The sequence below is a fragment of the Micromonospora marina genome (assembly GCF_900091565.1).
Lineage (GTDB): Bacteria > Actinomycetota > Actinomycetes > Mycobacteriales > Micromonosporaceae > Micromonospora > Micromonospora marina.
This window is the reverse complement of record NZ_FMCV01000004.1, coordinates 111,879-166,629: the sequence shown is the minus strand read 5'-3', so window position 1 is coordinate 166,629 and position 54,751 is coordinate 111,879. Positions and strand designations below refer to the sequence as shown.

Here is a 54,751-nt window from a genome sequence, read left to right as displayed (position 1 = left end):
CCGACGGCGAGGGCCATCGGGATGGTGATGGTGCCGGCGAGGGTGGCGGGGTCGCCGCGGACGCCTTGGACGTAGATCGGCAGGATCGACATCGCTCCGAAGTAGGCGGCGCCGAAACACACCAGCACGGCCAGGCCACCGGCGAGGGGTCGGTGGCGCAGCAACCGCAGGTGGACCAGTGGGGCATCGATCCGCAGTGCGCGGACGACGAACGAGGCAAGGAGCAGCACGCTCGCGCCGAGCGCGGCAGCCGCCTCGATGGTCATCTCGCCGGTCTCCCCGATGAGGGTGCACCCCAGCACGAGCAGCACGGCGCCGCCGCATACCTGAGCCAGGCCGGTCCAGTCCATCCGCGTGGTCGACGCGGGGTCGGCGGGTTGGCGTGGCAGCAGTCGCGCGCACAGCAGCACGGCGGCGGCGCCGATCGGCACGTTGAGGAGGAAGATCCAGCGCCAGGAGGCGGCGTCGACAAGCCAGCCGGCAAGAGGCGGGCCGAGGACGGGGCCAATGATCAGGGGCAGGCCCAGCAGGCTCATCAATCGGCCGCGGGCCTCGCGGGACACGGAACGTAGACCGATGGCCTGGCCCACGGGGTTGAGCAGACCACCGCCGAGGCCCTGCAGGATTCGGAACGCGGTGAGCGACCCGGCGTCCCATGCCAGACCGGCCAGACCCGAGGAAAGGGTGAAGATCACCAGTGCGGCCACGTACACGCGGCGGGCGCCGTAGCGGTTCGCCGCCCAGCCGGCGAGTGGGGTAACCGCGACGACGCCGAGCAGGTAGCCGCTGGTCACCCACTGCACCGCAGGCAGGGTCGAGTCGAGGTCGGCGACGATCGCGGGTACCGCGACCAGGGTGACGGTGGTGTCGACGATGACCATCAGCCCACCGAGGGCGAGCACCAGGCCGATGACACGTGCGCGAGCATCCATGGCGGGTCCGGCCGGCGCTCAGCGCTGGAACGGGCGGTCGCGGCGGGCGACGTGCAGCGTCGTCGCCCACCAGGTCAGTTCGCGCAACGCCTCGTCGAGGGCCTCGCCCGTGCCGGGCGGTGGAGTGAAACCGTCGTCGCCGATGTCGTTCCACGGCGCGCGTAGCCCGACGACACGGCGGGTGGTCACCACGTGCAGCTCGGCGAAGACGCCGCGCAGGTGCTCGGCGGCCAGCAAGCCGCCCTGCACCCCGTACGACAGCACGGTGGCCGCCTTGAACATCCACTCGCCGTAGTGCCAGTCGATCGCCCGCTTCAAGCAGGCCGGGTAGCTGTGGTTGTACTCGGGGGTGACGATGACGTACCCGTCGGCTCGATCGATGTGGTCGGCGATCGCCGAGCGGGGGCCGCCGCCAGGCTCCAGGTGCTCGTCGTCGGGCAGCTCGCACTCGGCCAGGTCGACCAGGTCGACGTCGGCGATGTCGGCCGCCTTGCCGGCGGCCCAGTCCGCGAGTACGCGGCTCAGCCGTTCCTTACGGACGCTGGCGGCGATGACGGCCAGGCGTAGCGGCGGCTGGTCCAATCGGTCGGCCGTCGACAACGCGGTCTCGGGCGAAGGGCTGTAAGGGGACGTCGGATCGGTCATGCCGGCCATGCTCGGCCTTCAACTTATGTTGAAGTCAAGCCGCTGGGTGGGGCACCATGGTCGAGTGAGCATCGCAGCGCAGATCCCTGCCCGCTTCACCCTCACGGTCAAGGACGTCGCGACCGAGGCCGGGGTGGCGCCCTCCGCCGTGCGCTTCTATGAGCAGCACGGGCTGATCACCGCCCACCGCACCGCAGGCGACCAGCGGCGCTTCGACGACAGCGCCGCCTGCCGTATCAAGGTCGCCAAGGTCGCCCAGCGCGTCGGACTCACCGTCCGAGAAATCGCCGACGTCTTCGTCACGCTCCCTGACGACCCCGAGCCACAGGATTGGCAACGTGTCGCCGCTGTGCTCATCGACGAAGCCGAGGCGCGCACCGCGGCACTTCAGGCATACCTCGGTGAGATGCTCTCCGGCGGTCGACTGTGCGAGATCGACGACCGCATCGAGGTGCCCAACCAGGGGCGCGGGTAGAAAGCTGTGGCGATCTCGGCCATGGTGAACTGACGGGAGTCGTACATCCGTTGCGCCTTGCCGATCAGGGCCGGGGTCATCTTCGGCTTACGGCCGCCACGGAGGCCGCGGGCGCGAGCGGCGGACAGCCCGGCCACTGCCCGTTCCTTGATCAGGGCGGCTTCGTACTCGGCGATGCCGGTCGATCTTCCAGATGATCAGGGTGTCGCCGGTGCGTAGATCGGCGAGGCAGGCGAATGTGAGAGCTGGGCGGAGCGGTGAGACCCGCAAGATCATTCTCGGCGCCGACCGCTGTACCGCTCTTCCTCCACCCCGGGATCACCGTGCCGGGTGCCGGGATCGGCCCGGCGCGTGCGACCATCCAGCACTGATGAACAGCACCCCCTGGCGCGCGCCGCTGCTGTGGCGGGGCGCGCAGACGCTCGCCCGCGCCGTCGTCGGGCTGGTCGGCCGGCTGGAGGTCACCGGCGACGTGCCCGACGCGCTGCGCCACGGCCCGCTCGTCCTGGCCGCCAACCACATCAGCCCGTTCGACCCGGTGGTGCTGGCCGCCGCCTGCCGGGTCCGGCGCGTCGCGCCCCGGATCATGGCCACCGGCGGGCTGTTCCGCGCCCCGGTGATCGGGGCGCTCATGCGCCGTGCCGGGCACATCCGCGTCGACCGGGGCACCGCCGCGGTGCACCGCTCGCTGGAGGTCGCCGCCCAGGCCGTGGCCGGCGGGTCGGTGGTGCTGGTCTACCCCGAGGGACGCATCGGGCTCGACCCGGGCATGTGGCCCGAGCGCGGCAAGACCGGCGCTGCCCGGCTCGCCTTCACCGCCGGCGCCGCCGTCGTACCGGTGGCCCAGTGGGGCTCGCACGAGGTGATGCCCTACCGGGCGCCCAAGGGGATGCTGCGCGCGGTGGCCCGGGCGGTCGTCCGCCGGCCCGCCATCCGGGTGCACTTCGGCGCCCCGGTGCCGCTGGACGACCTACGGCCGGACTACCCCGGCGCGGCCCGGCAGGCCACCGACCGGATCATCGACGCGATCACCGACGACCTGGTGCTGCTGCGTCCCGACGAGCCCGACCGGCCCCGGCACGTCGACCCCGGCCGCCCGGTGGACGGCAGCCGCGCGCACCGCCGCCGCACCTGAGGCATTCCGGCCGCGACGGCGGGTATCAGATGACGCTTACCGCGTACGTCGAGAGGACCGTCATGACCGCTGTTCGAGCACTCGTTCTCAACTGCACCCTGAAACGCTCCCCGGCGACGTCCAGCTCACACGTGCTCGGTCAGGAGGTGCTCGACGCGCTGGCCGATCAGGGCGTCGACGGCGAGATCGTCCGGGTGGTCGACCACGACGTGCGCTTCGGGGTGTCCGTCGACGAGGGCGACGGCGACGGCTGGCCCGCCATCCGCGCCAAGCTGCTCGCCGCCCAGATCCTGATCATCGCCACCCCGATCTGGCTCGGTCAGCCCTCGTCGGTGACGAAGATGGTCCTCGAACGGTTGGACGCCGAGCTGTCCGAGACCGACGACCAGGGCCGGCTGCTCACCTACGGCAAGGTCGGCGGGGTGGCAGTGGTCGGCAACGAGGACGGCGCGCACCACACCATCGCCGAGGTGCAGCAGGCGCTCAACGAGGTGGGCTTCACCTGCCCGGCCGCCGGGGCGACCTACTGGGTCGGGGAGGCGCTGCACAAGACCGACTACGTCGACGCCCGCCCCAAACCCGACACCACCGGCCGCGCCACCGCCGCGCTGGCGCTCAACAGCGCCCACCTGGCCCGGCTGCTCGCGGAGCAGCCCTACCCGCCGCCCGGAACCCGGGACGCGGCCGCCGGACCCAGCACACAGCCAGGCTGACCCCCGCCGATCTTGCAGTTGGTGCCCGGGCAAACCCGGCCAACCGCCCCCGACGAGGGCCGCGAGTGCACCATCGGCGAGGCGAGGACGACGTCGGGCTGGGTCAGGCGGTGGCGCGCAGGCGGGCGTCGAGCGCGGCCAGGTCCGGCACGAACCACACCTGGTCGTGCCGGTTGGACTCGGCCACCAGCGCGCGCAGCGCGCCACTGCGGTCCAGGTGCGCGGAGATGTCGCCGACTATCGCCAGGCGCAGCCGGTAGTTGACGAACTTCTGCATCACCTCGCCCGCGAAACGGGTGCCGAGCGTGAAGAAGCCGGGATCGAGGCGGGTGGCCGGCACCGCGACCACCGTCGCACCGAGGAACGCGGCGCCGATCAGGTCCAGCGCGTCGCCCTCGGTGGCGATCGGTGGACCGTCCGGGTCGCAGACCAGCACCGCCACGCCGGCCCGGTCCTGCATCACGTCAGCCACGGCCGCCGCCGAGTAGGCCGTTGTCGCCGCCCAGCACCCCGTCCACCAGGCGAAGCAGGTCGGCGGTGGCGGTGAGGTCGCCCAGGATCATGATGGTCATGCGTTGCCGCTCCTCGTCGTGGACCGTCTGCACCCGCAGCGGACGGTCCGGGTCGTGGTGGGTGTTCACGCCGGCCAGCACCAGCGTCGCGAGCCGGTCGGCGGCGGCCCGGTCGACGCCGTCGAGCCGCAGGACGCTCGACACCTCCGCCGCCGGTCCGGCGGCGGAGACGGCCGGCCGGCCGGTCAGCGCGTCCAGGTCCGCACGCGCGATCCGGTACTGCTTGCCGATCCGGGTGGCCCGAAGCCGCCCGGACCGGATGTAGCCGCGCACGGTGCGCACGTGCAGCCCGAGCAGGTCAGCAACCTGCTCGACCGAATACATGTCGTTACTCATCGCACCCTATCCTAGTCCCGATAGGGAGCGATAGGTAATTTCATCGCCCGGCCATGTGCCCGCCACCCAGGCCGGGCATACTGCCCGCGTGCAGCCCCGTCCCGGCTACCTCGACGCGCCCGCGCCGCTGGCGTTCGCCCACCGCGGCGGCGCGGCCGACGGCGACGAGAACACCGCCGCCGCGTTCGCCCGTGCCGTCGCCCTGGGCTACCGGTACGTGGAGACCGACGTGCACGCCACCGCCGACGGCGTACCGGTGGTCTTCCACGACCCGACGCTGCGCCGCGTCACCGGCGAGCCGGGCCGCATCGCCGACCTGCGCTGGGCCGATCTGTCCTCGGTACGCGTCGGCGGGGCCGCCCTGGTGCCCCGCCTGGACGAGGTGCTCGGCGCGTGGCCGCAGGTGCGGTTCAACATCGACGTCAAGTCCGACGGCGGCGTGGCGCCCACTGTCGCCACCGTCTCCCGGGCCGGCGCGGGCGATCGGGTGCTGCTCGCCTCGTTCAGCGACGCCCGGCTGGCCCGGCTGCGGGCGCTGGCCGGCCCGGAGGTCGCCACCAGCATCGGTATGCGCGGCGTGGCGCGGCTGCGGCTGGCCTCGCTGCACGGGCGGCCCGTGCGGCTGCCCCCGTCAGTGGTCGCCGCCCAGGTGCCGGTCTCCTTCGGCCGGGTGCCGGTGGTCGACGGGCGGTTCCTCGCGTACTGCCACCGGATCGGGTTGCAGGTGCACGTCTGGACGATCGACGATCCCGCCCAGATGCACCACTTACTTGATCTTGGGGTGGATGGCATCATGACCGATCACGTCAGCGTGCTCCGTGACGTCTACCGCAGTCGCGGCCACTGGGCCGCCTGAGCCCCCGAGGACGACCCCCGATGGCCGATACGGTCACCCCCGCCGTCGCCGACCCCACCGGACCGGGCAGCACCCGCCGCGAGCGCACCGGCTGGTACTTCTACGACTGGGCGAACTCGGCGTTCCAGACCACAGTCATCACGGTCTTCCTCGGGCCGTTCCTGACCACCGTCGCCGAACTCGCCGCCGGCTGCGAGCTGGGCGCGGACAGCTGCGACGGTGCGGTGTACCCGCTGGGCATCAAGGTCGCCGCCGGGTCGTTCTACCCGTACCTGATCTCGCTGTCGGTGTTCCTCACCGTGTTCGTGCTGCCCGTGGTCGGCGCGATCGCCGACCGGTCGGCGCACAAGAAGCGCCTGCTCGCCGCCGCGGCGTTCACCGGCGCCGGCGCGACCATCGCGTTCGCCTTCGTCACCGGCGAACGCTACCTGCTCGGCGGCGCGCTGTTCCTGATCGCGAACATCTCCTTCGGGGCCGCCGTGGTCGTCTACAACTCGTTCCTGCCGCAACTCGGCGGCCCGGACGAACGCGACGGCATCTCCAGCCGCGGCTGGGCCATCGGCTACCTCGGCGGCGGGCTGCTGCTCGCGCTGAACCTGGTCGCGGTCACCATGCTCAGCGAGGAGGGTAACGCCCAGCGCACGCTGGACCTGGCCCGCTGGTCGATCGTGTCGGCCGGCGTGTGGTGGGCCGCGTTCACCCTGGTCCCGCTGCGCTGGCTGCGCGAACACCCCACCGCCGCGGCCCTGCAGGCGGGCGGCAACGTGCTCACCGACGGCTTCCGGCAGCTCGGGCGCACCCTGCGGGAACTCAAGACGTACCCGCTGACGCTGTTCTTCCTGCTCGCGTTCCTGGTCTTCAACGACGGCATCCAGACCGTCATCACCCTTGCCAGCCAGTACGGCACCGAGGAACTGCGGCTTGGCCAGAGCACGCTGATCGTGACCATCCTGCTGGTGCAGTTCCTCGCCTTCGGCGGCGCGCTCGCCCTCGGCGCGCTCGCGAGGCGCATCGGCGCCTGGAAGACCGTGCTGCTGTCGCTTGTGCTCTGGACCGGTGTGATCATCGCCGCGTTCCAGCTGCCCGCCGAAGCGCCCGTACCGTTCATGATCCTCGGCGGCTGCATCGGCCTGGTGCTCGGCGGCAGCCAGGCGCTGAGCCGGTCGCTGTTCAGCCAGCTCATCCCGGCCGGCAAGGAGGGCGAGTACTACGGCTTCTACGAGATCAGCGACAAGGGCACCAGCTGGCTCGGCCCGCTGGCGTTCGGCCTGGTGTTCCAGCTGACCTCGTCGTACCGGGTGGGCCTGGTGTCGCTGCTGATCTTCTTCGTGGTCGGCTTCGTGCTGCTGGCCGCCGTGCCGATGCGCCGGGCCATCATCGCCGCCGGCAACACCCCGCCCCGGGTGCTCTGACCCGCGCTGCGCCCCGGCCTGCGGATCATCGCGGGCCGGATCAGGGGATGTCGATGGACTAGGCTGCCCCGACGTGACCGACGACGCCGCCCCGACCTGCCTGGCCCGCCCTCTGCCGGGGCCCGGCGACGACCGAGCCACCGGCTGCGCCGCCGCCCGCGGCGTCGACGGACGGCCGCTGCACGCCGCCGCGCTGAAGTTCTTCTGGGGGCCGATGGACTGCGGCAAGTCCACCATGGCGTTGCAGATGAACCACAACCACGCCCGGCAGGGCCGCCGTGGCCTGGTCACCACCCGCATCGACCGCTCGCTGGGCCCACAGGTCACCACCCGCATCGGCCTGGCCCACGAGGCCGTCGAGGTCACCGACGACCTCGACCTGCGCGTCCTGGTCCGCGACGCGTGGGCCGAGGGGGTACGCGTGGACTACCTGATCTGCGACGAGGCCTCGTTCTACAACCTCGAACACATCGAGCAGATGGCCGAGCTGGTCGACCGGTTCGACGTCGACGTGTACGCCTTCGGCCTGGCCACCGACTTCCGGTCCTGCCTGTTCCCGGCCGCGCAGCGGCTGTTCGAACTGGCCGACGAGGTGGCCCGGATCCAGGTCGAGGTGCTGTGCTGGTGCGGCCGGGAAGGGCTGCTCAACGCACGCGTGGTCGGCGGCCGGGTGGTCCGCGAGGGCGCGCAGGTCGTCATCGGCGACACCGTGGACACCGCCGACGTGCGCTACCAGGTGCTGTGCCGGCGCCACTACCGCGCGGGCGACCTCGGCCCGCGCGCCTGAGCGTCAGAACGGATCCCCGCACACCCGCCAGCCGCCGCCCTCCGGCACCACCGGCAACTCGCGTTCCTCGCTGCCGCCGCCGTCGCGGTTGATCCGCACGATCACCGTCCCGGTCGGCTTGCCGGATCGGGTCGTCACCGACACGTCGACGATCTCGTAGCCGCTGACCTGCGGCGGAGTCCGCACCCAGCTCCCGAAACCGGTGCGGCTCCACTTCTCGCGGGCGTCGGCGCACAGCCGCTCGTACGCCGCGTCGGTGTCACCGGCCGCGACGTCGCGGAAGAACCCGTCGGCGGTCTCCCGCACCGGCCCGTCGGCCTGGAACACCACCTGCGCGTTCCAGGCCGCCAGCCCGGCCACCCCGATCAGGCAGGTGCCCACGCCGAGACCGGCGATCAGCACACCCGCGCGTAGCGGGCGGCGACGCCGGGCCGTGTGGTGCCAATCCCGCTGCCTGCCCATCACCGTCGACGGTAGGCAACCGGACGGTGACGCGCAGCCGGTTGCGACGCGCGCTCGTACCGGACAGCGAACGGCGGGGCATCGGCGGCAGACTGTCCGCATGACAGCTCACGCCGACATCGCCATGATCAGTATCGACAGCTCCGACCCGGCCGCGCACGCCACCTTCTACGCCAAGGCGCTGGGCTGGGAGATAACCCACAGCGAGGCCGAGTACGCCATGATCGTCAAGGACGGCCCGGCGATCGGGTTCGGCCTCGTGCCCGGCTACACGCCGCCGGCGTGGCCGGACGAGAGCGGCGACAAGCGCTACCACCTGGATCTCTACGTCGACGACGTGGCGGCCGCGGAGAAGGACCTGGTGGCGGCCGGCGCGATCCGGCCCGAGTTCCAGCCCGGCGGCGAGCGGTGGACCGTGCTGATCGATCCGGTCGGGCAGCCGTTCTGCCTCTGCCCGCGCCCCCAGGGCTGACCGGTCCGCGATGCGGGCCGCGGAGCACCGCGGCCCGCATCGCGGCCGCCGGCGGCGGGTCAACCGCGGCGGCGGGCCCGGGCCGCCCAGATCGCGTACGCCGGGTCGCGGTCCAGGTTGTGCCGGTCCCGGTCGTAGCGGCGGGTGGTACGCGGATCGGCGTGCCCCATCGCGTCCTGCACGTCCTCCAGCGGCACCCCCTCGGAGCGCGCCGTGGTGGCGAACGCGTGCCGCAGCGAGTGCGGCGACAGCTTCGCCCAGGCGGCGATCCCGGCCTGCTGCGCGAGGCGCCGCACCAGCCGGAACACGGCGTGCCGGTCCATCCGGCCGCCGGTCGTGGTGACCAGCAGCGGACCGGTCAGCTCCGGCACCGTGACACCCTGCGCGGCGGCCCGTGCGGCGAGGTAGGCGTCGACCGCGTACGCGGTGCCCGGGGTGAGCGCACGCCGGCGTACCTTGCCGCCCTTGCCGACGAAGCGGACGCTGCGGTGACCGCGCTCCGTGCCCAGGTCGGACACGTCCAGCGCGACCAGTTCCCCGACCCGCAGCCCCAGGTCGGCCAGCAGCGCGACAGCGGCCCGGTTGCGGGCGGCGGCCGGTCCGGTGTCTGCCTCGGCGGCGGCGATCAGCGCGTCGACCTCGTCGGGGGTCAGGCCGACGGTGGCGGAGTGGTCCCGGTCGACGCGCGGCCGGTCCGCAGCCGACACCGGGTTGGCGGGCACCGCGCCCAGCTTGACGAGGAAGTCGTACCAGCTCGACAGCGCGGACAGGCGGCGGGCGACGGTCGCCGGGGTGAGCGGGCGGCCGGCGCGGCCGCGCGGTGTGCACTCCAGTTCACGGCCGTAGGCGTTGACGTCGAGGAAGGTGGCCCGCAGCGGGTCGACGGCCTGCTCGGCGCACCAGGTCAGCCAGCCGGTGACGTCGCGGCGGTACGCGTCGCGGGTGTGCTCGGACAGCCGCCGGTTGCGCAGCCACGCCTCGGTGACGTCGGCCGGGCCGGCGGGCAGGGCGGCGGGGCGGGCGCGCGGCAGCACCTCGGAGCGAAGCATGTGAGAAAGGCTCTCAGCCGGCGGGCGGTTTGGCGATGAGGCGCGCTGACCCACCGGCACGACGGCGGGGTCGGCCGGTGGGCCGGCCTCCCCCGCGCGTCGGCGTGACCTGCTCAGGCGGTGGTGAGCTGACGGTGGCCGTTGCTCTCGGCGGGCGTGCTCACCGCGATGCGGCGCGGCTTGGCGCGCTCGGCGATCGGGATGCGCAGCGTCAGCACCCCGTTGTCGTAGCCGGCCTCCAGCCGGTCGGTGTCGAGCGTGTCGCCCAGGAACAGCTGCCGGGTGAACGTGCCCATCGGACGCTCGGCGGCGACCAGCTCGACGTTCTCGCCGGTGGGGCGGCGACGCTCGGCACGGACGGTCAGCACGTTGCGCTCGACCGTGCAGTCGATGCTGTCCGGGTCCACACCGGGCAGGTCGAACGCCGCGTAGAAGTGGTCACCGTCGCGGTACGCGTCGAGGTGCATCACGGCGGGCCGGGCGGTGGTGCCGAAGAACTGCTCGGCGATCCGGTCGATCTCGCGGAACGGGTCGGTACGCATCAACATGGTTCCTGCCTCCTCGGCTCTCCTGACCCAAGGTCTCGAGTTGAGTCCGTGTGACTCAAGTTCCTGGTTCTGTTTTAGCGCGCCTGCGCCGCGTCGTCAACTCGTCCCGCGAGTGCTTTCTCGAACCAGTGCTGCGCGTACGGGCCGCTGTTGAAGGCGGGGATCTCCCGGTAGCCGTGCCGGGCGTACAGGGCGCGCGCCTCGACCAGGTCGGAGCGGGTGTCCAGCCGGATCCGGGTCGCTCCGCCGCCGGCCGCGTACGCCTCGACCGCGGCGATCAGCGCCGCCCCGCCCCCCGCGCCCCGGTGCTCCGGGCGCACGTACACCCGGGTCAGCTCGGCCCAGCCCGACTGCCACCGCAGTCCGGCACACCCGGCGAGCCGGCCGCCGCGGCAGGCCACCACCAGCAGCCCGGTGGGCGGGGCCAGGTCGTCACTCGGGTCCTCGGCCAGCGCGGCGTCCGGCTCGTCCGGGCGCACGACCCGCGTGCTCCAGCCGGTCATGGCCCGGTCCGCCAGTAGACGCCCTGCTCGCGGGTGAGCAGCATGTCGTCGATCAGGTACCGGCGCAGCGACACATGGTCGGCCTCGCTCACAGCCGCCGGTGCATGACGTGCAGCCCCACCCGGCCCCGCGTCGGGTGGGCGAACGCCTCCGGCACGGTGCCGATCACGGTGAAGCCGAGCCGCCGGTACAGCGCCACGGCCGCCGTGTTGGTCTCCACCACAGCGTTGAACTGCATCGCGGCGAAACCCTGCCGGCGCGCCCAGTCCAGCGCCTCCTCGCACAGCGCCCGGCCGACACCCCGGCCGCGGGCGTTCGCCGCGACCATGAAACTCGCCGTCGCCACGTGCGAACCCGGCCCGGGCCGGTTCGGGCCCATCTTCGCGGTGCCGCGCACCGCGCCGTCGTGGTCCACCGCGACCGAGGTACGCCCCGGCGGTTGCTCCACCCACACCTCCCGCACCGTCTCCGGCGGCCAGTCCGGGTCGTACGCGAATGTGTCGGCGGCGCCGACGACGTCGGCGAGGATCGGCCGGACCTGGTCCCAGTCGGCGTGGGTGTAGTCACGGATCAGCATCGACGCGCATGCTAGCCGCCGCCCCGGCCGTCCGGCCACCCGTTTCCGTCCGCCCGGCCGAGCGCGACTGGGCGGTGGTGCTGACCGGACCGGCTGCGCGCCTGGTACACCGAGGTCACCGAGGCGGGTCGGGTCGACCAGCGGGTCGACAACGACGAGAACGGCGAGCCGATCTTCGTCGCCCGGGGCCTGCGGTGTCCGTGGTCACAGATCTGGGACACCGAGGTACGCCCGCTCCTGAGATACCTCACGCCATGCTCTGGGGAGTCAGCGGGCCGGTCTTCCTGCTCGACTACCTCGGCGCGGTCGCCGTGGCAGTGCTGCCTGGCGACAGCGCAGGGCGGCTGGTGGCTGACCGTGGTGCCGGAGACCGGCGCCGCGGCCCGCGCGCCGCTGACCAGACCTCCCATTTCGCGTCGATCACGAGGTTGACGTGTCCGGTGTCCGTTCTGCCCGGTGCAACTTCATGATCGACGGCTGGCCGAGCAGGCCCACCGGTTTCCTTGTCTTGGGGGCCGGGAAGGCTCGGGCATGGCCGAGACATTCGTGAGCGAAGACCTGAAGACACTGCAGGCGATTGCGCGCGGGGCCGGGATACAGGAGGTCGACCGCCTGTCGCCGGACCAGCTGGTCGAGGCGCTGCGCCGCGCCGGGGTGACCGACGGTACGCAGGACCAGTGGCCGCCCCAGCCGATCGAGGATCCGGCGCACCTGGCCGGGCTGCCCCGCAGCTCGCTGAAGCAGGGCGACGAGAGCACCGGCGGCCGGGCCGCCGAGGAGGCGATCGGCGCCATGCCCGGCGAGTCCGGCGCGGAGATCAACGACCGCACCCGACGCTGACCGTACGCAGAAAGGGGCCGCCCCCGGTACTCCCGGGGGCGGCCCACGCTCGACCGGACGCGGTCGGAGCATGCCGGCGGCGACCGCCGCCTCGCGGGCCCGGTGCCGCCGAAGTGAAGTGACGTGTGATGCAGCGGCGCCGGAAACGGGTTGAGAGCGGTTTCGGACTTCCCGTACGTTCCCTGCATCTGTCGTCGCAGCGAAGAAGGACGATTCGCGTGACCCCTCCTGCTCTCTAGAACCTGACACGTTCCCCACGCCTGTAGCCGGTGCCTGCGCACCGGCTCACCGGGCTGCTCTCACGCGCCCGGCACAGCGTCCGAGGCCGCGCGTAATCGGCCTCGCGTCAGGTCTTCAGAGATCAGGTCTTCATGTCATCCCAACCACATATCGTGCTGTCCTGGGTCGTGCGCCGGACCCGCCTTCCGCTGCTGTCGCTGCGCTGCGCCGTCTGCCGGGCGGAGTCGGCCACCGCCGCCAAGGGCCGGTTCCGGGTCAACGCCAACGGCAAGCTGCTGGACGTGTGGCTGCTCGTGCGGTGCGTGTCCTGCGACCGCACCATCAAGCTCACCGTCCGCGAGCGGGCACCTGTCAGTTCGTTCGATCCCGCCGATCTGCACGGCCATCACCTCAACGATCCCGATCTGGTGGCGGCCACACTGCTCGACCCGTGGTTCGCCCGGCGCTGCCGCTTCACCCTCGACTGGACGGACGCGTGGACGCTCGACGCGCCCACGGTGCCCTTGGACGGGTGGCCGGTGCAGGTGGACGTCACCTTCGACGATCCGGTGCCGGTACGGCCGGACCGGCTCATCGCGCGCCGGTTCGGCCTCACCCGGGCGGAGGTGCTGGGCCGGGTGAAGTCCGACATCCCGCTGAAGCGCCCGACGAGCACCGGATTCACCTTCACCGTACTGGCGGACGACTGACCGGGGCGTGGTCGCGGCGGCACCCGGCCGCCGCGACCACGCTTCACCCGCTGGCGCGCGCCACGGCGAGCTCGGCCTCGATCAGATCGGCGGCCCGGTCGGCGCCGCCGGCGGCGCGGACCTGCCGCTTCAACTCCGCAGTGCGGGCCACCACGGCGGGGTCCGAGGTGAGATCGAGCAGCGCCTCGCGCAGCTCCGCGGCGGTGACGGTGGCCGAGTCGACGACCCGGGCGACGCCGAGGGCGGCCAGTTGCTCGGCGTTCGCGAACTGGTCGGCCGCCTGCGGTACGGCGATCATCGGCGTCCCGCAGTAGAGGCCCTCGCTGCTGCCGCCCATGCCGGCGTGGGTGACGAAGGCGTCCGCCTGCTCCAGTACGGCCAGCTGTGGCACCCACCGGTGGACCTCGACGCCGTCGGGCACGGGACCGAGCTCGGCGGGGTCGACGTGCTCGCCGATCTGGAGAACCGTGTGCCAGCCGGGCAGGTCACCGAACGCGGCGAGGCAGCGGCGGTAGAACTCGGGCTGCCGGGTGAAGGCGGAGCCGAGCGAGACGAGTAGCACCTTCCCGGCGCGCTCCGGCCGTACCCATGATCCCTGGTCGGAGCGGTCGCCCAGCACCGGGCCGACGAAGCTGTAGACCGACCGGTCCACCCGGTCGGCGTTCGGCTGGAGCGCCTCCGGCGGCAGGACCAGGCCGCGAACCGGCCGCCCCTGGAACGCCATGCTGTCGGTGACCGACGAGCCCTCAGCGGTCAGCCACTGCGTGAAGCGCCGGTAGTAGTCGGCGCCACGCGGATCGGCCCGCATCGCCTCCACGGCGGGTGCCATCTCCTGCTCGTAGCCGTCCCAGGCGACGAACGTGGAGGAGAGCTGGACGGCCGGAATCCCCCACTGCTCGCCGAGCAGCCGGGCCGGCGCGCCGGCGATGTCGTAGAGGAACAGGTCCGGCCGGTCGTCGTCGTAGGCGGCCCGCAACTGCGGCAGCATGGCGACGGCATCGTCGAGGAAGAGCGTGAGCTGCGCGATCGGATCGTCGATTCCGGCGCCGCCGTCGGCGGGCAGCGTCGAGGTGTACGGCTTCAGCTCCGCGCCGGTGGCCCGGATCGCCTCGGCGAAGGCGGGATCGTTGGCGTACGTGACCCGGTGGCCGCGCCGCACGAGGGTACGGATGATCTCCAAGCTCGGGTTGACGTGGCCGTGGAACGGGATGCTGACCATGGCGATGTGCGGCACGTGATCTCCTGATCCTCGCTGAGACGAGACGTTCCGTCTCGATCAGAAGACCACAGCGCACCCGAACCGTCAAGACGATACGTCTCGTCTCGCTGTAGGCTCGTGGGGTGACCCCGCAGCCCACCCGCCGCAACGAGCAGTCCCGCCGCGCGATCCTCGCCGCCGCCCTCGAACTGCTGGCCGAGACCGGCTACCCGGCCCTGACCGTCGAGGCGATCGCCGCCCGCGCCGGCGTCGGCAAGCAGACGATCTACCGCTGGTGGCGCGGCAAGGGCGCGGTCATCCTGGATGCGCTCGCTGACGATGTGCCGGAGGTCGTCGCGCTGCCCGACACCGGTGACCTGCGGGCTGACCTGCGCCAGGTTCTCCGGGCCACTGTCGCCGAGTTCGCCGATCCACGGTTGTCCGCCACCACCCGCGCCATCACCATCGAGACGCTCGCCGACGAGGAACTGGGCGCGCAGGCACGCGACCGACTGCTCCGCCCTCAGCTGAACGCGGTGCGCGTTCGCCTGGAGGCCGCTCGCGAGGCCGGCCAGGTCCGCCCCGACGCGGCGCTGGACCAGGTGGTGGAGCTGCTGTTCGGCCCGCTCTACCACCGCTGGCTGCTGCGCAACGGACCGCTCACCGACGACTACGCCGACGGCATCGTCGACCTGGTCGTCGCCGCCGTCACCCCGTCAACGAGCATTCGCGGCTAGCCATTCGCCTGCGGCCTGTCGGCGGCCAGTTCCTGCGACAACCGGTCCAGGCCACCTCTGATCAACTTCCCGTAGCCGTCGTCGCCGAGCGCCTCGACACCCTCCCGGGCCCGCCGGAGGTGGTCCCTCGCCTGGTCGAGTTCGCCGAGCCTGCGGTGGCACTCCGCCAGGTTGAGATGCAGCGACGGGTACAGCCCGGCAACCGGCATCGGCACCCCGGCCCGCGCGACCTGCTCGTCGGTGAGCAGGTCAGCCGCCGCGAGCGCCCGCTGGTCCCAGACAAGCTCCTGGCGTACGTCGTCCTGCACGTCGGCCATCGCGTGGGCGAGGACGCAGACATGCAGCGGGTCGCCCTGCTCCGCGCCGATCTCGTTCCAGATCCGGGTGAACAAGTCGCGGGCGTCCTCCCGCCGACCGTGCTGGTGATGCATCTGGACGCCGTCGTTGATCCTGGCCAGTGTCGCGTCGAACGCCATCGCCTGCTCCCTGGGGTCGGCTTCGGTGGCGTGATCGTACGCCGACGGCTTCCAAGGAGTTGGTCCGCACATAACTGTCATTATGGTGCAGTGCCGATTAGTCCTTTTTGACCGTCCGGGTTAAGCAAATACTGTTATCGGTAATCCATTAATACGCGCCCGCTCCTGCCGAAGGGCGGACAGCGCCTGTCGTGTGCCGACTCCGTTGCCACTGTGGCGGCTCCCGGCTGGGGCATGGTCGGTCTTCACCGGCGGCACCTGGGTGGCGGTTCCGGGGTGCGTGCCGCTCACCGTCCGGACGAGAAACCGACACCCGCCTGTCGGTGGGTGTGGCATGTGAGCAGAGCGCGTCCTGACGGGAGAACGCGGTGGCGGAGGATCAGCGCGCCGAGTTCGCCGGTGAGTCGGCCGCGTCGACGTCGTTCGCCTCGGCGCCCCGGGTGCTGCGCAGACTCCACACGATCGACACCGCGATCGTCACCACGATCACGCCGAGGGTGACCGGGATGGGCAGCTTGCCGACCGGGGTCTCCGAGAGGATCAACTTGACGCCCGCGAAGGCGAGCAGGACGGCCAGGCCGTAGTGCAGGTGCACGAAGCGGCGCAGCAGCCCGGCGAGGCAGAAGTAGAGGCTGCGCAGGCCGAGGATGGCGAAGGCGTTGGCGGTCCAGACGATGAACGTGCTGGTGGTGATGGCCAGGATCGCGGCGACGCTGTCGATGGCGAAGATCAGATCGGTGGCCTCGACCGCGATCAGGACCACGAACAGTAGGGTCGCGACCCGCTTGCCGTCGACCCGGGCGACGAACCTGTCACCGTGGTAGGCGGGGTCGGTCGGGACGATCCGGCGGACCAGGCGGACGACGGGGTTGCGGTCCGGCGGGGCCTGCCCGTCGTGGCGGAACGCCATCTTGTAGCCGGTGTAGATGAGGAACGCGCCGAACACGTATGCGGTCCAGAAGAACGTCTCGAGCAGCTCCGCGCCGACGAAGATGAAGATGAACCGGAAGACCAGGGCGCCGATGACACCCCAGAACAGCACCTTGTGCTGGAACGCGGCGGGCACGGCGAAGTAGGTGAAGATCAGCGCGAAGACGAAGACGTTGTCGATCGACAGCGCCTTCTCGATCAGGTAGCCGGCGTAGTAGGTGCCGGCCACGTCACCGCCCTGCCAGGCCCAGAGGACCACGCCGAAGAGCAGGCCGGCGGCAATCCAGATGCCGGACCAGACGGCTGCCTCACGGAAGCCGATGACGTGGTTGTCGCGGTGCAGGAACAGATCGACGGCGAGCATCGCCGCGATCGCCAGCATGAGGACGGCCCAGATCCACCAGGACACGGACATCACGAAGGGAGACCTCTCGCCCGGGCCGGCACACGGTGTTCCGGCGCTGCTGGACGACGGTCTCCCCGGGCCACCTGTGACGGTGGCTGCATCGCCGGGATCCGGATGGGCCGGGCCCGTACTGACGGCGGTGCGTGGATCGTCGGGTACTCCCCCTCGAACTATGACCCATTATTCACGAAGCAGAGTTCGTACGTCAAGGGTGGCCGGCCGCCGATAGGGTGCCTGGATGGACGAAGACGCACGACGTCGGCACTCCTCGTCGTTCGGCGCGGCGGCGACGGCGTACGCCGAACACCGCCCGGACTACGCGCGGGCCGCTCTGCGGTGGGCCCTCGAACCCGCGCCCGGCGCGCGGGCGCTCGACCTCGGCGCGGGCACCGGCAAGCTCACCGCCACGCTGGCCGAGGTGACCGACGACGTGACGGCGGTCGAGCCGGACCCGGCGATGCTCGCCGAACTGCGCCGCACCCTGCCGGGCATACGCGCGCTTTCCGGCAGCGCCGAGGCGATCCCGCTGCCGGACGCCTCGGTCGACGCAGTGGTCGCCGGCAACGCGATGCACTGGTTCGACATGGCAGTGGCCGGCCCGGAGATCGCCCGGATCCTCTCCCCCGGCGGAGTCCTGGCCGGACTGTGGAACGTCGTGGACGACCGGGTCGACTGGGTCGCCGGGCTCGCGGCGGTCAGCGGAAGCGCCGCCATCGGCCCCCGGGACACGCCCGCGAGCTGGCGCGCCGCCACGACCGGCATGCACCTGCCGGAGACCGGCGGGGCCCGGTTCGGCTCGCCCGAGCAGGCGGAGTTCCCGCACGGCCAGCGCCGTACCGCCGACTCGCTCGTGGCGACGCTCGCCACCCGGGCCGGGACGCTGGTCATGCCGGACCGGGACCGCGCGGAGGCGCTCGACCGCATCCGCGCCTACCTGGCCGGCCGGCCGGAGACGGCCGACGGCGAGTTCACGCTCCCGATGCTGACGTGCGTGCTGCGCGTACGCCGGTTGTGACGGCGATGACCGGCGCGGACGTCCGCGCCGCCGCGGCCGCGGCGACAGCGGTGCTGCGGCCCGCCGGCGACCGGGACTGGACGGTACGCGCCGGCGGCCTGGACTGGTCCTGCTGGACCACCGCCGCGCACATCGCGCACGACCTGGTCGCGTACACCGGTCAGGTGTCGGGTCGGCCCGGCGGCGGCTATCTGCCGTTCGACCTGCGGGTACGCGCCGACGCCACGCCCGCCGAGGTGCTCACGATCGCAGCGGCCGCGGCCGGGATGCTGGCCGCCACGATCGACGCCGCGAATCCGGACGACCGCGCGTGGCACTTCGGCCCGTGCGATCCGGGCGGGTTCGCCGCGATGGGTGTGGCCGAGATCCTCCTGCACACGCACGACCTGACCCGAGGGCTCGGCCTGGACTGGTCGCCACCCGCCGAGCTGTGCGCCGGGGTGGTACGCCGGCTGTTCCCCGACGCGCCGGGCGGCGACCCGGTGCCGGTGCTGCTGTGGCTGACCGGCCGCGCACCGCTCGGCGACCGTCCCCGGCGTACCGCGTGGACCTGGCAGGCGACGCTTTCCTGAACGTTCTCAGCGACGCCACCAGCGCCGGCGCGGCCGGGCCGGAGTGGCTCGCTGCTGCTCCGGCGCCGTGACGACCGGTGTGTTGCGTTCCCGGTCGGCACGCCAGCGGCGCACCGCCTCCTCGACGTTCACCGGGCGGACCACCACGCGTGGCCCGGTCGGGGTACGCAGCCAGGCCACCACCTCGGTGTTGAGCGCCGCCACGTACGACCGGACGGCCTCCTCGGTGGGCAGGTCGCGCAGCTCGGCCGGGAGCTGTTCGATGCGGCGGCGCAACTGGAGCGGCGTGGGCAGCAGCAGGTCGGACGGGATCTGCTCGCGTTCCATGAAGCTGCGGATCCACCAGCCCTCGTCGTAGGGCATGTCGCGCCCCGGGATCGGCTTGCCGGCGCCCGGCAGGTTGTCGAACTCGCCGCGCTCCTGGGCCGAGCGGATCTGTGCCTCGACCGCGGCCTCCCAGCCTGTCGTCACCGCCGTCACCTCCCGTACCCACCGTATCCGCCACCGTCCGACAAGGGTCAGCGTCGCGCGGGGCCGGCCTGTTCCCGCGCGCCGGGCGGGACGCCGCGTAGCGTGCTGCACGGAGTACGGAGAGAGGTATCGGCGTGCGCGACTGGCTCATCGGTCTCGGAATGGCGACGGTCGGCTTGATCGTGAGCTGGGGGGTGCTGGTGCTGCTGGCCCGGCGCCTGCCGCCGGGCATCCTGCGCGATCTGGCCGCGTTCGTACCCGACTGTGTGACAGCGGTGCGACGGCTGCGCCGCGACCCGCGGGTGCCCCGCCGCGCCCGGGTCGCGATAGTGGTCGCCGGGCTCTGGGTGGCCAGCCCGATCGACCTGATCCCTGAGTTCCTGCCGGTGATCGGTCCGCTCGACGACATCGTGGTGGTGGCGCTCGCGTTGCGCTACGCCGCCCGGCAGGTACCCCGGCAGGTGCTGCTCGACGCGTGGCCGGGCGAGCCACGGCTGCTGCTGCGCCTGCTCGGCGGCACTGTCGCGTCTCCTCCGTCATGAGACCAGGTGGCGGACATGGCGGTGGCCGTCGCGGGGAAAGGGCGGGCGGGCCGGCATCACCTCGGCGAACGCGTACCCGCTCTTCTCCGCGACCCGGCAGGAGGCCGGGTTGTCGACCTGGTGCAGCAGCTCCAGACGGGTCAGGCCGGCGGCGGCGAACCGGGCGAACGCCCACCCGGTGACCGCCCCCACCGCCCGTGGCACGACACCCCGGCCGCGCGCCGGAGCTGCCGTCCAGTAGCCGACCTCGGCGGCCGGGCGTCCCGGGCGGACGTCCTTGAGCACGAGCGACATGCGGCAAGTATCACCGGTGTGCGCCGCTCACGTGACCCGCGTAACACCCACTGTCGCGTCACGGGCACCCGCGTACCGCGGCGACCGGCGTAGTGTCCGGTTCACGGTCGGCAACGGGGAGGCGACGTGGTCACTGTCGGCGCGGTCATGGGAATCGCCCTGGTGGCGCTCGGTCTGGTCCTCACACCCGGTCCCAACATGGTCTATCTGGTGTCCCGGTCGGTGACCCAGGGGCGGCGGGCCGGGCTGGTGTCGCTGCTCGGCGTGGCTGCCGGTTTCCTGGTCTACCTGGCCGCGGCGGTGGCCGGCATCGCCACCGTGTTCGTGCTGGTCCCGCCGCTGTACACGGCGGTGAAGCTGGCCGGCGCGGCGTACCTGCTGTGGCTGGCCTGGCGGACGCTGCGCCCCGGTGGCACGTCGGCGTTCGCCCCGGCGCCGCTGCCGCCGGACCGGCCCCGGCGCCTGTTCACCATGGGCCTGGTCACCAACCTCCTCAACCCGAAGATCGCCATCCTGTACGTGTCGCTGCTGCCGCAGTTCGTCGACCCGGCGCGGGGGCAGGTGGCGGTGCAGAGTCTCCTGCTCGGCCTGACCCAGATCGTCGTCGCGCTCACCGTGAACGCGCTGATCGTGCTCAGCGCCGGCTCGGTGTCGGCGTTCCTGACCCGCAGGCCGGGCTGGGCGCACCTGCAGCGGTACGTGATGGGCACGGTGCTGGCGGCGCTCGCGGTGCGGATCGCCGCCGACCGCTCCCGCGCCGCCGCCGCCACGCCCTGACCGGGGTACGCGCCTCAGCGCGCTGTTCCACGTCCGCCTCCGGCCCTGCCCGCCGGCACGCTCCGCGGCATCACCTGCCGGGGCCGGGTCACGGTCGAGGAGTTGACCTGGTCGCCGGGCCGGATCCGGGTGCGACTGGTGTCGCCGGTGGCGCTGGCCCCGGACCGGCCGTACGAGATGGTGTTCGGCTAGAGGTTGTCGGGCTGGTGCAGCGCCGGGTGGCTCCGGCCCGGCGCGGCGTACCAGGGCGGGGCGTCGTCGGTGAGCGCCGTGCCGATCCGCAGCCGCGACCAGTCGTCCAGGTCGGGCAGCGCGTCCGGGGCGAACCAGGCCACCGCCAGCGACTCGTCGCCGTCGGCCGTCGGTGACCCGCCGATCGCCCGGCAGCGGAACCAGACGTTCAGGTATTCGCAGGCGTCACCGTTGGGGTAGACCACCGGATGGGTGGCCACGCCGGCCAGCCGGTCGATCGCCACCTCGACGCCGGTCTCCTCGTGGACCTCGCGCACCACCGCGTCGGCCGGTTGCTCGCCCGGGTCCACGGTGCCGGCCGGGACCGACCAGCGGCCGTTGTCGCCCCGGCGGGCCAGCAGCACCCGCCCCGCGTCGTCGGTGACCACGCCGCTGACGCCGTACAGCATGAGCAGGTCGTGCCCGACGTGGCGGCGCAGGCGGGTGATGTAGGGCGAGACGGCCATGGCGAGCAGGCTACCGGCGGTCCTTCCGGTGCCGCCGGACCATGCCCTCGGCCAGCGCCGCACCGTCCAGGTCACCGGCGGCCAGCCGGCTGGCGACGGTACGGCGCACCATCCGGTCGGCGAGCGCCGGGGCGTGCCGGGCCAGCGCCATCTCGATCCGGCCGCGCCTGGTGGTGGCCACGTCCCGTGGCGCGCGGCGGGCGGTGGCGGCGCGCAGGATCGCCGTCACCACCCCCTCGACCGGCTCCGGGCGGGACACTCCGCTCAGCGACAGCCCGGCCGCCACTGTGCTGTCGTGGATCGGGGAGGCGACCATGCTGGGGTAGACGACGCTGACGCCGACGTGGGTGCCGACCTCGTGGCGCAGCGCGTCGGCGTACGCGACGAGCGCCCGCTTGCTGACCCCGTACGCGGCGGCCAGCGGCAGCGGCAGCACCGCCATCCGGCTGGCCACGAAGATCACCCGGCCGCGGGCGGCCTCCAGGGCGGGCATCGCGGCGGCGGTGGTACGCCAGGCGGCGAGCAGGTTCACCTCGATCTGGCGGCGTACCACCTCGTCCGGAGGCAGCTCGGCGGGCGCGGGTCCGCCCACCCCGGCGTTGTTGATCAGCAGGTCCAGCCCGCCGAGCCGCTCGACGGCGGCGGCCACCGCTGGTGGGGTCGCGGCCGGGTCGGTCAGGTCGACGCCGAGCACCGGCGGTGTGGCGCCGGGGTCGGCGTGCAGGTCCAGCCCGACCACATGCGCCCCGGCGGCGGTGAGTGCCGCGCCCAGGTGCTGCCCGAACGTGCCCCGGGCGCCGGTGACCAGCACCCGCCGCCCGGCCAGCCCACGTACCGCTTCGGTACCGCTTCCCTGCGGGCCTGCGGCGCTCATCGGGCCGCTCCGGCCCGGCGCCGCCCGGTGGCCAGTTCGCGGCCCAGCTCGGCCAGGTAGACGTCGAAGTCGACGCGCATGTGCGGGCGGCGCTGCCCCCACCGGGCGGTGGCGGCACGCAGTTCCTCCCGGCAGGCGGCCGCTTGGCGGGCCGGGTCCGGTGGCGCCCAGGTGCCGGCCAGGCGTGCGGCCACCAGCCGGGCCTGCGCCTCGACCAGTGGGAACGCGGCGCCGGTGGACTGCATCAGCCCGACGAACGCCAGCCCGGGGGCGTCCAGGTGGAACACGTGCCGGTACAGCGGCAGCCGGTCCGCGCCGTCGCCGAGCAGCGCCGGGTCGAGGAACGGCACCTCGACCCGGTAGCCGGTGCACCAGACGACCAGGTCGACCTCGTCGGTGCGGCCGTCGGTGAACTCGGCCCGGTCGCCGTCGAAGCGGGCGATGCCGGGCCGGGCCTGGATGTCGCCGTGGGTGAGCCGGGACAGCAGCGCGTCGGACAGCGTCGGGTGGTCCTGGAGGAAGCCGTGCGCCGGTGCGGGCAGCCCGTACCGGGCGAGTGACCCGACCGCAGTAGTGATCATGGTCTGGCTGATCCGCTGTCGCAGCCGCCAGGGCAGCCGGCGGGCCAGCGCGCCGTTGAGCGTGTCCGACGGGCGGCCGAGCAGGTACTTGGGCACCACCCAGACGCCGCGGCGCAGCGACAGCAGCGTGCGCGCGGCGGCGTACGACGCGTCGACGGCGATGTCCATGGCGGAGTTGCCGCCGCCGACCACGAGCACCCGGCGCCCGGCGAGCTGCTCCGGGCCGCGGTAGTCGTGGCTGTGCATCTGCTCGGCGGTGCACTCACCCGGATACGGCTGGGGTCGCTTCGGCACCCGGTTGTGCCCGTTGGCGACCACCACCGCCTCGACGTCGACCTCGACCGGGCCGTCCGGGCCGGTGGCCTGCACCCGCCAGCCGTCGCCGGTGCGGGTGACCCGCTCGACGGTGTGCCGCAGCCGTACCGCCTCGCGCAGCCCGAACCGGTCGGCGTAGTCACCGAGGTAACCGGCGACGCGGGTGTGGTCGGGGTAGTCGGGCCAGTCGGCCGGCATCGGGTGGTCGGCGAACTCGGTGCGCCCCTTGCTGGTGTTCAGATGCAGCGTCCGGTACGCGGGCGAGCCGGGTGCGCCGTACACCCAGAGGCCGCCGGGTGTGTCCGCCGCCTCGAACGCGACGGCGGGGACACCGGCGTCGGCGAGCGCCTTGAGTGTGGCCAGCCCGGCGGCTCCGGCGCCGACGACCGCGACCCTCGGTGTGGCCATACCCCGCCTCCTTAATCCAACGACCGATGGATAATCTCCGGAGCGGAGGCCGGCGTCAAGGGCGGATGTCTCCCGGGCCGCCGGCGTACAGCGCGTCGAGGAACCGGTGGACGAACGCCCGGAACTCGCGGCGCTCCCGCGCTCCCGAACCGGTCCCGGCGGCCAGCGCCACCACATGCCCGTGCACCGCCCAGACCAGGGAACGCACCGTCACGTGCGGGGTCGGCTCGGTCAGCGCGCCGGCGCCGGCCGCGGCCACCAGCAGCTCCTCGACCAGCCCGTACAGCGGCGCGGCGTAGCGGCGGTCCAGTTCGCCGTGCCGCTGCGGCTCCAGCCAGCGGCGCAGCCACAGCGCGGTCGTCTCCGGCCGGTCCTCCAGGAAGTCGACGAACACGTCCACCAGGTCGTGCAGCGCCCGCACCGCGTCCTGCGGGCCCGCCGCCAGGGCCGACCGGGCGCGTTTCCCGGCCGCCTCGATGACCTCCTGCTCGGCGCTGAACACCCGGGCGAAGCAGGCGTCGTAGAGCTGTGCCTTCGGCCCGGTGTGGTGCACAACGGTGGCCGCGTCCACGCCCGCCGCGGCGGCGACGTCGCGGACGCTCACCGCGTCGAAGCCCCGCTCGGCGAACAACGCGGTGGCGGCGGCGAGCACCAGGTCACGGGTCGGCCGCTGGTCGTCGCGGCGGGGCCGGCCCGGGCGGCGGCGAGGCATGGTCATCCGGCCATTGTTCCCCCTACAATCCAGCATCCGTTGGATTGGGGGCGGCGTGCCCCGAGGACAGGAGACCGCCATGACCGGGCTGGATCGGCGCTCCGACGCGGTCACCCTGCCGCGCGGCCCGCTCGTCGGCTTCGCCACCGGCTCGCTCGGCATGGGCGTCTGGGTCACCGTGCCGGGACTGCTGCTGCTCTACTTCCTGACCGACGTGCTGGCGGTCGCGCCGTGGCTGGCCGGGCTCACCCTGCTGCTGCCGAAGATCGCCGACGTGCTGCTGCACCCGTGGATCGGGCACCGCTGCGACGTGGAACAGACCCGCCGGGGCCACCGCCGCCGGCTGCTGCTTGCCGGGTGCGTGCTGCCGCTGGCGTTCGCCGCGCTGTTCGCGGTGCCCGGCGGCCTCACCGGCGCCGCCGCGGCGGGCTGGGTGGCGGTGTTCTTCGTCGCCGGCAACCTGCTGTTCGCCGCCTATCAGGTGCCCTACCTGGCGACCCCGGCGGATCTGCGGATCGGCTACCACGAGCGGACCCGGCTGATGGCGTTCCGGATGGTGGTGCTGACACTCGGCATCCTGGTCTCCGGGTTGCTCGCGCCGCTGCTTGCCGGCGGTGACGACGCCACCCGCGCCGGTTACCTGCGGATGGGTGTGATGCTGGCGGCCGGAATGCTCGCCGCGATGGTCGTCGGCGTCGCCGGGATCGGCCGGCTGCTCCGCAGCGCCGCCGACACGGCCCCGCCGCACGGCCCGGGCGGGTGGCGGGCGCTGGCGGCCAGCCTGCGGGACCGGCAGTTCCGCTGGTTGGTCGGCGCGTACCTGGCCATGTCCACCACCACCCACCTCGTGCTCGCCGGGGTGCCCTACTACGCCGAGTACGAGCTGGGCCGCCCCGGGCTCACCACGGTGCTGGTGGCCGCGTTCGTCGCGCCCGCGCTGCTGGTCACCCCCGGCTGGCTGGCAGTGGCGCGGCGGATCGGCAAGCAACGTGCCCTGCTCGCCGGGCAGGCCGCGTTCGCCGCCGGGTCGCTGGTGCTGGCGATCGGCCGTCCCGCCGGGCTGCCGGTGCTGGTGGCCGCCGTGGCGGTGCTCGGGGTGGCGTTCGCCGGCATGCAACTGCTGCCGTTCTCGATGCTGCCCGACGTGATCCGCGCGGCCGGCGGCACCGAGCGGGCCGGCACGTACACCGGGGTGTGGACCGCCACCGAGGCCACCGGCGCCGCGCTCGGCCCCTACGCGTACGCGCTGTGCCTGGCCGCCGGTGGGTTCGTGGCCTCGACCGCCGGGCAGACGGTGACCCAGTCCCCGGCGGCGCTGGACGCGTTGCGCTACGGCTTCGGGCTGCTGCCCGCCGCCGTGATGGTGGTCGCGGTGCTGCTGCAACGCCGCTACACCCTCGACGGCGCGGCCCGGGCCGACGCCGCCGGATAGACTTCGCGCCCGATGGACGCCGAGCCCGCCACCGACATCCGCCCCTGCGCCCACTGCGGACGCGACGTGCCGCAACGCGCCGGCGCGGGCCGCCCGTTCCGCTACTGCCGGGACAACGACGGCGCCTGCCAGCGGGCCGCCCGCAACTCGCGGATGCGTCACCGCAACTCCCCCGGGCTGCCCGGGCAGGTGGCGCGCACCTGGGAGGCGGTGGACCGGCTCGACCAGATCGTGGAGACGCTCACCGAGGCGCTGCACGCCGAACTGTCACCGGCCGGTGTGGAACGGCAGCTCGCCGAGCTGCGTGCGGAGACCGCCGCGCAGGTCGCGGCCGCCCACGCCGAACGCGACGAGGCACGCCGCGAGGCCGAGGACGCGACCGCGGCGGCGGCCCGCGACCGGCAGCAGGCCCGCGCCGCGTACGCCGACCGCGACGCCGCCACCGACCGCGCCGAGCGGGCGGAGGCCACCGCGTCCGCCGCCGCCGAACGGGCCGCCGCGGCCGAGGACGCCCGCGACGCGGCGCGCGCCGAGGCGGGCGCCGCGCAGGCGCTGCGGGTGCAGGCCGAACGTGACCGCGACTCCGCCCGCCACGAACTGCGCACGGTACGCACCGAACGCGACGCCGAACGCCGCCGCGCGGCCGAGCTGACCGCCGAGCGGGACACCGCCCGGGCCGACGCCGAGCGGGCCACCCGCTCCGCCACCGAGGCCCTGGACCGGGCCGAGCAGTCCCGCGCCGAGGCCGACCGGGCGCGCGCCGACGCGCAGGCCGCGCAGGGCCGGGCGACCGACGCGGAGCGCGCGGCCCGGGCCGCTTCCGAGCGGGCCGAGGCGGAGGCCGCCGCCGCGCGGCGGGCCCTCGTCGAGCGGGACCGGGCCGACGCGGCACGCGCCGCCGCCGAGGCGGCCCTGGAGCGGGTCCGGGCCGAGGCGAGTGCGGCGGTCGAGGCGGCCCGCGCCGGGGCCTCCGCTTCCGTCGAGCAGGCCCGCGCGGACGTGGCCGCCGCGGTGGAGCAGGTCGCCGCCCGTACCGCCGAGCGGGACGCGCTGGCCGCGGAGCTGGCCGATGCGCGGCGGGCCGTGAGCGCCGCCGAGGCGCGGGCGGCAGCGATCGACGCCGACCGGGACGCCGCGCAGCGCCGCGCCGGGCAGCTCGCCGACCAGGTGAGCGACCTGGCGACGGCACTGGCGCGGCTCGGCACGCGCACCGGCTGAGGCGGCCACGGGCTGGGAACGGGGCAGCGCGGCACCCGGCCGGCGGCGAGGATCGGGGCATGGGAAAGACGTACGAGCGCATCGACGGCCGGCTGCGGGACTTCATCGAGGCGCAGCCGATGTTCTTCGTAGCCACCGCCCCGCTGTCGGGCGACGGCACCGTCAACCTCTCCCCGAAAGGGCTGCGCGGCTGCTTCGCGGTGCTCGACGAGCGCACGGTGGCATACCTCGACTTCGCCGGCAGCAACGCCGAGACCATCGCCCACCTGCGGGAGAACGGTCGGGTCACGCTGATGTGGTGCGCCTTCACCGGCCCGCCGAACATCGTGCGGGTGCACGGGCGCGGCGAGCCGGTGTTCCGCGACGACCCGCGCTGGCCCGGCCTGCTGACCCACTTTCCCGACATCGACCCGGGCCCGCACGGGTTGCGGGCGGTCATCGTGGTGCGCGCCGAGCTGATCCGCGACACCTGCGGCTACGCGGTGCCGTTCATGACCTACGACGCCGACCGGGACCTGCACGAACGCCGGTTCGCCAGGGAGGACGACGCGTCGCTGAGCGCGTACTTCGCGGGCAAGGACCACGTCGCCACCAGCATCGACGGCCTGCCCGGTCTGCCGTTGCCGCTGCCGCCGACCCCGGCGGGGTGAGCGCGGTCAGTGGATGCCGGCCATCAGCTGCCGGATCTGGCGGGTGAACATCACCGCGGCCAGACCCAGCACCACCGAGGCCAGCCCGAAGGTCAGGAAGTACACCGGCTGGGACCAGGTGTCGGCCAGCCGGGCCACCTGACCGCCGATGGCGTCGCCGACGGCGGTGGCGAGGAACCACAGGCCCAGCATCTGGCTGGCGTACTTGACCGGCGCGAGTTTCGTGGTGGCGGACAGGCCGACCGGGCTCAGGGACAGCTCACCGGCGACCTGGATCGCGTACACCGCGACGAGCCACAGCGGTGAGACCAGGTCGCCGCCGACGGCGGCCCTGGCGGCGGCGGCCATCAGCACGAACGACAGGCCGTTGAGCACCAGGCCGACGGCGAACTTCGTGGGCGTGGACACCCGGTGCCCGAGTTTGAGCCACAACGCGGCGGCCAGCGGCGCGCCGATGATGATGAGGATCGGGTTCACCGACTGCAACCAGGACGCCGGGAACGTGAACCCGCCGACCGAGCGGTCGGTCCGGTCGGCGGCGAAGATGTTCAGTACCGACCCGGCCTGGTCGTAGATGAGCCAGAACGAGGCGGCGAACAGGAACAGCCACACGTACGCCTTCATCCGGCTGCGTTCGGTGTCGCTGATCTCCCGGTCGGTGAGGATCCGCGTGAAGTAGCCGACGGTCACCAGCACCGTCACCACTGTGAGCAGGTTGACCACCGTGTCGACGGTGAACCAGCCGGCCAGCAGCAGCACCAGCCCGAAGGCGAGGACCACGACGCTCGCCACGCCCACCCGGGTCAGCGCGCGCCGCCGGTCGGCGCCGAGCAGCGGGTCCGCCGGGCGGGCGCCGGCGTCGCCGAGGTTGCGGCGGCCCAGCACGTACTGGAGCACGCCGAAGGTCATGCCGACCGCGGCGGCGCCGAACCCCAGATGCCAGTTGATCTTCTCGCCGAGGAAACCGGTGATCAGCGGCGCGATGAACGCGCCCAGGTTGATGCCCATGTAGAAGATGGAGAAGCCGGCGTCGCGGCGTGGCGAGTCCCGCTCGTACAGGTCACCGACCATCGTGGAGATGTTCGGCTTGAGCAGGCCGGTGCCGAGCACGATCAGCGCCATGCCGGCGAACACGCTCCACCCGGTGGGGATCGCCATCACGTAGTGCCCGGCGGCGATCACCACGCCGCCCCACAGCACGCTGCGCCGGGCGCCGATCAGCCGGTCGGCTACCCAGCCGCCCGGCAGCGCCATCAGATAGACCATGGCGTTGTAGGTGCCGTACACGGCGTTGGCGCTGGACTCACCGAGGTCCAGACCGCCGTCGGCCACGGCGGCGGTCAGGTACAGCACCAGGATCGCCCGCATGCCGTAGAAGCTGAACCGCTCCCACATCTCGGTGAGGAAGAGCGTGGACAGCGCACGGGGATGACCGAAGAAGGTCTTCCCGGCTGGTGGTCGGGCCCCGACCGGCGCGTCACTGCTCATCGTCACCTCCGGCACGCAAACAGGTGGGTAACATCCCCGTTGACAGGCGAAACACTCCACCGATTCGGCCCGGCCGGGGACGACCCCGCCGGGCAGCTGTCATGGCCGGTTACCCTTGAGACTCCCGACCCGCGTACGGCCCTGCCGCCGTGGGCCGGGGAATGGGTGAGCGGTGACCGGTCGTTACACCTGAAGACCAGCACCACGAACGAGGGGAAGTCGATCATGGGCGAGCGCATGCTGCGCGGTAGCCGGCTGGGAGCGGTCAGCTACGAGTCCGACCGCAACACGGAGCTCGCGCCGCGCCAGACCCGCGAGTACCTCTGCGCCAAGGGCCACCAGTTCGAGGTGCCGTTCGCCGTCGACGCCGAGGTCCCGACGACCTGGGAGTGCAAGTTCGACGGCAGCGTCGCCCGCCTGGTCGACGGCACCGAGCCCGAGCAGAAGAAGGCCAAGCCGCCGCGTACCCACTGGGACATGCTGCTGGAGCGGCGCTCGATCGCCGAGCTGGAGGATATCCTCGCCGAGCGGCTCCAGGAGGTCCGCACCCGCCGCGGTCGTGCCTGACCGTCCGTGACGCGCCGAAACGCCCCCGGGATCACCCGGGGGTGTTTTCGTTGCCGGGCCGGGCCGGGGCGGCCGCCAGTTCGGGGAGGTGGCGGGGTCGGGCGCGGTTCGATGCCGCTACCTCGGCGAAGTGGAGTTGATCAAGCCGATGGCCTGACGCAGCGCGACGGGCGCGCCTCAGCGGTCGACGATCTCGCCCTCGATGGCCTTGCCCGGGTCGGTGACCGGCTGCGGCGACGGCGACGGGGCCGGCGCGGGCTCCGGAGACGGCTGCGGCGCACCCCGGTACACGCGCACCCGGCGCGGCCCGAACAGGTCACCGGCGACCATCGACGACACCCGCCGCTCGGTGGCCCGGCGCACCCCGCCACCGGCGAGCCGGCGCAGCGGCGGCACCAGCAGCAGCAGGCCCACCACGCCGCTGACCAGGCCCGGCATCGCCAGCAGCAGCGCACCCAGCAGACCGACCAGCCCGTCGGTCACCTCGGGCCCCGGCGGCCGGCCGGTCTGCGCCGCCGCGCGGAACCCGCGCCACGCCCGCATCCCCTCGCGCCGCAGCAGCACCAGACCCAGCAGGGACGCCCCGAACACCAGCAGCACCGCCGCGCCGAACCCGACGGCCCGGCCGACCAGCACGAAAACGGCCAGCTCCAGCAGCGCGAGCAGCAGCAGGGCCGGTGGTACGTACTTCAGTCCTCGGCGCATCTCACCTCATCAGCCCGGGGTCACCACGCCCCTCAAGCATGACACGCCCTCGCTCAAGGCCAGCGCGCGAGCGCGTCCGGGCGGGCGGACGCGCTCGCCAGACGGTCCCGCACCCCCCAGCGGGTCACCCGCCACAACGCCTCGGCCACGATCAGCGGGCTCATCTTGCTGTCGCCGTGTTCCCGCTCGGCGAACGTGATCGGCACCTCCACGATGCGTACCCCGGCGCGGTGCGCCAGCCGCGACAACTCCACCTGGAACGCGTACCCCTGGGAACGCACCGACTTCAGGTCGATCGCGTCCAACGCGCTCGACCGGTACACCCGGTAGCCGCCGGTCGCGTCGCTGACCGGCATGCCCAACGCCAGCCGCGCGTACAGGTTACCCACCCGGGACAGCAGCAGCCGCCGCCACGGCCAGTTCAGCACCCGCGCGCCGCGGGTCCACCGGGAGCCGATCACCACGTCGGCGTCGCGGGCCGCGTGCAGCAGCGCCGGCAGGTCCTCCGGGGCGTGCGAGCCGTCGGCGTCCATCTCGACCACCGCGTCGTAGCCGCGCCTGCGCGCCCAGGCGAAACCGGCCAGGTAGGCCGCGCCGAGCCCTTCCTTGCCGGCCCGGTGCAGCACGTGCACCCGCGGGTCTCCGGCCGCGAGCGTGTCGGCGATCGCCCCGGTGCCGTCGGGGCTGTTGTCGTCGGCGACGAGCACGTCCACCGACGGCGCCGCCTCGCGTACCCGGACGACGATGCGCCTGACGTTGTCGGCCTCGTTGTAGGTGGGGATGACCACCAGGACCCGCCCCACCCCGGGATGGCCTACCGTCCGCCTGCCGGCTGCCACGCCCACCGTCGCACCGCCTCTCGTCGGCTCAGCCGGGAGTGGCCTCCCGGCGGCGGCGCCGCAGCACGGCCGCGCCGGTCAGGGCCGCGACCGCCAGCGCCGTCAGCGCCACCTCCGGCCACACCCCGGCCGTGGTCGCCGGGGTACGCCCGTCACCGAGTTCCATCTGCCGCACCACCACCGCGGCGGTGTTGAACCCGGTCGCACCGTCTACCCGCCCGTCGGGGGAAACGAACCCGGACACCCCGACCGTGGAGGCCATCAACGCGGCCCGGCCGTGCTCCACGGCCCGCAGCCGCACCATGGCCAGCTGCTGGCGGGCCTCGGCCACATCGAACGTGGCGTTGTTGGTCTGCACCACCAGCAGCTGCGCGCCGCCGGTGACGGTGTCCCGGACGACGCCGTCGTACGCGACCTCGAAGCAGATCACGTCGCCGAGTACGGCCGGGCCGGTGTCCAGCACACCCGGACGGTCACCTGGCACGAAATCGGACCGGACCCGGTCGACCTGGGAGCTGACCTTGCGGGCGATGGAGCGCAGCGGCACGTACTCGGCGAACGGCACCGGATGCCGCTTCGTGTACACCTGGTCCAGATCCGGGCCGGTCCCCGGCCGCCACAGCAGCCCCGCGTTGCGCACCTCACCCCGGCCGGGCCCGACCAGCACCGCGCCGACCAGGATCGGCGCGCCGATCGCGTCGGCCGCCTGGGAGATCCGCTCCCCCGCGCCCGGGTTGCGCAGCGGGTCGATGTCGCTGGAGTTCTCCGGCCACACCACCACGTCGGGACGGTCCTGCCCGCCCTCGGCGACCCGCCGCGCCAGGTCCAGCGTCGCGTCGACGTGGTTGTTCAGCACCGCCTGCCGCTGCGCGTTGAAGTCCAGCCCGAGGCGCGGAACGTTGCCCTGCACGATGGCCACGGTGACGGTGCCGCCCGCGCCGCGTACCCCGGTCGGCACGGCCGCGCCGGCGGCGAGCAGCGCCACCAGCGCGGCGGTGAGCCCGGCGACCGGCCGCCACTGCCCGGGCGTGTGCCGCCAGTCCCGCCACGCGGCGGTCACCAGGAGCCCGCCGGCGACCGCGACGGCGAACGTGACCAGCGGGGCGCCGCCGAGCGCGGCCAGCTTCAGCAGCGGCGAGGTGTCCTGGCTGAACGCCAGCCGCCCCCACGGGAACCCGCCGAACGGGGTGCGGTCGCGCAGCGCCTCCTGCCCCACCCACAGCACACCGGTCAGCAGCGGCCACGCCGCCCGGTGCCGGTCGGCCAGCGGCGACACCCAGGCGGTCACGGCGCCCAGCAGCGCCAGATACGCGGCCTGCAACAGCGACAGCAGCGCCCACGGCAGGTAGCCGGTGTGCAGGTTCGTCCACTCCAGCAGCGACGCGAACAACGCCACCCCGGTCAGGAAGCCCAGCCCGGCGCCGGCACGCAACCGCCGCCGGTGCACGGCGGCGGCCAGCAACGCCACACCGACCGGCGCCAGCGGCCACCACCCGTACGGCGGGAACGCCAGCAGCAGCGCCACCCCGGCCAGCACGGCGGCCGGCACGGCCAGCGTCAGCGGCAGGGGACGCGCGGCGCCGTCACCGGGTGCCCCGTCGGTGGCACGCGGCTGTTCCCGGTCCAGCGTCGTCACCGGCTTCTCCCCACGATCACGGGCCGAAGGCTACCCGCCCGTACCGGCGGGCGGCCGAACCGGTGTGGGGCGTGCCACCGACGCGGCGGGGGCAGGCGACAATCGGGCGCATGCGGTTCGGTGTGCTCGGCGAGACCCAGGCGTACGCGGCCGACGGCAGCCTGCTGCCCGTCGCCGGCGGGCGGCTGCGCGCGCTGCTGGTGCTGCTGCTGCTCGACGCCGGCCGCACCGTGGCGCCGCAGCGTCTCGTCGACGGCGTGTACGGCGACCGGCCGCCCGAGCAGGCCACGAACGCACTCCAGTCGCAGGTGTCGCGGCTGCGGCGGCTGCTGCCGGGCGCGCCCGTCGAGTTCGGTCCGGCCGGCTACCGGCTGGCCGTCGACCCCCAGCGGGTGGACGTGCACCGGTTCGCCGGGCTGGCCGCTGCCGGGCGGGCGGCGCTGGCCGCCGGTGACCCGGCCGCCGCGGCGGCGTTGCTGCGCGACGCGCTCGGCCTGTGGCGCGGTGAACCCCTCGCGGACGTGACGGACGCGCCGTTCGCCGACGCCGAGGCGGCCCGGCTGCGCCAGGCGCGCCTGGCCGCGGTCGAGGACCGGGTCGAGGCGGAACTGGCGCTGGCACCGGCCGGCGCGCCGCTGATCGCCGAGCTGCGCGACCTGGTGGCCGCGAATCCACTACGGGAACGGCTGCACGGGCAACTGATGCGTGCCCTGCACGGCGCCGGCCGCCGCGCCGAGGCCCTCGCCGCGTACGCCGACGCCCGCCGGGTCCTGGCCGAGGAACTGGGCACCGACCCGTCGGCGGAGCTGGCCACGCTGCACACGGCGCTGCTGCGCGACGACGCCGCGCCACCCGCCCGGCTGCCCAGCCCGCTGACCAGTTTCGTCGGCCGGGAACCGGAACTGCGGCGTGTGCACGACCTGCTCGGCGCGGCGCGGCTGGTCACCCTGCACGGCCCGGGCGGCGCCGGCAAGACCCGGCTGGCCACCACCGTCGCGTCCGGCCACGACGGGCCGGTGTGCCTGGTGGAACTGGCCGCTGTGGCGCCCGGCGCACCGGTCGCGCCGGCCGTGCTGGCCGCGCTGGACCTGCGCGACGCCGGTCTGCGCACCCCCGGCGGCCCGGCCGACCTGACCGACCGGCTGGTGGCCGCGCTGGCCGACCGGCGGCTGCTGCTGGTGCTGGACAACTGCGAGCACGTCATCGACGACGCGGCCCGGCTGACCGGCGCGCTGCTCGCCGCCGCACCCGGACTGCGGGTGCTCGCCACCAGCCGGGAGCCGCTGGGCCTCACCGGCGAGGCGCTGTGCCCGGTCGGCGGGCTGCCCGCCCCGGACGGGCCGGCCGCACCGGAGACAGCCGCCGGGTACCCGGCGGTGCGGCTGTTCACCGACCGGGCCGCCGACGTGTCGCCCGGGTTCACCCTCGACGCCGTCACCACCCCGGCGGTGCTGCGGATCTGCCGTACCCTCGACGGGCTGCCGCTGGCCCTGGAGCTGGCCGCGGCGCGCCTGCGGGCCCTGCCGGTGACGCAGGTCGCGGCGCGTCTGGACGACCGGTTCCGGCTGCTGCGCCGCGGCGACCGCACCGCGGCGCCCCGGCACCGCACGCTGGAGGCGGTGGTGGGGTGGAGCTGGGATCTGCTCGACGCCCCGGAGCGGCGGCTGGCCGCCCGGATGAGCGTGTTCGCCGGCGCCGCCGACCTGGCCGCGGTGCAGGCGGTGTGCGCGCCGGACGCCGGGGACGTCGTGGACGTACTCACCGGGCTGGTGGACAAGTCGCTGGTGGAGGCCACCGGCGGGCGCTACCGGATGCTGGAGACGATCCGCGAGTTCGCATCCGCCCGGCTGGCCGAGGGCGGCGGCACCGGGCGGATCCGGGACGCGCACGCCGCGTACTTCCTGGACCTGGCGCTCACGGGCGACGCGGCGCTGCGCGGCGGCGGCCAGGACCGGTGGCTGCGCCGCCTGGACGCCGCGCGTGACGACCTGCACGCGGCGCTGCGGCACGCGGACACCGCGACCGGGTTGCGGCTGGTCGCGGCGCTGGCGTTCTACTGGTGGCTGCGGGGCATGCGCGGTGAGGGCGCGGCCCTGGCCCGGCGGCTGGTCGACCGGCTCGACGGCCCGCCCGGCGGCCTGGCCGAGGAGTACGCGTTGGCTCTGCTGGTCGCCACGCTCGCCGGTGGCGGCGACCGCAGCGAGGTCGACGCCGCGGCCCGGATCCTGTGGACCCTGGCCCGGCCGCCCCGGCACCCGTTCCTGCTGTACCTGTCCGGCATGGCCAGCGGCCCCCCGTCACCGCAGGACGCGGCGGCGCTGCACGAGCAGGCCGTCCGGGACCGGCTGATCGGCGCCGACCCGTGGAGCCGGGCGCTGGGCCTGCTGGGCACCGCGATGGTCAGTCTGCTGCACCACCGGCACGCCCAGGCCCGCACCGACCTGGACGCCGCGCTGGCCGGCTTCCGGGCCCTCGACGACCGCTGGGGCATGATCGTGACACTGTCCACCCGCGCCGAGGCCGCCTACCGCGCCGGTGACGTCGCGTCCGCGGCCACGCCGATGGCGGAGGCGCTGGACCTGGCCGAGCAGCTCGGCTCCACGCTGGACCTGGCGGAGCTGCTGCGGACCCGCGCCGACGGTCGGCTGGCCGCCGGTGACCTGACCGGCGCGGCCGAGGACTACCGGCGGGTGCGGCGCATCGCCGGCCCGGCCGGCGCGCCGGAGCTGGTCGCCGCCGCGTACCTGGGGCTCAGCGAGATCGCCCGCCGCGACGGCGACCCGCAGCGGGCGCGGGCGCTGTGCGAGCGGGCGGTCGCGGACTGCCCGACGGGCTGGTTCGGTGCCGAGGTGGTGCGGCTGGCGGCGCTGGTGACGCTCGGGCAGCTCGCCGACGCCGCCGGCGACACCACGCGGGCCCACGCCTGCTACCGGCAGGTCCTCACCGCCGACGACGGCGTGTGGGACGCGCCGGTGGTGGCCGCGGCGGTCGACGGGCTGGCCGGGCCGCTGCTGCGCGACGGCGACCACGAGTCGGCGGCCCGCTTGCTGGGCGCGGCGGCGGCGCTGCTGGCCGGCACTGCCGCGGCCGACGCCCCGGCCGGCACGCCGGCCGCCGCCACGCTGCGGGAACGCCTCGGCGAGGCGGCGTTCACCACCGCGTACGCCCGGGGCGCGGACCTGCCCCGGCAGCGGGCGCTGGCGCTGCTCGACGGTCGCTGACCGGCGCGGCGCCGCCCGGTGCGCGCGCGGTACGCGCCCGGTCAGCGACCCCGGTGACGCTGACGCCCATGACCGACGACACGACGGCCGTGCTGGCCGACGGGATACGGAAGACGTACGGCCGCACCACCGCCCTGGACGGCTTCGACCTGGCCGTGCCGGCCGGCACCGTGTACGGCGTGCTCGGCCCGAACGGGGCGGGCAAGACCACCGCGGTGCGGATCCTCACCACGCTGCTGCGTTTCGACGCCGGCCGGGCCACGGTGGCCGGGTACGACGTCGCCGCCGCCCCGGACCGGGTCCGCCAGGCGATCAGCCTGACCGGCCAGTACGCGGCGGTCGACGAGGTGCTCAGCGGACGGCAGAACCTGGTGCTGTTCGGCCGGCTGCGGCGGCTGTCCGCGCGCCGGGCCCGCCGCCGCGCCGAGGAACTGCTGGACCGGTTCGGCCTGACCGAGGCCGCGGACCGGTCGGCCGGCGGCTACTCCGGCGGGATGCGCCGCCGCCTGGACCTGGCGGCCAGCCTGGTGGTGCCGCCGCGGGTGCTGTTCCTCGACGAGCCGACCACCGGCCTGGACCCGCGCAGCCGCAACGGCCTGTGGACGGCGGTGCGGGAACTGGTCGCCGACGGGACCACGGTGCTGCTGACCACCCAGTACCTGCAGGAGGCCGACCACCTCGCCGACCGGGTGTGCGTCATCGACGCCGGCCGGGTCGTGGCCGAGGGCACCCCGGAGCGGCTGAAGGCCCGCATCGGCGCCGACCGGCTGGAACTGGTGGTCCGCGACGCGGCGGACCTGCCCGCGGCGGCGGCGGTGGTGGAACGCGCCACCGCCGCGACCGCGACCGTGGACCCCGGGCTGCGCCGTGTGGACGCGCCGGTGGCCGACCGGATCGCCGTTCTCACCGCCGTGCTGCGGGCCCTCGACGAGACCGGGATCGCGGTGGAGGACGTGCTGGTGCGCCGTCCGACGCTGGACGAGGCGTTCCTGCGGCTCACCGGCGGTCACACCGGCGCGCAGCGGGTGGGGGTCGCGTCGTGAGGACACTGACCGACGGGTGGCTGATGGCCGGGCGGAACATGCGCCACGTGGTGCGTGCCCCGGAGGAGATCATCCTCTACTTCAGCCTGCCGATCATGTTCGTGCTGGTGTTCGGCTACGTGTTCGGCAGCGGCATGACGGTGCCGGGCGACGGCAGCTACCGGGAGTTCCTGCTGCCGGGCGTGTTCGTCATGACGATGCTCTACGGCCTCGGCGCGACCGCGTCGGCGGTCGCGGTGGACGCCGGCCGGGGCGTGGTGGACCGGTTCCGGTCCCTGCCGATGGCCCGGTCGGCGCTGCTGTCCGGCCGCGCCGCCGCCGACCTGGTACGGGCCTGCCTGGAGATGACCACACTTGTGGTGTGCGGGCTGCTGGTCGGCTGGCAGTGGCGTGCGGGCACCGGCGCGGCGCTGGCGGCGGTGGCGCTGATCCTGCTGCTGCGCGTCGCGATGACCTGGGTGGGCATCCTGTTCGGGCTGCTCGTGCCGAACCCGGACACGGTCGCGGTGGTGGTGTTCCCGCTGGCGTTCCCGCTGACCGCCCTGTCCAACGTGTTCGTGGCACCGGAGCTGATGCCGGACTGGCTGGGCGCGATCGCCGCCTGGAATCCGCTGTCCGCGACGGTGGCGGCGGCCCGGGACCTGTTCGGCAACCCGGGCCTGGGCGGGGATTCGTGGCCGGCCCGGCACGCGCTGGAACTGGCGGTCGTCTGGCCGCTGGCGCTGATCGCGGTGGCCGCACCGGCGGCGGTGCGCCGCTACCGGCGGCTGGGCCGCTGACAGGGATATCGGGGGGATGAAATCGGGGCGCGGCCGAAGCCGCGCCCCGATGCTCCCAGGCCCTTCCCGGCCGGTGGGGCGAAGACGATCGGCGCCGACCTTCGGACCGACCCGACGTGGACTGGCTGCCCCCGCCTGGCCGTTGTCTACTGGCCGTGCCTCTCACCCTGCCCGTACACCGGTAACCGCGGCCGGTTCGCGCCGCCCCGCCGACCCCCGCCCGCTGGACCTGGCCGCCGCAACCTTCCGGTCGCTCGGCCAGCGGACGAAGGGACGAAGCGAACAACAGCCGCTTCCCGTGGTAGGACTCAAAGACGGTACGGCGTAGCCCCCCGCCGCTGTCAACCCACCCGGGCCTGTCGTGTGTTGCGACACGGCGTGTCGCGTCGGCGCGTCTCGATTCCTGAGCGCGGCTCAGGCACCCAGGTGGTGCCGCAGCATCGCCGCCGCCGCACCCGGATGCTCCTGCGCGAGCAGCCCCGCGGCGGCCAGCACGTAGTCCACGTCCACGACCGGGCGGGCCGCCCGCGGCAACGCCCACCCGCCGGCGTGATCGGTGAGCACCGCGTCCAGCACCGCCTCCGCGGCACCCGGCTCGGCGTACCGCAGCACCCCACCGGAGCCGACGAGCAGCTTCACCTCCCGCAGGTCCCGCCCGGCCCGCTCCCCCGTCGCCGCGCCCCGCGCGTGCCGCCGCAACGCCACGGTCGCGGCCAGCGCCGCGATACGCCGGTCCACGGCCCGCTCGCCGTCACCGGCGGGCAGGAACCCCGGGTCGGCGGCCCGTACCGCCGCCGCGGCCGCCAGCTGCGGCTCCTCGGCCGCGTCGAGCAGCCGCTCCTCGACGGCGGCGCGCACCACACCAGGCGCGCTCCACCGCATGCCCAGGTCACCCTCGACGGTGCGGGCCCGCCACAGCGTCCCGGCGACCTCCTGACTGGGGCCGCTGTCGCGCTCGTCGGGGGTGAGCACCGAGTACACGTCGGTGGTGGCCCCGCCCACGTCCACCACTGCGAGGTCACCGCCGAGCGTCCCGGCGAGAACCTCCACGCCGGTGAGCACCGCGTCGGGGGTGGCGGCGCGGACCAGCCGCGCGAACCGGGCCCCGCGGGACAGCTTCTTGCCGCCGATGACGTGCCGCAGGAACACCTCCCGGATCGCCGCCCGCGCCGACGCCGGCTCCAGCACCCCGATGCGGGGCAGCACGTTGTCCGCCACCGTCACCGGCACCCCCGCGCCCGCCAGCAGCGCGTGCAGGTCGTCGCGCACGTCGGCGTTGCCCGCGAGCACCACCGGCACCCGGAACCGGGCCCTCGCCAGCCGCGTCGCGTTGTGCGTCACCGTCTCCGCGTCACCGCCGTCGGTGCCGCCCACCAGCAGCACCACGTCCGGGCGGGCCGCCCGCAACGCCGCCACGTCCACCCCACCCAGACACCCGGCCGCCACGTGCACCACGTTCGCGCCCGCCGACAGACCGACCCGCCGGCCCGCCTGAGCGGTGACGAGGGGCTCGTAACCCACCACCGCGAGGCGCAACCCACCCCCGGCCGACGAACACACGTACCAGGGCACCTCAGCGACCCCCGCCGACGCGACGGCCGCGCCGACCGCGGTGTCCAGGCCGTGCAGCACATCCGTGCCCACCGTGGTGGGCGCCGACGCCGCCGCGACCAGCCGGCCGCCGTCGACGTCCACCACCGCCGCCTTCGTGTACGTCGACCCGACGTCGGCGCAGACGACAGCGCTCACGTTCACGCCCGGCTGTCCACTCACGCCGACGGGGGCACGACCACCGTGCCGGTCGCGGTGACCGCCACGATCGGCTCGTCGAGCACCTCGGCGGCCGACTCGCCCCGGTCCGGGCGACCCCGGCACACCACCGTCGCCGCGAAGTCGATGGTGCGGCTGCGCGTGCCCACCCGGGTCACCGTCGCCGTCACCTCCAGCACGTCACCGGCCTTCATCGGCGCCCGGAACTGCACATCGGCGTACGCGGCGAACAACCCCTCGTCGCCGTCGGTACGGATGCACACCTCGGTGGCCACGTCCCCGAACAACCCCAGCGCGTACGCCCCGTCGACCAGGTTGCCCGCGTAGTGGGCGTGGGAGTACGGCACGTACCGGCGGTGGACGACGGTCAGACCGACACGCGGATCGCTCATGGAGTGTTCGCCTTCCTGGAGGTGATCAAAGCGTGGACGAGGTAACTGGCGACCTCACCCGGAGTGGTGCCCCGGCCGAAAATCCGATCCACGCCCAGCTCACCGGTCATCGTCTCGTCGAACCGCGGCCCACCCACGATCAGCAGCGGCCGGCGCCCGGCCGGCATCGCCTCCCGGAACGCCGCCGACATCTCCCGCGTGTTGTGCAGGTGCGCGTCGCGCTGCGTCACCACCTGCGACACCAGCACCGCGTCGGCGCGTTCCCGCCGGGCCGCCTCGACCAGCTCCGGCACGCTCACCTGCGCGCCCAGGTTCGTGACCTTCAGCTCCCGGTAGTACTCCAGGCCCTTCTCCCCGGCGATGCCCTTGACGTTGAGGATCGCGTCGATGCCGACCGTGTGCGCGTCGGTGCCGATGCACGCGCCCACCACCGACAGCTTGCGCCGCAACTGCCGCTTCACCACCGCGTTCACCTCCTTGGCCGACAGCAGCGGATAGTCACGCTCCACCACCTGTACCTTCGCCAGATCCACCAGGTGGTTCACCCGCCCGTACACCACGAAGAACGTGAACCCGTCACCGATCGGCTTGGCGTGCACCAGCATCGCCGGGTCCATGCCCATCCTGTTCGCGAGCTGCACCGCCGCGCCCTCGGCCCGCTTGTCGTGCGGCACCGGCAACGTGAACGACACCTGCACCATCCCGTCACCGGTGGTGTCCCCGTACGGCCGCACGACAGTCTTCTCACTCACCGGGGTTGCTCCAGGATCTCGGTGGCCGGGTTGTCGTAGTCCGCCTCGTGCCGCGCCACACCATCGAGGCCCTTGCCCCGGTCCGCCGGCCGCTTCATGATCCCGAACGTGCCCTCGGCGATCGCCGTCAGCAACGACTGGTCCCCGATGCGCTCCAGCAGATCCACCGCCTCACCGAGCACCCGGTGCGCCCGCTGCTGGATGAACCCGCCCGGCGCCGGCACGAAGTCCTCGTGCAACCCGCCCGCCGCGCCCAGCACGTACCGCACGTTCTGCAGCGCGATGTCCCGGTCCGACAACCACGGCGTCACCACCGCCTCGGTCATCATCCCCACCAGCAGGATCCCCTGCCCGGTCATCGTGCCCACCAGGTTGAAGAACCCGTCCAGCAGGTTGCCCCGGAACACGTCCCCGGTCATGTGCTTCGTCGGCGGCATCCACTTCAACGGCGCGTCCGGGAACAACTCCCGCGCCAGCAACGCGTGCGCCAACTCCAACCGGAACGACTCCGGCACATCCGGGTTGATCTCGAACGCGTGGCCCAGCCCCAACTGCCAGTCCGCCAGCCCCGCCTCGTGCGCGAAGAACTCGTTGAGCAGCTGCGACACCGTCACCGTGTGCGCCTCGTCCACCGCATCAGCGGTGGTCAGGTAGTTGTCCTCACCGGTGTTGATGATGATCCCCGCCCGCGCGTGCACCTGCCGCGAGAACCGCTGGTCCACGAACGTACGAATCGGGTTGATGTCGCGGAACAGGATCCCGTACATCGAGTCGTTGAGCATCATGTCCAGACGCTCCAACCCGGCCAGCGTCGCCATCTCCGGCATGCACAGACCCGACGCGTAGTTCGTCAACCGCACATACCGGCCCAGCTCCCGCGACGTCTCATCGAGCGCCGCCCGCATCAACCGGAAGTTCTCCTGCGTCGCGTACGTGCCCGCGAACCCCTCCCGCGTCGCGCCCTCCGGCACGTAGTCCAGCAGCGACTGCCCCGTCGACCGGATCACCGCGATCACATCGGCGCCCGCCCGCGCCGCCGCCTGCGCCTGCGGAATGTCCTCGTAGATGTCACCCGTCGCCACGATCAGGTAGATCCACGGCCGCCGTTGCGGATCCCCGAACCGCTTGACGAGGCGATCCCGCTCCGCGCGCCGCCGGTCGATCGCCCGGATCCCCGCCGCGACCGCCTTACGCGACGCCCGCCGAGCCGCCGTCGCCGCCTTCCCCGACGGCTGCGCGAACCGCACCGACCCCGCCGCCGCCTTCTGCGCCAGCAACGTCACATCCGCGATGCCCTCACGCGCCAGCGCGTCGAACACCGGCACCGCCACCCCGTGCCCCAGCCCCACATCCGCGACCACCGCGTCCACGAGCCGGTTCACCCACGGAATACCGTCCGGGTCCGCGCCGGTCACCCCGGCCAGCCGCAGCACCGCCCGCTCCACCGACACCGTGGTGTGGCTGCGCGCCAGATCCACCACCGGCTGCCCGGCCCGGCGCGCCAACTCCCGCGCCCGCGCGACCAACGCCGGATCCAGCCCAAGCTTCCCTGTCACGAAGACCCTTCCTGATAGATCACGTCACCGCGCAACACAGTGGCCCGGCACACCGGCAGCGGCGTCGGATCGTCCGCGCCCCGCACCTCCGGATCCTCCGCCAGCACCACCGGCAGCCCCCGCTCCACGCCCGCCGGGGTGTCCCACACCGCGAACGTCGCCGGCGCCCCCAACGCCAGCACACCCTCGTTGTCCAGGTGCACCGCCCGCCACCCGCCGCGCGTGTGCGCCGCGAACGCCGCCCGCACACTCATCCGCTGCGCCGGATTGTGATGCGCCGCCGCCGCCCGCACCGAACCCCACGGATCAACCGGCGTCACCGGCGAATCCGACCCGAACGCCAACGCCACCCCGACCCCGTGCATCGCACCCATCGGATTCGACTCCAGCGAACGGGCCAACCCCAGCCGCGACTCGTACATCCGGCCCGCACCGCCCCACAACCTGTCGAACGCCGGCTGCATCGACGCCACGATCCCGTACTCCACGAACCCGGCGATCAACGCCTTGGTCATGATCTCCGCGTGCTCCACCCGGTGCCGGGCCGCCCGCAACCGGTCCACACCCACCGACCGCGCCGCCAGCCCGAACCCCGCAAGCACCGTCCCGATCGCCGCGTCCCCGATCGCGTGGAACCCGCCCTGCAACCCGTGCGCCGCGCAATCCAGCAGATGATCACGCACCTGCTCCGCCGACACGTACCCGTGCCCGCACGCCCCCGCCTCACCGTCCAGGTACGCCGCCGACACGTGCGCCGTCCGCGACCCCAGCGCCCCGTCGGCGAACAGGTCACCACCCGCACCCACCGCACCCAACTCCCGGGCCTTCGCCGCACCCAGCAGCTCACCCCAGTACCCGTACACCTCCGGCACCCCGGCCCCCGAGATCGCCAACAGCCCGGTGAAGTCCTCCTCGTCGGAGATGTCCGGACCGCCGCACTCGTGCACCGCCGCGACACCCAGCGACGCCGCGTGCTCCAGGGCCCGCCGCTGCGCCGCCACCCGCTGCGCCCGCGAAACCGACCCGAACGCCGCCGCACGCACCACGTGATGCGCGTCCCGCCGCAGCCACCCCGACGCGGCGTACCCGGCCGCCGCCACCACCTCCGGGCACGCCGCCAGCAACCCCGCCGACACCAGCGCCGAATGGATCGACGCCTGCGACAGATACACCCGCCGCCCACCGGCCGCCCGATCCAGCTCCGCCGCATCCGGCAGCGCCGCGTCCACCCACGCCGACTCGTCCCAGCCGTGCCCCAGCACCACCGCGTCACCCGGCAGACCCGCCGCGAACGCCGACACCGCGTCCAGCAGCTCACCCGCCGACCGCACCGCCGAAAGATCCAGCCCCGACAACGCCAACCCGGTATCGGTCGCGTGCACGTGCGCGTCCACGAACGCCGGCGTCACCAGCGCACCGCCCAACTCCACCACCCGGTCCGCCGACGGCACGTCCGCGTCCGTGCCCAACCAGGCGATCCGCCCGTCCCGCACCAGCAGCGCCGTCGCGCTCGGGTCCGCCGGACAGTGCAGCACTCCACCGCGATACAGCGTCGAGGGGTTCGTCATGGTCTCAGTCTGCCGCCAGACGAGCCTCGAACAGACCGCGCACCCCCGGCTCGGCCCGCAACAGGTCCAACGCCAGCGTGGCGTGCCCCGGCACATACCCGTTGCCCACCAGCATCGTCACATCCGCGGCCAGGCCCTCCGCGCCCAGCGCCGCCGCCGCGAAGCTCGTCGCCATCGAGAAGAAGACCACCGTACCGCCGTCCGCCGTGGCCAGCACCGCGCCGTGCTCACACCCCGGCACGTCCACGCACACCACGGTCACGTCCGCCGGCACCCCCAGCGCCGTCGTCACCGCCGTCGACAACCCCACCGGATCCCGCGCATCCGCCAGCGCCACCACGTCGGCCAGCCCGGCCGCCGTCAGCGCGTCCCGCTCCGCGGCCACCGGAACCACCCCGACGGTACGGGCGGCGCCCGCCCGCCGCGCCGCGGCGAGGGACAACGACCCGCTCTTACCCGCCCCGCCGATCACCGCCACCGACACCGGACGCGGATCACCCTCCCGGGACCGCCGCGCCACCTGCTCGGCCACCACCCGCGCCGTCAACGCCGGCGCCCCGCACACGTCCAGCACCGCGAGCGACAACTCGGGGTGCAGGTCCGGCGGCAGCACCGCCGCGATCGACCGGGCGAACAGGATCGCGTACCCGTCGCACGGCACCTGCTCGCTGCGCCCGTCCCAGCGGGCCAGCCCGTCGGTGATCGTCAGCGGCGTCAGCGTCAGCGACACGAGCGTCGCCACCCGGTCACCCGCCCTCAGCCCCAGCGGCGACCGGCGGCCCGCCTCCTCGACGGTGCCGATCAGCATGCCGCCCGAACCGGTCACCGGGTTCTGCATCTTCCCCCGCGCCGACACGATCTCCAGCACCTCGGCGCGGACCTTCTCCCCGTCGCCGCCGTGCTTCTCCGCCAGCTGCCGGAAACTCGCCGCGTCAAGGTTCAGCCGCTCGACCCGGATCCGCACCTCGTTCGCCGCGATCCGCGGATCGGCGTCCAGCCGCCAGGCCGCCTGCGGGAGCACTCCCGCCGGTTCCACGACTCGGTGCAGACCCACCGGTGACGTCACGCCTACCCCCTATGTCCAGCCGCCCGAACCCCCGGCCAGGGATCGCGTCGCGGGAAAACTTACGGCAGACTAATTTCTTCACCGCAGATTTTCCAGTAGCCTGCACAATTGTTGATCAACCCGCACCCGCTGACGAGGAGGGGCCGTGACCCAGACCCAACCGGTGGAGACCATGCCGACGCCCCGCACCGCGCCGCCCACCGTCCCGGCCGCCGGACAGCCCTACGAATACCGCCGCGCGCCCCTCGTCGAACCCGACTGGACCCGCTTCCCCGGCTGGCGCCACGTCACCCGCGACCAGTGGGAGAGCGCCCAGTGGCAGCGGGTCAACTGCGTCAAGAACATCAAGCAACTGCGCGCCGTCCTCGGCGACACCGTCGACGAGACCTTCTACGCCGACCTGGAGGCCGACCAGAAGGCCCTGGCCACCATGTCCATGCTGGTGCCGCCGCAGATGCTCAACACCATGGCACCGCATCAGCCGATGAGCACCGAGGCGCTGCTCGCCGACCCGATCCGCCGCTACATGATCCCGGTCGCCTCCGACCGGCGCACCGACTGGCCGTCACACCCGTACGCCAGCCGCGACAGCCTCCACGAACACGACATGTGGGTCGCCGAGGGTCTCACCCACCGCTACCCCACCAAGGTCCTCGCCGAGCTGCTCTCCACCTGCCCGCAGTACTGCGGCCACTGCACCCGCATGGACCTCGTCGGCAACTCCACCCCCGCCGTCGACAAGCTCAAGCTCACCCTCAAGCCCGTCGACCGCTACGACGCCCACATCACCTACCTCAAGGCCCACCCCGGCGTACGCGACGTGGTCGTCTCCGGCGGCGACGTCGCCAACGTGCCGTGGCGCAACCTCGAGTCGTACCTGATGCGCCTGCTGGAGATCGAGACGATCCGCGACATCCGGCTCGCCACCAAGGCGCTCATGGGCCTGCCCCAGCACTGGCTCCAGCCCGACGTGGTCGAGGGCCTCGAACGGGTCGCCCGCACCGCCGCCCGCCGCGGCGTCAACCTCGCCATCCACACCCACGTCAACCACGCCCAGTCGCTGACCCCGCTGGTCGCCAAGGCCGCCCAGACCGCACTCGACGTCGGCGTCCGCGACGTCCGCAACCAGGGCGTACTCATGCGCGGCGTCAACGCGACAAACGCCGACCTGCTCGACCTCTGCTTCGCGCTGCAGGGCGAGGCGGGCATCCTGCCGTACTACTTCTACATGTGCGACATGATCCCCAACGCCGAGCACTGGCGCGTCCCGGTCTGGCACGCCCAGCAGCTGCAGCACGACATCATGGGCTACCTGCCCGGCTACGCCACCCCGCGGATCGTCTGCGACGTGCCGTTCGTCGGCAAGCGCTGGGTGCACATGCTCACCGACTACGACCGTGAGCGCGGCATCTCGTACTGGACCAAGAACTACCGCACCTCGATCGAGTCGGCGGACCTGGAGGCACTGAACAAGCGCTACGCCTACTACGACCCGATCGACACGCTGCCCGAGGCCGGCCAGGCCTGGTGGCTCGCGCACAAGGACGACTGACAGGACCCGCAGGCGCACGACGGCGGGCCACCTCATCGCAGAGGTGGCCCGCCGTTCGCGTACTCACTTGTCGAAGGCGTCCTTGACGTCGCGGCCCGCCTGCTTGGCGTGCTCCCCGGCCTGCCGGGCGCGCGCCGTGCTCTGCTCGGAGGCGCCCTCGGCCCGCAACCGCTCGTTGTCGGTCACGTCGCCGATGCGCTCCTTGGCCATGCCGCTCATCTCCTGGGCCTTGTTCTTCGCCTTGTCGGTGAAGCTCATGTCGCCCTCCCTCGTCCGGCTACGCCTTGCCCTTGCCGCGTCCCCGGTGCCGGTCGTCACAAACGCTGTTGACCGGTGCACATCGTGTAATGCGTCCTAGGACAATAGGTTGAAGATGGACGCCCCGGCCGGGGCCGCGGCGTCGTGGTTGACTGGGCCGGTGAACGAGATCCTGCTGATCCGCCACGGCGAGACCACGTGGAGCGCGAGTCACCGGCACACCTCGTACACCGACCTGGACCTGACGCCCGACGGCGAGCGGCAGGCACGCGCGCTGGCTCCCCTGCTTGCCGACCGGCGCTTCGCCCGGGTGTTCTCCAGCCCCCGGCAGCGCGCCACCCGCACCGCCGCCCTGGCCGGGCTCACCGTGGACGCCATCGAGCCCGACCTGGCCGAATGGCACTACGGCGAGTACGAGGGACGCACCACCGCGGAGATCCAGGCCGAACGGCCCGGCTGGACGATCTGGACCGACGGCGGCCAAGGCGGCGAGTCACCGGAGCAGGTGGGCGCCCGCCTGGACCGCGTGCTGGACCGGGCCGCCCCGCTGCTGGAGCAGGGCGACGTCGCGCTCGTCGGGCACGGGCACAGCCTGCGCGCCCTCGGCGCACGCTGGATCGGGCTGCCGCCCTCGGCCGGCGCGCTGCTGCGGCTGGACACCGCCACCCTCAGCGTGCTCGGTCACGAGCACGGCCGGCGGGTGATCAGGCGGTGGAACCTGCCGGCTCCGCCGACGGACGGGGACGCCCCCGACCGGACAACTCGCCACTGATCTTCGGCGGCCGGTGCTCGTACGGCGTGGACAGCACCACAGTGGTGCGCGTGGTGACGTTCGCGGAGGTGCGGATCTCCTGGAGCACCCGTTCCAGGTCGGCCGGACCGGCCACCCGCACCAGCAGGAGGTAGAAGTCCTCCCCCGCCACCGAGTAGCACGAGTCGATCTCGGGCAGGTGCGCCAGCCGCTCCGGCGCGTCGTCCGGCTGCGACGGGTCGAACGGCCGGATCGCCACGAACGCGGTCAGCGGCAGGTCCAGCGCCTCGAACGACACCCGCGCGGAGTATCCCTTGATTACCCCGCGCTGCTCCAGCCGGCGGACCCGCTGGTGCACGGCCGACACCGACAGGCCCACCCGCTCGGCCAGATCCGTGTACGACAGCCGACCGTCCCCGGTCAGCGCGGCTACGATGGCACGGTCGATCTCCTCCACGCGCTGCACAGTAGCCGGAAAAGCGCTCCCATGCCGCACTCGGCCCGCCGCGGTGACGCTCAGCGCGCCGTCCGGTCGCGCACCGCGTCCGCGGCGTAGTTCAGCACCTCCGCCATGTCCTCCTCGTCCAGGAACGGCAGATCGGTGAGGATGTCCGTGACGGACATGCCCTCGGCCATCATGGCCAGCAGGGTGGCCACGGGGATGCGCGACTGCCGCACGCAGGGCGCACCCCCCATGACGTCGGGGTCCACGGTGATCCGGGGAAAGGTCACCGCGACAGGCTAGCCCTTCGCCAGCGCGCGGGAGATGACCAGCCGCTGGATCTGGTTGGTGCCCTCGACGATCTGGAGCACCTTGGCCTCGCGCATGTACCGCTCGACCGGGTGGTCGGCGACGTACCCGGCGCCGCCGAGCACCTGCACCGCGTCGGTGGTCACCCGCATCGCCACGTCCGTGGCGAACAGCTTCGCCTTGGCCGCCTCGATCGAGTACGGGCGTCCGGCGTCGCGCAGCCGTGCGGCGGCGAGCATGAGCGCCCGCGCGGCGGAGATCTGGGTGGCAGCGTCGGCCAGGCCGAACCCGAGCCCCTGGAAGTCGATGATCGCGCGGCCGAACTGGCGGCGTTCCCGGGCGTAACCGACCGCGTAGTCCAGCGCGCCCTGGGCCAGGCCTACCGCGCACGCGGCGATGCCCAGGCGGCCGGAGTCAAGCGCCGACATCGCGATGGTGAACCCGGCGCCCTCGCCGCCGATCAGCCGCTCCGCCGGCACGCGGGCGTCGTCGAAGGCGATCTGCGCGATCGGCGAGGCGTGCAGGCCCATCGTGCGCTCGGCGGCCTGCGGGTGGATGCCCGCCGTGGACCGGTCGGCCAGCAGGCAGGAGATGCCCTTCGGGCCGGGCCCGCCGGTACGGCAGAAGATGTTGTAGAAGTCGGCCACCCGGGCGTGCGTGATCCACGCCTTGGTGCCGGTCACCACGTACGCGTCGCCGTCGCGCACCGCCCGCGTGGTCAGCGCCGCCGCGTCCGAGCCACCCTGCGGCTCGGACAGACAGTACGCCCCGAGCAGCTCCCCGCCGATCATGTCCGGCAGGAGTTTGCGCTGTTCGTCGGTGCCGAACTGGGCCAGCGGATAGCAGGACAGCGTGTGCACGCTGACCGCCTCGGCCACTGCCAGCCACCGGCTGGCGAGGATCTCCAGCACCTGGAGGTACACCTCGTACGGCTGGGCGGCGCCGCCGTGCTCCTCCGCGTACGGCAGGCCGAGCAGGCCGGCCCGGCCGAGGGTGCGCAACACCTCCCGGGGGAACTCGGCGCGGGCCTCGAAACCGGCGGCGGCCGGGGCCAGCTCCCGGTCGGCGAGTTCGGTGGCGAGGTCCAGCAGGTCGTGGGCCTCGTCGGTGGGCAGGATCCGGTCGACGTTCATAGCGCGATGAGCTCCGTGGGGGTGGTGTTGAGCCGTTGCCCGCCGTCCGCCGTGCAGACGACGATGTCCTCGATCCGGGCTCCGTGCCGCCCGGCGAGATAGATCCCGGGTTCGACCGAGAAAGCCATGCCGACTTCGAGCGGCCGGGAGTTGCCGGTCACCACGTACGGCTCCTCGTGGCCGTCGAGGCCGATGCCGTGGCCGGTACGGTGCAGGAAGGCGTCGCCGAAACCGGCGGCGCCGATGATGTCGCGGGCGACCGCGTCGAGGGCCTCGGCGGTCACGCCCGGCGCCACGGCGGCCACGGCGGCGCGCTGCGCCTCCCACAGCACCGCGTAGTAGTCCACGAACTCGGCCGGAGCGGGACCGCCGGCGACGTACGTGCGGGTGCAGTCGGAGCGGTAGCCCGACGGCATGGTGCCGCCGATGTCGACCACCACCGGCTCGCCCACGCCGATCGGGCGGTCCGACGTGCCGTGGTGCGGGCTCGCCCCGTTCGGGCCGGCGGCGACGATGACGAAGTCGGCAGCGGCGTGCCCGGCGGCCCGGATCGCGGCGGCGAGGTCGGCGGCGACCTCCCGCTCGGTGCGGCCGGGGCGCAGCCACTCCCCCATCCGCAGGTGCACCGCGTCGATCGCGGCGCCCGCCTCGGCCAGCGCCGCCACCTCGGCGGACGACTTGCGGATCCGCATTTCCCGCAGCACGTCGGAGGCGAGCCGCTGGGCCGCGCCGGGCAGCGCGTCGCGCAGGGCGAGGACCTGCTGTGCCCACATCCGGTCGGCCAGCCCGAGGGCGCGGACCGGGCCGGGCAGCGCCGCGCGCACCAGCGGCCACGGGTCGGTGCCGTCGGCGTGGTCGACGATCCGGTACCCGGCGCCGGGCGCGGCCTCGGCGTCCGGCCGCTCCAGCACCGGCACGATCAGCGTCGGCTCACCCTCGGCGGGCAGGACCAGGCAGGTCAGCCGCTCCCCCTCGCGGGCGTCGTAGCCGGTCAGGTAGCGAAGGTCGGAACCCGGGGTGAGCAGCAGCGCGTCCAGGCCCGCCGCGGCGGTGGCGCGCTGGGCCGCGATCAGTCGCCCGGCGGGGTACAGTTCCTCGATTCCCACACCCCGAAGCTTAACGGTCGTTTGGGTGCGCGCGGGAGTCCGCCCACGGCTGCGTCCGTCGTACGCGCCGGGCGGTTGCGGGCACGAGCGACCATGGAGTGGTGATCCGCTTTCTGCTGAACCTGCTGTGGCTCGTCTTCGGCGGCGGCTTCGTCCTGGCCCTCGGCTACGGCATCGCCGCCCTGATCTGCTTCGTCCTCGTCGTCACCATCCCGTTCGGCGTCGCCTCGCTGCGGCTCGCCTCGTACTCGCTGTGGCCGTTCGGCCGCACCCTCGTGTCCAAGCCGGGCGCCGGCCTGCCCTCCGGCCTGGCGAACGTGCTCTGGGTGGTGCTGGCCGGCTGGTGGCTGGCGCTGTCGCACATCCTCGCCGGGGTCGCGCTCTGCGTGACGATCATCGGCATCCCGTTCGGGGTGGCCAACTTCAAGCTGGTCCCCGCAGCGCTGTGGCCGCTCGGCCAGGAGGTCGTCGAGACCCCGTAGCGGCACGCGGGCTGCCCGCCTCGCCGTTCCGGCTGACCGCTGGCGGTCGGCACGGCCGACCGCCGACGGGCCGACCGTCGCCCCGTCGTTCCCCTGCCCTGTCCACCTCTCCCGCTCACACCACTGTCGCGCGGCGACTTGGACCGAGAGCGACAAGCCTCACCACCCCTACCCCATCCTAGGAGGATGGGGTGATTGTCGACCCTCGGTGGCGGGAAGGACGCGATTGCGGCTCGCACGGACGCGGCGCTGGCTAGCGTCGGGAGGGTGCGGGACGGGGTGATCGAGGCACTCAAGGCGGACCCGGCGATGTCCGGCCTGCGCCGGTCGCTGGAGTTCTACCACGGCGACCCGGCGCGCGACGCCGCCCTAGACGCGTTCTACGCGCCGCTGGTCCGCGCCGGTGACCTCGTCTTCGACGTGGGCGCGCACGTGGGCGACCGGCTGGGCAGCTTCCGCCGCCTCGGCGCGACCGTGGTGGCGGTCGAGCCACAACCGCTGTGCGCCCGGGTGCTGCGCGAGATGCACGCGGGCGACGACGCGGTGACAGTGGTGGAGGCGGCGTGCGGGCATACCGCTGGACCGGTGCGGCTGCACGTCAACTCGGCCAACCCCACGGTCTCTACCGCCTCCCCCGGCTTCGTCCGCGCCGCCGACGGGGCGCCCGGCTGGGCGGACGAGACCTGGGACGCGCAGATCGAGGTGCCCGGCACCACGCTCGACGCGCTCGTGACCGCGTACGGCGAGCCGGCGTTCGTGAAGATCGACGTGGAGGGCTTCGAGGACGCCGTGCTGGCCGGGCTGAGCCGGCCGGTGCCGGCGTTGTCGTTCGAGTTCACCACCATCGCCCGGGTGGCGGCGGCGCGCTGCCTGGACCGGCTCACCGGGCTCGGCTTCACCCGGTTCACGGTGGCGGTCGGTGACGAGATGCAGTTCGCGCTGCCCGGCTGGCTGCAAGCCGCCGAGGTGGCCGCGTACCTGCGCGCGCTGCCGGACGAGGCCAACTCCGGCGACGTGTACGCCCGCCTCTGAGCGTCCACTCCGGACAGCCCGGGACGCGGCGCAAGGCATCGCTGGACCGGCAGGTCCCCGGGCTGCCCACGCAGGTCGGCGCCGGCGGCGGCCACATGAGCCCGGCGCTGGCCGCCCAGGCGTGGAACACCTACCAGGGCCGCCTCACGGGCCTGACGACCTGGTCGGTCAACTGGGACGGGTCGAAGGGCTGGAGGCCGCGTTCCACCCGGCGTGGAGCCCCACCGCTGGCGCGGGTTGCCGGACCCTGCGAGGCTGGCGCTCGTGTATGACTACGACCTGCTGGTGCTGGGCTCCGGACCGAGTGGACAGAAGGCGGCGATCGCCGCGGCGAAGCTGGGCCGCCGCGTCGCGATCGTGGACCGCCGCGACATGCTCGGCGGGGTGTGCATAAACACCGGCACCGTGCCCTCGAAGACGCTGCGCGAGGCGGTGCTCTACCTGACCGGGCTGAGCCAGCGCGACCTCTACGGCAGCAGCTACCGGGTCAAGGAGGACATCACCGTCGCCGACCTGGCCGCCCGCACCCAGCACGTGATCAGCCGGCAGACCGACGTCATCCGCAACCAGCTGGCCCGCAACAAGGTCTCGCTGATCACCGGCACCGGCCGGTTCGCCGACGCCCACTCGGTCTGGGTGGACGCCGGCTCCGGCCGGGAGACCCGGGTCAGCTTCGACAAGGCGGTCGTCGCCGCCGGCACCCGCCCCGCCCGCCCGGACAGCGTCGACTTCGACGACCGGACGATCGTCGACTCCGACGGCGTGATCAACCTCCAGGCCGTCCCACGCAGCATGGTCGTGGTCGGCGCCGGGGTGATCGGCATGGAGTACGCGTCCCTGTTCGCCGCGCTCGGTACGAAGGTGACCGTGGTCGAGCGCCGCCCGCGGATGCTCGACTTCTGCGACGAGGAGATCGTCGAATCCCTGAAGTACCACCTGCGGGACCTGTCGGTGACCTTCCGCTTCGGCGAGGAGGTGGCCGCCGTGGAGAAGCACCGCAGCGCCGCGCTCTGCGTCCTGCGCAGCGGCAAGAAGATCGTCGCGGACACGGTGATGTACTCCGCCGGGCGGCAGGGGCAGACCGACGACCTCGCGCTGGAGGCGGCCGGGCTCACCGCCGACCACCGAGGGCGGATCTCCGTCGACGCCGACTACCGCACGGCAGTCGACAACATCTACGCGGTCGGCGACGTGATCGGCTTCCCCGCCCTGGCGTCCACCTCGATGGAACAGGGCCGGCTGGCCGCCCAGCACGCCTGCGGCGAACCGGCACGCGGCATGTCGGAGCTGCAACCGATCGGCATCTACACCATCCCGGAGATCAGCTTCGTCGGGAAGACCGAGGAGGAGCTGACCGAGGCGTCCGTCCCGTTCGAGGTGGGCATCGCCCGCTACCGGGAACTGGCCCGGGGGCAGATCGTCGGCGACTCGTACGGGATGCTGAAACTACTGGTCTCGCCCGGGGACGGGCGGCTGCTCGGGGTGCACGTGTTCGGCACCGGCGCCACCGAGATCGTCCACATCGGGCAGGCGGTGATGGGTTGCGGCGGCACCGTCGACTACCTGCTCGACGCGGTGTTCAACTATCCCACGCTCGCGGAGGCGTACAAGGTGGCGGCCCTGGACGCCGCCAACAAGATCCGCAACATCACCCGGATCGACACCTGACCGCCTCCCCCGCCCCTCCCCTCGTCGATCTTGCGCTTTCGGCCCGATTCACGCCCGTTATGCCGGCTATACGCGGGCAGTAAGCACAAGATCGACGGGGAGAGGGGGTGGGTGGAGGATGGGTCAGCGACCGGTGGCGTAGCCCTGGGCACCCCGGGGGTTGGCCGCGGCGGAGAGGATCCCCGTGCGCGGGTCGCGGGTCACCGCGCACATGCGGCCCAGGCTCCACGGGTCGGACAGCCGGACGGTGTGGCCCCGGGCGCGCAGGCCGGACAGCACGTCGGCGTCGAACCGATCCTCCAGCACCAGCACGCCCGGCTCCACCTCGCGCGGATAGAACGACGCGGGCAGGCTGGTGGTGTGCCACGTCGGGGCGTCGATCGCCTCCTGCAACTCCTGCCCGCCGGCCAGGTGCCGCAGCAGGAACAGCAGCTGCCACTGGTCCTGCTGGTCGCCGCCGGGCGTGCCGCACGCCAGCACCGGCTCGCCGTCGCGGAGCACGAGCGTCGGGCTGAGCGTGGTACGCGGACGCCGGCCCGGCCGCAGCGTCGATGCGAGCCCCTCCTCCAGCCAGCACATCTGCAACCGGCTGCCGAGCGGGAAGCCCAGCTCCGGGACGGCGGGTGAACTCTGCAGCCAGCCGCCGCTCGGGGTGGCGGAGATGATGTTGCCCCACCGGTCCACCACGTCGACGTGGCAGGTGTCGCCGCGGGTCACGCCGTCGGCCCGTACCGTGGGTTCGCCGGTGCTCGGGTCGTGCGGGACGGCCCCGCGACGCACGTCGGCGTGCAGGTGGGACGGCAGCCGGGGCGGTTCACCCGCCGGGCTGCCGGGACGCAGCGACGTGTCGGCCCGGTCGCCCACCAGCGCGGCCCGCGAACGGGCGTACCCGGCCGACAGCAGCGCGACGCCCGGAACGTCGGTGTCGCCGTACCACGCCTCACGGTCGGCGAACGCGAGCTTCAGCGCCTCGGCCTGCGCATGGATGCCCCCCACGCTCGACGGGTCGTACACCGCCGGGTCGTCGAGCGCGTCCAGCATGGACAGGGTCTGGAGCAGCACCGGGCCCTGGCCCCAGAAGCCGGTC

Annotated in this window: 61 protein-coding genes (2 of these 61 only partly in view); 26 read left to right on the top strand and 35 right to left on the bottom strand. The window is 73.5% G+C overall.

The genetic code is table 11. The annotated features are described in order from the left end of the window. Both GA0070215_RS07295 and GA0070215_RS07290 read right to left on the bottom strand, forming a co-directional pair. Nucleotides 1-932 carry the 5' portion of a DHA2 family efflux MFS transporter permease subunit gene (locus GA0070215_RS07295; RefSeq protein ID WP_091043188.1) on the bottom strand. It extends 553 nt beyond the left edge of the window, so only the first 932 of its 1,485 coding nucleotides appear in the window; its start codon is at nt 930-932; its stop codon lies off the left edge, out of view. Between the two features lie 18 nt (nt 933-950). Next, complete coding sequence (locus GA0070215_RS07290) at nt 951-1,577, bottom strand: NADPH-dependent FMN reductase (protein WP_091043715.1); 627 nt, start codon at nt 1,575-1,577, stop codon at nt 951-953. A 64-nt stretch (nt 1,578-1,641) separates the two neighbouring features. On the opposite strand from GA0070215_RS07290, the gene GA0070215_RS07285 reads away from it, so the two are divergent. From GA0070215_RS07285 to GA0070215_RS07270, 3 genes are all read left to right on the top strand, one after another. Further along, a complete protein-coding gene (locus GA0070215_RS07285) occupies nt 1,642-2,052 on the top strand; it encodes a MerR family DNA-binding transcriptional regulator (protein WP_018784326.1) in 411 nt (136 codons plus the stop codon). A 370-nt stretch (nt 2,053-2,422) separates the two neighbouring features. Beyond that, nucleotides 2,423-3,187, top strand: coding sequence for a lysophospholipid acyltransferase family protein (locus tag GA0070215_RS07275; protein WP_091043184.1), 765 nt, complete (start codon nt 2,423-2,425; stop codon nt 3,185-3,187). Nucleotides 3,188-3,249: 62 nt separating this feature from the next. Then, nucleotides 3,250-3,900, top strand: coding sequence for a flavodoxin family protein (locus GA0070215_RS07270; protein ID WP_026267627.1), 651 nt, complete (start codon nt 3,250-3,252; stop codon nt 3,898-3,900). Nucleotides 3,901-4,003: 103 nt separating this feature from the next. Here the strand turns inward: GA0070215_RS07270 and GA0070215_RS07265 are convergent, their stop codons facing one another. Both GA0070215_RS07265 and GA0070215_RS07260 read right to left on the bottom strand, forming a co-directional pair. Beyond that, nucleotides 4,004-4,372, bottom strand: coding sequence for a DUF4180 domain-containing protein (locus GA0070215_RS07265; protein WP_018784329.1), 369 nt, complete (start codon nt 4,370-4,372; stop codon nt 4,004-4,006). Next, on the bottom strand, nt 4,365-4,808 hold the full coding sequence (locus tag GA0070215_RS07260) for a helix-turn-helix domain-containing protein (protein WP_244166904.1): 444 nt from the start codon (nt 4,806-4,808) through the stop codon (nt 4,365-4,367). The genes GA0070215_RS07265 and GA0070215_RS07260 overlap by 8 nt, the downstream gene beginning before the upstream one ends. Nucleotides 4,809-4,896: 88 nt before the next feature. On the opposite strand from GA0070215_RS07260, the gene GA0070215_RS07255 reads away from it, so the two are divergent. The 3 genes from GA0070215_RS07255 to GA0070215_RS07245 all read left to right on the top strand — a co-directional run bounded on the left by GA0070215_RS07255 (nt 4,897) and on the right by GA0070215_RS07245 (nt 7,863). Beyond that, the gene (locus GA0070215_RS07255) at nt 4,897-5,664 is read left to right on the top strand and encodes a glycerophosphodiester phosphodiesterase family protein (RefSeq protein ID WP_018784331.1); all 768 of its coding nucleotides are present in this window, start codon (nt 4,897-4,899) and stop codon (nt 5,662-5,664) included. Between the two features lie 20 nt (nt 5,665-5,684). After that, a complete protein-coding gene (locus GA0070215_RS07250) occupies nt 5,685-7,076 on the top strand; it encodes an MFS transporter (protein WP_018784332.1) in 1,392 nt (463 codons plus the stop codon). Between the two features lie 100 nt (nt 7,077-7,176). Continuing rightward, a complete protein-coding gene (locus GA0070215_RS07245) occupies nt 7,177-7,863 on the top strand; it encodes a thymidine kinase (RefSeq protein ID WP_369752976.1) in 687 nt (228 codons plus the stop codon). A gap of 3 nt (nt 7,864-7,866) precedes the next feature. Here the strand turns inward: GA0070215_RS07245 and GA0070215_RS07240 are convergent, their stop codons facing one another. Further along, a complete protein-coding gene (locus GA0070215_RS07240; RefSeq protein ID WP_026267628.1) occupies nt 7,867-8,325 on the bottom strand; it encodes an Rv0361 family membrane protein in 459 nt (152 codons plus the stop codon). Between the two features lie 100 nt (nt 8,326-8,425). Between GA0070215_RS07240 and GA0070215_RS07235 the strand changes: the two genes are divergently transcribed. Beyond that, nucleotides 8,426-8,797 carry a VOC family protein gene (locus GA0070215_RS07235; RefSeq protein ID WP_018784335.1) on the top strand — a complete coding sequence of 124 codons (372 nt, stop codon included), beginning with the start codon at nt 8,426-8,428 and terminating at the stop codon, nt 8,795-8,797. A 59-nt stretch (nt 8,798-8,856) separates the two neighbouring features. Here GA0070215_RS07235 and GA0070215_RS07230 read toward each other — a convergent pair whose 3' ends face one another. The 5 genes from GA0070215_RS07230 to GA0070215_RS07210 form a co-directional block, all read right to left on the bottom strand. Beyond that, a complete protein-coding gene (locus tag GA0070215_RS07230) occupies nt 8,857-9,846 on the bottom strand; it encodes a tyrosine-type recombinase/integrase (RefSeq protein ID WP_091043178.1) in 990 nt (329 codons plus the stop codon). A gap of 113 nt (nt 9,847-9,959) precedes the next feature. Continuing rightward, the gene (locus GA0070215_RS07225; RefSeq protein ID WP_018784337.1) at nt 9,960-10,394 is read right to left on the bottom strand and encodes an Hsp20/alpha crystallin family protein; all 435 of its coding nucleotides are present in this window, start codon (nt 10,392-10,394) and stop codon (nt 9,960-9,962) included. A 74-nt stretch (nt 10,395-10,468) separates the two neighbouring features. Next, entirely contained in the window at nt 10,469-10,897 is a 429-nt protein-coding gene (locus GA0070215_RS07220; protein WP_091043175.1) for a GNAT family N-acetyltransferase, read from the bottom strand. Continuing rightward, nucleotides 10,894-10,989, bottom strand: a complete 96-nt coding sequence (locus GA0070215_RS07215; RefSeq protein WP_091043172.1) for a DUF2087 domain-containing protein — start codon at nt 10,987-10,989, stop codon at nt 10,894-10,896. The genes GA0070215_RS07220 and GA0070215_RS07215 overlap by 4 nt, the downstream gene beginning before the upstream one ends. Next, nucleotides 10,986-11,474 (bottom strand): GNAT family N-acetyltransferase, encoded by a 489-nt coding sequence (locus GA0070215_RS07210; RefSeq protein WP_091043170.1) that lies wholly within the window; start codon nt 11,472-11,474, stop codon nt 10,986-10,988. Before GA0070215_RS07210 ends, GA0070215_RS07215 begins: the two co-directional genes overlap by 4 nt. 531 nt (nt 11,475-12,005) lie before the next feature. On the opposite strand from GA0070215_RS07210, the gene GA0070215_RS07200 reads away from it, so the two are divergent. Together GA0070215_RS07200 and GA0070215_RS07195 are read left to right on the top strand one after the other, a co-directional pair. Next, on the top strand, nt 12,006-12,314 hold the full coding sequence (locus GA0070215_RS07200) for a hypothetical protein (RefSeq protein WP_018784341.1): 309 nt from the start codon (nt 12,006-12,008) through the stop codon (nt 12,312-12,314). 392 nt (nt 12,315-12,706) lie between these two features. Then, on the top strand, nt 12,707-13,243 hold the full coding sequence (locus GA0070215_RS07195; protein ID WP_244166903.1) for a DUF1062 domain-containing protein: 537 nt from the start codon (nt 12,707-12,709) through the stop codon (nt 13,241-13,243). A 43-nt stretch (nt 13,244-13,286) separates the two neighbouring features. Here the strand turns inward: GA0070215_RS07195 and GA0070215_RS07190 are convergent, their stop codons facing one another. Beyond that, nucleotides 13,287-14,477, bottom strand: a complete 1,191-nt coding sequence (locus GA0070215_RS07190) for a macrolide family glycosyltransferase (protein WP_091043162.1) — start codon at nt 14,475-14,477, stop codon at nt 13,287-13,289. A 107-nt stretch (nt 14,478-14,584) separates the two neighbouring features. Here GA0070215_RS07190 and GA0070215_RS07185 point away from each other — a divergent pair, with 107 nt between their 5' ends. Continuing rightward, entirely contained in the window at nt 14,585-15,178 is a 594-nt protein-coding gene (locus tag GA0070215_RS07185; protein WP_091043159.1) for a TetR/AcrR family transcriptional regulator, read from the top strand. On the opposite strand, the gene GA0070215_RS07180 is transcribed toward GA0070215_RS07185, so the two are convergent. Next, entirely contained in the window at nt 15,175-15,654 is a 480-nt protein-coding gene (locus tag GA0070215_RS07180) for a hypothetical protein (protein WP_091043156.1), read from the bottom strand. The genes GA0070215_RS07185 and GA0070215_RS07180 overlap by 4 nt on opposite strands. Nucleotides 15,655-16,033: 379 nt before the next feature. Further along, nucleotides 16,034-16,999 carry a TerC family protein gene (locus GA0070215_RS07175; RefSeq protein WP_091043153.1) on the bottom strand — a complete coding sequence of 322 codons (966 nt, stop codon included), beginning with the start codon at nt 16,997-16,999 and terminating at the stop codon, nt 16,034-16,036. 229 nt (nt 17,000-17,228) lie between these two features. Between GA0070215_RS07175 and GA0070215_RS07170 the strand changes: the two genes are divergently transcribed. Then, the gene (locus GA0070215_RS07170; protein ID WP_091043150.1) at nt 17,229-18,005 is read left to right on the top strand and encodes a class I SAM-dependent methyltransferase; all 777 of its coding nucleotides are present in this window, start codon (nt 17,229-17,231) and stop codon (nt 18,003-18,005) included. 5 nt (nt 18,006-18,010) lie between these two features. Next, nucleotides 18,011-18,577: a maleylpyruvate isomerase N-terminal domain-containing protein gene (locus GA0070215_RS07165; protein WP_091043711.1), complete on the top strand. Its 567-nt coding sequence runs from the start codon at nt 18,011-18,013 to the stop codon at nt 18,575-18,577. Between the two features lie 6 nt (nt 18,578-18,583). On the opposite strand, the gene GA0070215_RS07160 is transcribed toward GA0070215_RS07165, so the two are convergent. After that, nucleotides 18,584-19,048: a DnaJ family domain-containing protein gene (locus GA0070215_RS07160; RefSeq protein WP_091043707.1), complete on the bottom strand. Its 465-nt coding sequence runs from the start codon at nt 19,046-19,048 to the stop codon at nt 18,584-18,586. 134 nt (nt 19,049-19,182) lie between these two features. Here GA0070215_RS07160 and GA0070215_RS07155 point away from each other — a divergent pair, with 134 nt between their 5' ends. Next, complete coding sequence (locus GA0070215_RS07155) at nt 19,183-19,590, top strand: YkvA family protein (protein ID WP_091043148.1); 408 nt, start codon at nt 19,183-19,185, stop codon at nt 19,588-19,590. Here the strand turns inward: GA0070215_RS07155 and GA0070215_RS07150 are convergent. Next, nucleotides 19,585-19,884 carry a GNAT family N-acetyltransferase gene (locus GA0070215_RS07150; protein ID WP_244166902.1) on the bottom strand — a complete coding sequence of 100 codons (300 nt, stop codon included), beginning with the start codon at nt 19,882-19,884 and terminating at the stop codon, nt 19,585-19,587. The genes GA0070215_RS07155 and GA0070215_RS07150 overlap by 6 nt on opposite strands. Nucleotides 19,885-20,010: 126 nt before the next feature. On the opposite strand from GA0070215_RS07150, the gene GA0070215_RS07145 reads away from it, so the two are divergent. Then, nucleotides 20,011-20,661, top strand: coding sequence for a LysE family translocator (locus GA0070215_RS07145; RefSeq protein ID WP_091043145.1), 651 nt, complete (start codon nt 20,011-20,013; stop codon nt 20,659-20,661). A 188-nt stretch (nt 20,662-20,849) separates the two neighbouring features. Here the strand turns inward: GA0070215_RS07145 and GA0070215_RS07140 are convergent, their stop codons facing one another. Genes GA0070215_RS07140 through GA0070215_RS07125 form a run of 4 tightly spaced genes read right to left on the bottom strand, consistent with a single transcriptional unit; the run spans nt 20,850 to nt 24,255 of the window. Further along, nucleotides 20,850-21,359 carry an NUDIX hydrolase gene (locus GA0070215_RS07140; protein ID WP_018784361.1) on the bottom strand — a complete coding sequence of 170 codons (510 nt, stop codon included), beginning with the start codon at nt 21,357-21,359 and terminating at the stop codon, nt 20,850-20,852. Nucleotides 21,360-21,369: 10 nt separating this feature from the next. Further along, nucleotides 21,370-22,233, bottom strand: a complete 864-nt coding sequence (locus tag GA0070215_RS07135) for an SDR family NAD(P)-dependent oxidoreductase (RefSeq protein WP_018784362.1) — start codon at nt 22,231-22,233, stop codon at nt 21,370-21,372. Beyond that, nucleotides 22,230-23,537 carry a flavin-containing monooxygenase gene (locus GA0070215_RS07130; RefSeq protein ID WP_091043142.1) on the bottom strand — a complete coding sequence of 436 codons (1,308 nt, stop codon included), beginning with the start codon at nt 23,535-23,537 and terminating at the stop codon, nt 22,230-22,232. The genes GA0070215_RS07135 and GA0070215_RS07130 overlap by 4 nt, the downstream gene beginning before the upstream one ends. Before the next feature lie 55 nt (nt 23,538-23,592). Beyond that, nucleotides 23,593-24,255: a TetR/AcrR family transcriptional regulator gene (locus GA0070215_RS07125; protein ID WP_018784364.1), complete on the bottom strand. Its 663-nt coding sequence runs from the start codon at nt 24,253-24,255 to the stop codon at nt 23,593-23,595. A 73-nt stretch (nt 24,256-24,328) separates the two neighbouring features. Between GA0070215_RS07125 and GA0070215_RS07120 the strand changes: the two genes are divergently transcribed. Genes GA0070215_RS07120 through GA0070215_RS07110 form a run of 3 tightly spaced genes read left to right on the top strand, consistent with a single transcriptional unit; the run spans nt 24,329 to nt 27,549 of the window. Beyond that, entirely contained in the window at nt 24,329-25,681 is a 1,353-nt protein-coding gene (locus tag GA0070215_RS07120; protein WP_091043138.1) for an MFS transporter, read from the top strand. Between the two features lie 12 nt (nt 25,682-25,693). Then, on the top strand, nt 25,694-26,899 hold the full coding sequence (locus tag GA0070215_RS07115; RefSeq protein WP_091043133.1) for a hypothetical protein: 1,206 nt from the start codon (nt 25,694-25,696) through the stop codon (nt 26,897-26,899). Between the two features lie 59 nt (nt 26,900-26,958). Next, the gene (locus GA0070215_RS07110) at nt 26,959-27,549 is read left to right on the top strand and encodes a pyridoxamine 5'-phosphate oxidase family protein (protein WP_091043129.1); all 591 of its coding nucleotides are present in this window, start codon (nt 26,959-26,961) and stop codon (nt 27,547-27,549) included. Nucleotides 27,550-27,555: 6 nt separating this feature from the next. Here GA0070215_RS07110 and GA0070215_RS07105 read toward each other — a convergent pair whose 3' ends face one another. Continuing rightward, nucleotides 27,556-29,037 carry a peptide MFS transporter gene (locus tag GA0070215_RS07105; protein ID WP_091043703.1) on the bottom strand — a complete coding sequence of 494 codons (1,482 nt, stop codon included), beginning with the start codon at nt 29,035-29,037 and terminating at the stop codon, nt 27,556-27,558. Between the two features lie 225 nt (nt 29,038-29,262). Between GA0070215_RS07105 and GA0070215_RS07100 the strand changes: the two genes are divergently transcribed. Next, complete coding sequence (locus GA0070215_RS07100) at nt 29,263-29,604, top strand: RNA polymerase-binding protein RbpA (RefSeq protein ID WP_007070998.1); 342 nt, start codon at nt 29,263-29,265, stop codon at nt 29,602-29,604. Nucleotides 29,605-29,781: 177 nt separating this feature from the next. Here the strand turns inward: GA0070215_RS07100 and GA0070215_RS07095 are convergent, their stop codons facing one another. The 3 genes from GA0070215_RS07095 to lnt are packed head-to-tail and all read right to left on the bottom strand — an operon-like array spanning nt 29,782 to nt 32,784. Further along, complete coding sequence (locus GA0070215_RS07095; protein WP_018784370.1) at nt 29,782-30,309, bottom strand: FxsA family protein; 528 nt, start codon at nt 30,307-30,309, stop codon at nt 29,782-29,784. Between the two features lie 53 nt (nt 30,310-30,362). Then, nucleotides 30,363-31,154, bottom strand: a complete 792-nt coding sequence (locus GA0070215_RS07090; protein ID WP_091043126.1) for a polyprenol monophosphomannose synthase — start codon at nt 31,152-31,154, stop codon at nt 30,363-30,365. A gap of 22 nt (nt 31,155-31,176) precedes the next feature. Next, nucleotides 31,177-32,784: an apolipoprotein N-acyltransferase gene (lnt, locus tag GA0070215_RS07085; RefSeq protein WP_091043122.1), complete on the bottom strand. Its 1,608-nt coding sequence runs from the start codon at nt 32,782-32,784 to the stop codon at nt 31,177-31,179. Between the two features lie 110 nt (nt 32,785-32,894). On the opposite strand from lnt, the gene GA0070215_RS07080 reads away from it, so the two are divergent. The 3 genes from GA0070215_RS07080 to GA0070215_RS07070 all read left to right on the top strand — a co-directional run bounded on the left by GA0070215_RS07080 (nt 32,895) and on the right by GA0070215_RS07070 (nt 37,827). Continuing rightward, nucleotides 32,895-36,005 (top strand): AfsR/SARP family transcriptional regulator, encoded by a 3,111-nt coding sequence (locus GA0070215_RS07080; RefSeq protein WP_091043118.1) that lies wholly within the window; start codon nt 32,895-32,897, stop codon nt 36,003-36,005. Between the two features lie 68 nt (nt 36,006-36,073). Next, nucleotides 36,074-37,048, top strand: coding sequence for a daunorubicin resistance protein DrrA family ABC transporter ATP-binding protein (locus tag GA0070215_RS07075; RefSeq protein ID WP_018784374.1), 975 nt, complete (start codon nt 36,074-36,076; stop codon nt 37,046-37,048). Next, nucleotides 37,045-37,827 carry an ABC transporter permease gene (locus tag GA0070215_RS07070; protein ID WP_026267637.1) on the top strand — a complete coding sequence of 261 codons (783 nt, stop codon included), beginning with the start codon at nt 37,045-37,047 and terminating at the stop codon, nt 37,825-37,827. The genes GA0070215_RS07075 and GA0070215_RS07070 overlap by 4 nt, the downstream gene beginning before the upstream one ends. Before the next feature lie 414 nt (nt 37,828-38,241). Here the strand turns inward: GA0070215_RS07070 and GA0070215_RS07065 are convergent, their stop codons facing one another. Genes GA0070215_RS07065 through kdd form a run of 6 tightly spaced genes read right to left on the bottom strand, consistent with a single transcriptional unit; the run spans nt 38,242 to nt 44,931 of the window. Next, nucleotides 38,242-39,576, bottom strand: coding sequence for a glutamate mutase L (locus tag GA0070215_RS07065; protein ID WP_091043700.1), 1,335 nt, complete (start codon nt 39,574-39,576; stop codon nt 38,242-38,244). 20 nt (nt 39,577-39,596) lie between these two features. After that, a complete protein-coding gene (gene kal, locus GA0070215_RS07060) occupies nt 39,597-39,989 on the bottom strand; it encodes a 3-aminobutyryl-CoA ammonia lyase (protein ID WP_018784377.1) in 393 nt (130 codons plus the stop codon). After that, nucleotides 39,986-40,741, bottom strand: coding sequence for a lysine 5,6-aminomutase subunit beta (gene kamE / locus GA0070215_RS07055; protein ID WP_026267639.1), 756 nt, complete (start codon nt 40,739-40,741; stop codon nt 39,986-39,988). The genes kal and kamE overlap by 4 nt, the downstream gene beginning before the upstream one ends. Then, complete coding sequence (kamD, locus tag GA0070215_RS07050) at nt 40,738-42,297, bottom strand: lysine 5,6-aminomutase subunit alpha (protein WP_026267640.1); 1,560 nt, start codon at nt 42,295-42,297, stop codon at nt 40,738-40,740. The genes kamE and kamD overlap by 4 nt, the downstream gene beginning before the upstream one ends. Further along, nucleotides 42,294-43,865 (bottom strand): amidohydrolase, encoded by a 1,572-nt coding sequence (locus GA0070215_RS07045; RefSeq protein WP_026267641.1) that lies wholly within the window; start codon nt 43,863-43,865, stop codon nt 42,294-42,296. Before GA0070215_RS07045 ends, kamD begins: the two co-directional genes overlap by 4 nt. A 4-nt stretch (nt 43,866-43,869) precedes the next feature. After that, complete coding sequence (kdd, locus tag GA0070215_RS07040) at nt 43,870-44,931, bottom strand: L-erythro-3,5-diaminohexanoate dehydrogenase (protein WP_091043115.1); 1,062 nt, start codon at nt 44,929-44,931, stop codon at nt 43,870-43,872. A gap of 145 nt (nt 44,932-45,076) precedes the next feature. Here kdd and GA0070215_RS07035 point away from each other — a divergent pair, with 145 nt between their 5' ends. Beyond that, nucleotides 45,077-46,483, top strand: a complete 1,407-nt coding sequence (locus GA0070215_RS07035) for a KamA family radical SAM protein (protein WP_018784382.1) — start codon at nt 45,077-45,079, stop codon at nt 46,481-46,483. Nucleotides 46,484-46,546: 63 nt separating this feature from the next. On the opposite strand, the gene GA0070215_RS07030 is transcribed toward GA0070215_RS07035, so the two are convergent. Then, entirely contained in the window at nt 46,547-46,741 is a 195-nt protein-coding gene (locus tag GA0070215_RS07030; protein WP_018784383.1) for a CsbD family protein, read from the bottom strand. Nucleotides 46,742-46,901: 160 nt separating this feature from the next. Between GA0070215_RS07030 and GA0070215_RS07025 the strand changes: the two genes are divergently transcribed. Continuing rightward, nucleotides 46,902-47,513 carry a histidine phosphatase family protein gene (locus GA0070215_RS07025; protein ID WP_091043697.1) on the top strand — a complete coding sequence of 204 codons (612 nt, stop codon included), beginning with the start codon at nt 46,902-46,904 and terminating at the stop codon, nt 47,511-47,513. Here the strand turns inward: GA0070215_RS07025 and GA0070215_RS07020 are convergent. The 4 genes from GA0070215_RS07020 to GA0070215_RS07005 are packed head-to-tail and all read right to left on the bottom strand — an operon-like array spanning nt 47,446 to nt 50,482. After that, the gene (locus GA0070215_RS07020) at nt 47,446-47,949 is read right to left on the bottom strand and encodes an Lrp/AsnC family transcriptional regulator (protein WP_018784385.1); all 504 of its coding nucleotides are present in this window, start codon (nt 47,947-47,949) and stop codon (nt 47,446-47,448) included. The genes GA0070215_RS07025 and GA0070215_RS07020 overlap by 68 nt on opposite strands. Before the next feature lie 59 nt (nt 47,950-48,008). Further along, complete coding sequence (locus GA0070215_RS07015) at nt 48,009-48,224, bottom strand: DUF433 domain-containing protein (RefSeq protein ID WP_013286269.1); 216 nt, start codon at nt 48,222-48,224, stop codon at nt 48,009-48,011. Between the two features lie 9 nt (nt 48,225-48,233). Further along, entirely contained in the window at nt 48,234-49,376 is a 1,143-nt protein-coding gene (locus tag GA0070215_RS07010) for an acyl-CoA dehydrogenase family protein (RefSeq protein ID WP_091043111.1), read from the bottom strand. Further along, on the bottom strand, nt 49,373-50,482 hold the full coding sequence (locus GA0070215_RS07005; protein ID WP_091043108.1) for a M24 family metallopeptidase: 1,110 nt from the start codon (nt 50,480-50,482) through the stop codon (nt 49,373-49,375). The genes GA0070215_RS07010 and GA0070215_RS07005 overlap by 4 nt, the downstream gene beginning before the upstream one ends. 101 nt (nt 50,483-50,583) lie before the next feature. Between GA0070215_RS07005 and GA0070215_RS07000 the strand changes: the two genes are divergently transcribed. The 3 genes from GA0070215_RS07000 to sthA all read left to right on the top strand — a co-directional run bounded on the left by GA0070215_RS07000 (nt 50,584) and on the right by sthA (nt 53,664). Continuing rightward, complete coding sequence (locus GA0070215_RS07000) at nt 50,584-50,964, top strand: YccF domain-containing protein (RefSeq protein ID WP_026267643.1); 381 nt, start codon at nt 50,584-50,586, stop codon at nt 50,962-50,964. Nucleotides 50,965-51,273: 309 nt separating this feature from the next. After that, the gene (locus tag GA0070215_RS06995; protein WP_208600303.1) at nt 51,274-51,996 is read left to right on the top strand and encodes an FkbM family methyltransferase; all 723 of its coding nucleotides are present in this window, start codon (nt 51,274-51,276) and stop codon (nt 51,994-51,996) included. 264 nt (nt 51,997-52,260) lie between these two features. After that, the gene (gene sthA / locus GA0070215_RS06990) at nt 52,261-53,664 is read left to right on the top strand and encodes a Si-specific NAD(P)(+) transhydrogenase (RefSeq protein WP_018784392.1); all 1,404 of its coding nucleotides are present in this window, start codon (nt 52,261-52,263) and stop codon (nt 53,662-53,664) included. 123 nt (nt 53,665-53,787) lie between these two features. Here sthA and GA0070215_RS06985 read toward each other — a convergent pair whose 3' ends face one another. Further along, a protein-coding gene (locus tag GA0070215_RS06985) for a gamma-glutamyltransferase family protein (RefSeq protein ID WP_091043104.1) crosses the window boundary here: on the bottom strand, nt 53,788-54,751 show its 3' portion. The gene runs 824 nt beyond the window's last position; 964 of the gene's 1,788 nt are visible here — the last part of the coding sequence; its start codon lies off the right edge, out of view; it ends in the stop codon at nt 53,788-53,790.

Coding starts and splice junctions, on each gene's coding strand:
- GA0070215_RS07125 (WP_018784364.1), bottom strand. CDS start 24,255: ATGACCATGCCTCGCCGCCGCCCGGGCCGGCCCCGCCGCGACGACCAG.
- GA0070215_RS07200 (WP_018784341.1), top strand. CDS start 12,006: ATGGCCGAGACATTCGTGAGCGAAGACCTGAAGACACTGCAGGCGATT.
- kal (WP_018784377.1), bottom strand. CDS start 39,989: ATGAGCGATCCGCGTGTCGGTCTGACCGTCGTCCACCGCCGGTACGTG.
- GA0070215_RS07240 (WP_026267628.1), bottom strand. CDS start 8,325: ATGGGCAGGCAGCGGGATTGGCACCACACGGCCCGGCGTCGCCGCCCG.
- GA0070215_RS06995 (WP_208600303.1), top strand. CDS start 51,274: ATGTCCGGCCTGCGCCGGTCGCTGGAGTTCTACCACGGCGACCCGGCG.
- GA0070215_RS07095 (WP_018784370.1), bottom strand. CDS start 30,309: ATGCGCCGAGGACTGAAGTACGTACCACCGGCCCTGCTGCTGCTCGCG.
- GA0070215_RS07260 (WP_244166904.1), bottom strand. CDS start 4,808: ATGAGTAACGACATGTATTCGGTCGAGCAGGTTGCTGACCTGCTCGGG.
- GA0070215_RS07105 (WP_091043703.1), bottom strand. CDS start 29,037: ATGAGCAGTGACGCGCCGGTCGGGGCCCGACCACCAGCCGGGAAGACC.
- GA0070215_RS07130 (WP_091043142.1), bottom strand. CDS start 23,537: ATGGCCACACCGAGGGTCGCGGTCGTCGGCGCCGGAGCCGCCGGGCTG.
- GA0070215_RS07080 (WP_091043118.1), top strand. CDS start 32,895: ATGCGGTTCGGTGTGCTCGGCGAGACCCAGGCGTACGCGGCCGACGGC.
- GA0070215_RS07075 (WP_018784374.1), top strand. CDS start 36,074: ATGACCGACGACACGACGGCCGTGCTGGCCGACGGGATACGGAAGACG.
- GA0070215_RS07270 (WP_026267627.1), top strand. CDS start 3,250: ATGACCGCTGTTCGAGCACTCGTTCTCAACTGCACCCTGAAACGCTCC.
- GA0070215_RS07100 (WP_007070998.1), top strand. CDS start 29,263: ATGGGCGAGCGCATGCTGCGCGGTAGCCGGCTGGGAGCGGTCAGCTAC.
- GA0070215_RS07275 (WP_091043184.1), top strand. CDS start 2,423: ATGAACAGCACCCCCTGGCGCGCGCCGCTGCTGTGGCGGGGCGCGCAG.
- GA0070215_RS07010 (WP_091043111.1), bottom strand. CDS start 49,376: ATGAACGTCGACCGGATCCTGCCCACCGACGAGGCCCACGACCTGCTG.
- GA0070215_RS07115 (WP_091043133.1), top strand. CDS start 25,694: ATGGACGCCGAGCCCGCCACCGACATCCGCCCCTGCGCCCACTGCGGA.
- GA0070215_RS07120 (WP_091043138.1), top strand. CDS start 24,329: ATGACCGGGCTGGATCGGCGCTCCGACGCGGTCACCCTGCCGCGCGGC.
- GA0070215_RS07175 (WP_091043153.1), bottom strand. CDS start 16,999: ATGTCCGTGTCCTGGTGGATCTGGGCCGTCCTCATGCTGGCGATCGCG.
- GA0070215_RS07030 (WP_018784383.1), bottom strand. CDS start 46,741: ATGAGCTTCACCGACAAGGCGAAGAACAAGGCCCAGGAGATGAGCGGC.
- GA0070215_RS07250 (WP_018784332.1), top strand. CDS start 5,685: ATGGCCGATACGGTCACCCCCGCCGTCGCCGACCCCACCGGACCGGGC.
- GA0070215_RS07210 (WP_091043170.1), bottom strand. CDS start 11,474: ATGCTGATCCGTGACTACACCCACGCCGACTGGGACCAGGTCCGGCCG.
- GA0070215_RS07230 (WP_091043178.1), bottom strand. CDS start 9,846: ATGCTTCGCTCCGAGGTGCTGCCGCGCGCCCGCCCCGCCGCCCTGCCC.
- GA0070215_RS07150 (WP_244166902.1), bottom strand. CDS start 19,884: ATGTCGCTCGTGCTCAAGGACGTCCGCCCGGGACGCCCGGCCGCCGAG.
- GA0070215_RS07165 (WP_091043711.1), top strand. CDS start 18,011: ATGACCGGCGCGGACGTCCGCGCCGCCGCGGCCGCGGCGACAGCGGTG.
- GA0070215_RS07170 (WP_091043150.1), top strand. CDS start 17,229: ATGGACGAAGACGCACGACGTCGGCACTCCTCGTCGTTCGGCGCGGCG.
- GA0070215_RS07180 (WP_091043156.1), bottom strand. CDS start 15,654: ATGGCGTTCGACGCGACACTGGCCAGGATCAACGACGGCGTCCAGATG.
- GA0070215_RS07220 (WP_091043175.1), bottom strand. CDS start 10,897: ATGACCGGCTGGAGCACGCGGGTCGTGCGCCCGGACGAGCCGGACGCC.
- GA0070215_RS07225 (WP_018784337.1), bottom strand. CDS start 10,394: ATGTTGATGCGTACCGACCCGTTCCGCGAGATCGACCGGATCGCCGAG.
- GA0070215_RS07290 (WP_091043715.1), bottom strand. CDS start 1,577: ATGACCGATCCGACGTCCCCTTACAGCCCTTCGCCCGAGACCGCGTTG.
- GA0070215_RS07110 (WP_091043129.1), top strand. CDS start 26,959: ATGGGAAAGACGTACGAGCGCATCGACGGCCGGCTGCGGGACTTCATC.
- GA0070215_RS07135 (WP_018784362.1), bottom strand. CDS start 22,233: ATGAGCGCCGCAGGCCCGCAGGGAAGCGGTACCGAAGCGGTACGTGGG.
- GA0070215_RS07045 (WP_026267641.1), bottom strand. CDS start 43,865: ATGACGAACCCCTCGACGCTGTATCGCGGTGGAGTGCTGCACTGTCCG.
- GA0070215_RS07140 (WP_018784361.1), bottom strand. CDS start 21,359: ATGGCCGTCTCGCCCTACATCACCCGCCTGCGCCGCCACGTCGGGCAC.
- GA0070215_RS07235 (WP_018784335.1), top strand. CDS start 8,426: ATGACAGCTCACGCCGACATCGCCATGATCAGTATCGACAGCTCCGAC.